Raw genomic sequence first — 57,671 nt, 5'->3', positions numbered from 1 at the left:
AGAACTGCACCTCACGCGGGGTGTGGGTGAGCGCGAGCGAGATGATCAGGGTGCGCAGCAGGTTGGACTTGCCGGACTGGGCGGCGCCGACCACGACCACGTTGCCGCCGGCGCCGGCGAGGTCCAGCCAGAGCGGGTCGCGGCGCTGCTCGTAGGGCTTGTCGACGATCCCGCCGAGCGCGTGCAGCGAGCCGAACCGGTCGGCCGCGTCCACCGTCAGTCCCCGGTCCGGCATGGTGATCACGGGCGGCAGCATCTGGCCGAGGGTGGGCACCGAGTCGAGCGGCGGCAGCCACACCTCGTGCGCCGGGGTGCCCTCGCCCTCCATCTGCCGGACCAGCACCTCCAGCAGCGTGTCGCCGACGACCTTGTCCTCGTCGTCCCGGGGCGCTTCCTCCGCCGGTTTCTGCGGGGGCACGGCGTAGAAGGTGGAGAATTCCCGGATCGGGTTGCCCGCCTTCATCCCGGCGGCGACGGGTGCTCCGTCCCTGCGGACCGGCCCGGAGACATAGGCGGCTTTCAGCCGGATCAACCCCTCCGTTCCGGTACGGAGATAGCCGTGTCCCGGAGAGCGCGGCAATTCGTACGCGTCAGGCGCCCCGAGGACCGCCCGGCTCTCCATCGACGAGAACGTCCGCAGCCCGATCCGGTAGGACAGGTGTGATTCCAGGCCGCGCAGCCGGCCCTCCTCCAGTTTCTGCGAGGCGAGCAGCAGGTGGATGCCGAGCGACCGGCCGACCCGTCCGATCTGGACGAACATGTCGATGAAGTCCGGCCGCGCGCTGAGCAGCTCGGAGAACTCGTCGACGATGAAGAGCAGACTGGGCAGCGGCGCGAGCGGCACTCCCGCCGACCGGGCCCGCTCGTAGTCCCGCTGCGAGGCGTAGTTGCCGGCCTTGCGCAGCAGTTCCTGCCGCCGGTTCAGCTCGCCGGAGATCGCACCGAGCATCCGGTCGACGAGCGGCAGCTCGTCCTCCAGGTTGGTGATCATCGCGGCGGTGTGCGGCAACCGGTCCAGCGAGGCGAACGTGGCGCCGCCCTTGAAGTCGACGAGCACGAAGTTGAGGATCTCCGGATCGTGGGTGAGCCCGAGCGCGAGCACCAGGGTGCGCAGCAGCTCGGACTTGCCGGACCCGGTCGCGCCGACGAGCAGGCCGTGCGGGCCCATGCCGTCCTGTGCGGACTCCTTCAGGTCGAGCTCGACCGGCCGCCCGTCGAGGCCGACGCCGATCGGCACCCGCAGCCGGTCCCGGTTGGGCCGGTTCGCCCAGAGCTCGGACAGCTCCAGCGCGTACGGGTCGGTGACCTCCAGCAGCTCGGCCAGGCCCATGTCCTGGTTGACGGCCGGCTGATCGGCGAAGGAGGCGGCGGAGAGCCGCAGCGGCGCCAGCTCGCGGGCCAGCACCTCGGCCTGCTCCACCCCGAGCGCGTCGGCCCGGCCCACCTCGGTCGGACCGTCCATCGTGGTGCCGGTGACCGTCCCGTCCGGTGCGATCTCGAGCACCACCGAGCTGTCGTCGAGCAGCCTGGGCGGCGGCACGGAGAGGTCGAGCAGGGTGACACCGGCGACGCCGCCCTCGGTCATCAGGTGGTCGGAGCCGGCGGTCGAGCCACCGTCGATGATCACCACGACGTGCGCGCCGCCGGGCGTGACCGACGGGTCGAAGCGGGGCCGGTTGACGAGCACGTCGTCGAGCATCGCCTCCAGCGCCGGCACGCTCGGCGCGACCAGCCGCACCGGGCCGACCGCGTCGGTCTTGCCGGGGTGCTGGGAGTGCGGCAGCCATTTCGCCCACTCCCACTCGGACCGCCGGTCGTCCGGCACGCACACACCGATCCGCAGGTCGTCGGGCGCGTGGAAGACCGCCATCTGGGCGACGAGCGCGCGGGTGAAATCGCGGACCGGCCCGCCCCTGATGTACAGGTGGGAGAAGTCCCGCAGGGAGACCGAGACCGGCAGATCAGGGACGATCGCGTACGCGTTGAGGAACCGGCGCAGCGCCGTCGCGCAGAGCGGCTCCAACTCGTCGACCGGCCGGGTCTGCGGCGGCACGAGGCGGGTCGCCACCTCCTGCGGGCCGACAGCTATCCGGATCACGGCGAAGTCGGCGTCACCGCGCCGGCGTTCCCAGAGCCGGCCGCTGTCGGTGAAGCTCCAGAGCGTCCCCGGGTCGGGATTGTGGTAGTACAGCGCCTCACGCTGCTGCCGGATCGTGGTGCGCAGCTGGGCGCGCAACTGGGAGAGGTGCCGCAGGTACTGCCGCCGGGCCTCGATCATCTCGCGCTTGCCGGGACCGCTGGTGTTGGCGGCCATCATGCCCATCATGCCGAGCATCGAGACGCCGTACATCGCACCGGCCACATAGGTGATCGGGCCACCGCGCTGCGCCCCCATCATCAGCGCCATGGCGGCCGCGCCGGCGCCCATCGGCAGGATCATCAGCATCCGGGTCCAGGCCTTGCCGCTGGGCTGCGGCACCTCGGGCGGCGCCTCCAGCAACAGCTCGCCGGCGGGCATGACGGGCGCGGGCCGGCGAGGCGGCCGCTTGATGATCGTGACGGTCACACTGGGCTCCCCGGTGGTGACGGATCGCGTCAATCCTATCGGTCCTTTTTGATCAGTGCTGTCCGGTGATTGCTGCTACGTTGAGTAGGCGCTGGACAGCAGGAGGTGATCATGACCGCACCTGGTGGGCCGAGCCTGGCCCGGGTCACCGTCGCCGCACCGACCCGCCGGATGGATCTCGCGCTTCCCGACAACATGCTGGTCGCCGAGCTGCTGCCCCACCTGCTGCGGCATGCCTCGCCCGAGGAGCCGGTGGACCTCACCGGCGGATGGGTGCTGCGCCGCGCCACCGGGACCGTCCTGGAACCGGGACGGAACCTGGCCGCGCAGGGCGTCCGCGACGGCGAGCTGCTGCATCTCGGCCCGGCCCGGGAGGACTGGCCCGAGCTGGCGTACGACGACGTGGTCGAGGTGATCGCCAGCGGCTCCCGGCGCGCCGGGCGGACCTGGAGCGACACCGCCACCCGCCGGTGCGGCCTGGCCGTCACGGCCGGCGCGCTGCTGCTCGGTCTCGCCGGGCTCGCCGCCGACGGTCCACCATGGGTGATCACCGCCGTCGCCGCCCTCGCCGTGGCCCTCGCGCTCACGGTGGCCGGCATCCTGCTGTCCCGGGCGTTCAGCGACGCCACGGCGGGCGCGATCGTGGCCGCCGCCGGCCTGCCGTACGCGTTCTTCGGCGGCGCCTGGCTGCTCGCCGCACCGGGCATCACCGCGCCCGGCCTGCTCCTCGGCTCCTCCACGCTGCTGGCGCTCAGCGTCCTCGGTCACGTCGGCGTCGCCGGGCTGACCCGCCTGTTCGTGGCCGGGATGGCGGCCGGGCTGACCGGCCTGCTCGCCTCGTCGCTCGCGCTCGCCGGGATGTCCCCCGACGGGTGCGCCGCGGTGGCGCTGACCGCCGCGATCGGGCTCCTCCCGGCGTACCCGGTGCTGGCCGGATGGCTGGGCCGGCTGCCCTTCCCGGAGTTGCCGAACCGGGCCGAGGAGATCCTCAAGGACAAGCCGGCGCCGCGCCGCGAGGACGTCTTCGCCGCCGTGGTCCGCGCCGGCGAGGTGCTGAGCGGCCTGCTGCTCTCCGCCGCCCTGTGCAGTGTCGCGGCGATGACGTACCTCGCCCTCGGCGATCCGGGTGTCTCGGCCGTGCTGCTCATGGTGGCCGCGGTCACCGCCCTGCTGCTGCGCGCCCGCCTGCTGCCGACCCCGCCGCAGCGGGTGCCGCTGCTGGTGGCCGGCTTCGCCGGGCTCGCCGGGCTCGGCGCCGGTCCGGTGGTCACCGGCGCGCTGCCGGGTCTCGCACTGCTCGTCGGAGCGCTGCTGGTCGCCGCGATCGCCCTGCCGGCGGCGCTCACCTTCAGCCGCCGCCCGCCGTCGCCCTACCTCGGCCGGGCCGCCGACATCCTCGACGTCGTCGCGATCATGGCGTTGATCCCGCTCGCCTGCGCGGTGATCGGGGTGTTCGACGAGGTCCGCGGCCTGTTCGCCTCGATCGGCGGCTGACACCGTGCCGTCCCGCCGCGACCAGCTCCAGTCCTACCAGTTCATGAACCAGCGGGTGATCTCCGCGTTCGTGATGCGGGAGACCGATCCGGCGCAGTCCCCGCTGCGCCGCGGCATCGGCGCGCTGTTCGCCGGCCTGATGGTCGCGATCCTGGTCGCTGCCGGTTTCGGCATCTACGGCGTGCTCACCCGCACCGGCCCGGACCGCTGGCAGACCGACGGCTCGGTGGTCGTCGAGCGCGAGTCCGGCGCCAGCTTCGTCTACCTGCGCGACCGGCTTCACCCGGCACTCAACTTCGCGTCCGCGAAACTCGCCGCCGGCCGGCCCAACCCGCAGGTCTACCGGGTCGCCGCGAAATCGCTGACCGACGTGCCCCGTGGCGTGACGATCGGGATCGCCGGCGCCCCGGCCTCGCTGCCCGACGCGAAACAGCAGGCCCGCCTGCCGTGGACGATGTGCGCGGCACCCGGCGGGCAACCGCGGTCGGTGCTGCTGGTGGGCTCCGGCGGCCCGGCCGGCGACCCGCTCGGCGATCGCGGGCTGCTCGTCGCGGGCGACCCGGCCGGGGGCACCAACCTGATCTGGCAGGGTCGCAAACACCTGATCCGGAACGCCCGGGTCACCGTCCCCGCGCTGTTCGGCGCGGTCCAGCCGATCGGCGTCGGCGTGGCGTGGCTCAACGCGCTGCCGGCCGGTCCCGACATCGAGCCGATCGACGTGGACGGCCGCGGCGACGACTCGGACGCGGTCGACGGCTTCGACAACGGTGACGTGCTGTTCAACGAGACGGCCAACGGACGCCAGTTCTACCTGGTGCTGGACGACCGGCTGACGCCGATCACCGCGCTGCAGCAGGCCGTGCTGGAGGCCGCGGTCCCCGGCGACCCGCAGGAGATCTCCGCGGCCGACGTGGCCCGCTTCGACCCGCGGCCGCTGGACCCGGACGCGGCCGTCCGGGGCCCGCCGTCCGTCCCCGAGCTGGCCTCCCTCGCTGCCGGCGAGGCCGCGTGCGCGATCACCGGCGACGCGGCTGCCCCGCCGTCGCTGACGGTCGGCGTGCCGGCGACCGGCTTGGACGCGGCCGTGCCGACCGGCGGCGCGACGCAGGGGGGACGTGCGCTGGCCGACGCGGTCGGAGTTCCGGCGGGCCGCTTCGAGCTGGTACGGGCCGCCGGCGGCGTCCAATTGATAACCGATTCGGGGGTACGGCACGCGCTGTCCGACCCGGATGTGGCAGCGCTCCTCGGTTACCGGCCGGAGAACGCCATCGATGTGCCCTCGGCGCTGGTGAATGCAATCCCAGCCGGGGTGACCTTGGATCCTGCGGAGGCCCTCAAGCCGTCCCCCACCACAGTGGAGTGACCCGCCCCCTTTTCTCCTCGCGATCTTGGCGATTCGGGTCGCCCCGTTCTCGTTCTAGCCCCGTTCTCGGGAAGCTGCACAAGATCGGGCTCAGGTGCGCTCGTCCAGCAACATCACCGGCGGGCCGGGCTCCAACGGCTCATCGCGCACCGGCAACGCGGGCGCCATGCCGGGCCGCCACCGCTGTCGCCGGCTCCGCCGCATCGCCGCGGCCGCGACGGCCACCACCACGACGAGGATCCCGGCCGCAGCGGCGCCGATCAGCGCATAGGCGCGACGCCGGCTCGCCGCGGCGGTGTCCGGCGGCGGCACGGCCTCGACCCCCGGCAACGGGCGACGCTCCGCCGGAACCAGCTGATTGGTGATCGCCGCATACGGATCGACCACCCCGGCGCCGAACGCGGGTCCCGCCGGCGCCGGCCCGGCCGTACCGGTCAGCAGCCGCCCGACCTCCCGCGCGCTCAGATTCGGCCGCCGGTCGTGAACCAGCGCGGCGGCGGCCCCCACGAACCCGGCCGCCACCCCGGTTCCGCTCACCTCGACAAGCCCCCGGCCGGTTTGCGGAGCAGGTACGGCCACCCCGGGCGCGACCAGGTCGACGAAGTCGCCACGCTGTGAGTCCGGCCAGATCCGTCCGTTCTGATCGATCGCGCCGACCCCGATCACGTCCCGGTACGCCGCCGGATACGGCGTCGGATTTCCCTCGTCGGCCCCGCCCAGGTCACCGGCGGCGGCCACGACGACGACACCTTGGTCGATCGCGGCCTCGACGGCGCTGCGCAGGCCGGCGGCGTCCCGGTAGGCCGGGCTGACCACCACCACGACGTCCGCGCCGTTCGCCGCGGCCTGGTTGATGCCACGGGCCAGGGCGTCCGGGGCGACCTCGGAACCGGCCGGGTCGTCGAGCTGCACCCGAATCGGCAGAACCCGCGAATTCGGCGCCAGCCCGGCCATGTCGGGGTCCCCGGGCCGGCCCGCGATCACTCCCGCCACCTGCGTCCCGGTACCCGTGCAGTCCTCGTTGGCGAAGCCGCCGCCCACCGCGTCCACACCGTTCAGCACCCGTTGCCGCAGCAGCGGCTGCCCCGCGTCCACCCCGGTCGAGAGGACCGCGACCCGCGCCCCGGTCCCGTCCGCGATCGTCCCGAGGGAGCCGGCCCGCAGCACCGAGCGCGCCCAGGAGGCGGCGACCTCGCTCTCACCGGGCGGAGCACAGTTGACACCAGGGGCCGCGAAGGCAGCCGCGGGCGTGAGCGCGAGCGAGCCGGCCAGCGCCGCGACGGCGACGAATGCCGCGTTTCTCATGACGACTCCTTCCGAAGCCCACTCCACACCGGCTGGTTCTCAGGGCTGCCCCAGCCGCCGCGCCGACGGCTTCCCGCGCTGGCGCGCCCGGCCCTTCGACGGCTGGCCGCGCCCGTCACTTCGACTGCTTCCCGCGCCCGGCTCCCGCGCCCGACTCGGGGCGGTCCGGACAGCCCGCCGGAGACGGACCGGCCGCCGGCAATCACCGGCGGCCGGTCATCCGTCCGTGCGGAACTCACATGTTGGCGGCGATCTGCTGGTCGACCTGCTGCATCCGCTCCGACGACGCACCGAGCTTGACGCCGACGCCCGCCAGCGCGGCCTTGATCTCGGTGGCGCCCTGGTTCCACTTCTGCCGCGCCTCGTCGCAGGCGGTGCCGGCGGTGCCGGTCCAGTCCGCGGCGAAGAGCTGCGTGAACGCCGTGTACAGGTCGTTCAGCTGCTGGTCCATCTGGTTCTGGAACGTGTTGATGGCCGCGGAGGTCTCGGTGATCTGGCCGAAGTTGTAGGTGATGTTCATGTCGTGTCTCCCCGATCTCGGTCGCGCGCACTCAGCCGCGAAGGATGCTGACGACGGAACTGTCGGCGCCGGCGGCGGCACCGCGAATCGACGACGCGGCCTCCTCGTCGTTCACGCCGTAGGTCGTGGACGCGGCGGACATCTTGCCCGCCAGCTCGTCGAGAGCGCTCATGATCTTCAACAGGCCGTCGTTGAGCTGCACCGAGACGTCCTGGAGCGCGTTGTTCGCGGTACCGGCGAAGGCGCCGCCGCTGAGAGCCTGGATCTGGCCCATCACCCGGTTCATGCCCTGCGAGATGCTCTGCCCGGTCTCACCACAGCGGTTCGCCATCGCGGTGAGCTGTTCCTGTGTGGCGTGGACTTGCCCGAAACCTGCCATTGCCTTTCTCCCCAGCCCTCGGAAGTGGGTTATGCCCTCCCGTACGCCCGTCGGGTAGAGAAGGTTCGAACCGGTTCCCGGAAGAGTGCGTACTCTCCAGCGTCACCCGATCACTACCAGCGATCCAGAACGGGGAGGCGTGATGGGCACCGAGAACCCGTATCCGCAGCAGACGTCGGCGAACACGGCCACGCCCTGGCTGCGCGGCGGCCCTGCCGTGGACATCAATCTCGACGGTCTCCGCGAATACGCGCGGCTCCTCGCGAGTCAGCAAGCCGACATAGCGGCACGCTCCGGATATCTCACTCCACTGGGCGAGATGCCGACCGGCGCCTTCAACGGCGACGTCCTCGGTGAAGCCGACGCGGTCCGGGCCGGCCTGCAGGGCAACGCCGCCGAACTCGGTGTCTATCTGAGCAAGCTGGCCGAGTCGCTGGGCAACGTGGCGAACGCCGCACAGACGATTGCGGAGAGCTACCGGTCCGGCGACGCGGTCTCCGCGGCTTCCCTGAACGACGTTCTGTTCGCGTTCGGCGACAAGAGCGTTCCCCGGCCGGCCGGGCTTCCGGAGAACCTCGGCACCACCTATGTCGAGCAGCAGATGGCCGGCTCCTCCGCCGGGGCGGCAGCGCCTCCTCCGGCGGACAGCCCGCTCTGGCGGGACGGGCCGGTCACCCCGGTCTCCGCGTACCAGACCGTGCAGACGTCGACCGGCCCGAACGGCGAGCGGCGCGAGGTGTCCACAGTGTCCGTGCCCGGCGGGGTCACGACGGCCACCACCACGATCGTCGATCGCGACGGCGAGACGGTGTCGGCCACCACGACCCGGACGTCACACCGCATCGACGGCCCGATCCGGACCACGACGGTGGAGACCTTCGGCGCGGACGGCAAGCTCACCGCCACGACCGAGACCAGTTCCCGGTACGAGGGAGCGAACGTCACCGAGCAGACCACCGAAACAGTGGACGCCGAGGGCAGGACAACGAGCCTGACCACGGAGAAGGTCGACCCCGTCACGAGGGAGAGCACGACGAGCACGTTCCAGCCGGACGAGAGCGGCCTGCTGGAGGAGACGAACCGGGTGTCGACCGGTACGCGCACCTCCGGCCCGGTTGTGAGCGGCTGAGCCGATGGGCGAGTACTGGGGCGCCACAGCCGACCCGAACTACGGGTACAGCCCGTACAGCGGCCAGCTGCGTTACGGCACGCACCCGCCGTCACAGATCCCGTTCACACCGAAGCCCGGCCCGGGCAACCCGCTCACCGTCGAGGCCGTCGCCACCAAGATCCGGAACCTGCACCCGGAACAGATGGCCGCCCTCGCCGACCAGTGGCAGAACGCCTGGTCACTGATGGCCGACGTCCGCACCTTCGTCGTGCAGCAGAGCACCGTCCTGCAGGACGAGCACTGGAAGTCCCCGGCAGCCCGTGACGCGTTCCTGCGCCGCGGTCCCGGCGAAACTCTCACCTACCTCGACGTCTGGATGGACGCCGCCCAGAACAACATCACCGCCCTCCGCCACATGGTCAACGTCTCGCTGGACGCCCGCCGCGACCTGGACCTGCTCCTCGCGCGCTACGAACGCGAACTCCGCGACGCCGAGAACGTCAGCTTCGGCGAGAACCTGGGCTCGTTCCTGACCAGTGGCGTGAGCTGGAACGCCGCCCGCGCCGAAGAGGTCAAGGAGGACCAGACCGAGATCCGCGAACGGTACCGCCGCGAAGCCCAGTCGCTGGCCCAGCGTTACGCCGACCAGTTCTTCGACTACATAGCCGTGGTCGCCAGCGGCGTAGGCCCACCCGTCCAGCCCATGAACGCCGTGCTCAGCCAGCCCATCGCCCTCCCTCCCGCCGACACCCCGCCGACCGGTCTGCCGGGCCAGAACGGCCCCAGCTTCATCACGTCACCGGTCTCCAACGAGACCGGCACCAACCAGCCGGGCCAGAACGCCCCTGGTCAGAACGCCCCCGGCCAGAACGCGCCCGGCCAGAACGCGCCCGGCTTGAACCCGCCGGCGGTCGCTCCCCCGGGCGTCATCCCCCCTGGCGTGGTTCCGCCGGGCCAGATTCCGCCCGGAACCGTCCCGCCCGGCCGCACCCCGCCCGGCACCGTCCCGCCCGGTCTGACACCACCCGGAACCGTCCCGCCCAGCCTCAGACCGCCCGGAACGATCCCGCCCGGCCTGACACCACCCGGATCCATCCCGCCCGGAATCACACCGCCCAGCACGCTGCCCCCCGGCGCGGTACCTCCCGGCGTACTTCCGCCCGGCCAGATCCCCACCCCCGGCGGTTTCCCGCCCGGCACGTTCCCGCCCGGGGTGACGCCCCCCGGGACCGTCCCGCCCGGCACGGTCCCCGGAACCGTCCCGCCGAACGTCATCCCGCCCGGACAAACCGGTCCGGGAAACCTCCCTCCCACCACGATCCGCCCGCCCCTGCCCGGACAGTTCGGCCGCCCCGGCAGAGCCCCCGGCGTAGTCCCCCCACCCGGCAGCGCCCCGCCACCGGGCCGCTCGCTACGCCGCCCCGCCGCCCCGGCACCCGCAGCGCAGCCGCCCCTCGGCCGGGAAATCCGCCGCCCGGGCCAGCCGCCCCTGCCGTTCCCCCAGCAGACCCCGCAGCAGACCCCGCAGCAGGCCCCGCAGCCGGGCCGCCCCGGTGCCCGTCCCACCACGCCCGTCCTCCAGCAGCCCGGACGCCCCGGAGCCACGCCAGGCACACTGCCCGGCGCGCCCCCCTCAACCCGACCGGGCGCCCCCGGACCAGCCGGCAGGACCGGCACCCCCGGCAGCGGCCGACCTGGGCCCCTGCCCGGCGCGCCGGGTGGCGGACGAGCCGGCACTGCTCCGGGCGGCGGGCCGATGCCCGGAGGAACAGGACACGTCGGCGGGCCCGGCGGGGTGCCTGCTGGTCCGGTGTCGCCCCACGGTGGCCGGAGTGGACGAAGCGGCACTCCCCCCGTACCCCGGAAGGCGCCGCAAGCTGGACGGCCCGGAGGCGGCGACGGCGGCCGGCCACCCACCTCGCCCGTCCCTGCGCAACCGGGAGGCCCGGGTGACCGGGTCCCGGGCTTGAACTCCGGGACCGGCGTTCGGACCGGCTACGACACTTTTGGACGGACGCCTGGTTCCGCTGCCCCGCCCGTACTCAAAAATCCCGCCGGGGAGCGCGCCGCGCAGCCTGGCAGCGCGGAAGAGACGCGCCCGGCCGCAGGCCGAGGCACGGGACACCGGCCCGGAGCCACGCCGCCGGTGCTCAATCGGCCGGTCTCGCCCGCGGGGCCTGGCGCTCGGCCGCCGCAACCGTCACGGCGGGATCGGGGCACGCCCTGGGCTGACTGGCTCGGCGGCGAGGACAAGCCGCCCGCGGCGCCCGGCGTGATCGGCGCCCCGGAACGATCCCGGCCGGTTGAAGGACCGTGGGGACTGCGCAGCCCGGCGGCCACCAGGCCGGAGGGAACTGTCGCGCCCGAGCTGGGCAGGCGGCGTCTCGGCGGGGAGCCGGTCCCGGTGCGGGAGCCGGACGATCTGGTCACTCATGAGCAGGCCTTCGGGGTGCGGACGCCGGGTGGTGGCGTGGTCGGTGGTTCGTCCGCTTCAGAATCCGCCGAGGAAGACCGTGACCGCCAATGAAATCTGCTTGTGGCAGCCATCAGTTCTTTTCATGGCCCAGGGGGTGTCAGCCGCGCCGGATCGCTGCCACGATGGATCCGGCGGCGCGGTCGTGCAGGCCACGCCCCTGACCATCCATGATCATCGCGGGGATGAAAAGGCCGAGCAGCACGCCACGGATCAAGCCGCGGCGCAGGCCGATCACTCCCCCGTCCGGATATGAAGCACAGCGGATGCGCGTGAGGCGCATCCCCGGCGTCTGGCCGAAGAGCCCGAGGAAGAAGGTGTTAGCCACGACCAGGACCAGGACCGGCGGCCAGGCCACCTCAGCCGGGCTGGCGTAAACGCTGGCGATCAGCAGACAGAGGACCCAGTCGATGACGATGGCCGCCAATCGCGGGCCGAGCCCGGCAGGCTCCAGGCCCGTGGGCGCCACGGGGGACTCGTTGACGGAAGCAGCCACGTCTTCCGAGGTTACGCGATAGGGTCCGAGTGATCAGCGCGCGCTCTCGCCGTGCATTCCCGGCGCAGTCCGTAACACGGCAGAAACAATAGGGATACGCCGGGGCAACCCCCGACCCATAACGTCGCGACCAGCCTTGCCAGGTGGCGGCCCATGCCGCCCGGTATCGGAAAACTGTGCCAGGAGGACGTGTGTTCGCCAATCCCGAGGAACTCCTGCGATACCTCAAAGACGAGGACGTCAAGTTCGTCGACGTACGGTTCTGTGACCTCCCGGGTGTGATGCAGCACTTCAACATCCCGGTCGAGTCGTTCGACGACAGTGTGGTGACCGACGGCCTCGCCTTCGACGGGTCCTCGATCCGCGGCTTCCAGGCCATCCACGAGTCCGACATGATGCTGCTGCCCGACGTCGCGACGGCGTTCGTCGACCCGTTCCGCATCCAGAAGACTCTCGCCCTCAACTTCTTCATCCACGACCCGTTCACCCGCGAGGCCTACTCGCGTGACCCGCGGAACGTGGCGAAGAAGGCCGAGGCCTACCTGGCTTCCAGTGGCATCGCCGACACCGCCTACTTCGGCGCCGAGGCGGAGTTCTACATCTTCGACTCGATCCGCCACGAGACGTCGGCGCACCAGGCGTACTACTACATCGACTCGATCGAGGGCGCCTGGAACAGCGGTCGCGAGGAAGAGGGCGGCAACCGCGGCTACAAGACCGCGTACAAGGGCGGCTACTTCCCGGTCTCCCCGGTCGACCACTACTCCGACCTGCGTGACGCCATGGTGCGCCGCCTGATCGACACCGGCTTCACCGTGGAGCGTTCGCACCACGAGGTCGGCACCGCGGGCCAGGCCGAGATCAACTACAAGTTCTCGACCCTGCTGCACGCCGGCGACCAGATGCAGCTGTTCAAGTACATCATCAAGAACACCGCCTGGGAGCACGGCAAGACCGCGACCTTCATGCCGAAGCCGCTCTTCGGCGACAACGGATCCGGCATGCACACCCACCAGAGCCTCTGGCTCGGTGGCGAGCCGCTGTTCTACGACGAGACCGGTTACGCCGGCCTGTCCGACACCGCCCGGTGGTACATCGGCGGCCTGCTGCACCACGCGCCGTCGCTGCTGGCGTTCACCAACCCGACCGTCAACTCGTACCGGCGCCTGGTGCCCGGCTACGAGGCCCCGGTCAACCTGGTCTACTCGCAGCGCAACCGCTCCGCCTGCACCCGCATCCCGGTGACCGGCAGCAACCCGAAGGCCAAGCGCGTCGAGTTCCGCGTCCCGGACCCGTCGTCCAACCCGTACCTGTCGTTCTCCGCGCAGATGATGGCCGGCCTCGACGGCATCAAGAACAAGATCGAGCCGCCGGCGCCGATCGACAAGGACCTGTACGACCTGCCGCCGGAGGAGTGGGGCAACGTCAAGCAGGTTCCGGGTTCGCTGGACGCGGTGCTCGCCTCGCTCGAAGCCGACCACGAGTTCCTCACCGCCGGTGGCGTCTTCACCGACGACCTGATCTCCACGTGGATCGACTACAAGCGCACCAACGAGATCGACCCGGTCCGGCTCCGCCCGACCCCGCACGAGTTCGAGATGTACTACAACGTCTAGTGATGACCATGGGTCCGACCAGCAGGTTTGCCTGTTGATCTGATCTAGGGCACAACGCGAGGAACGGCGGTCATGCTCGGCTCCCAGCCGACGTGGCCGCCGTTTCGCGTTCGCCGCGCGCTGTCGCACAACCGCGCGCCTCGCTGGCTGATCGGGGACGGCCGCGGGTCCGAGCCGTAGCTCACGCAGGTCGCCCGGCTCGATTACATGGCTGAGCTACGGCCGGGCGCCGCCAGCCGTAGACCGTGACGGCTACCCCGGCTTGATCACAGGGCTCAGCTACGGCCGGGCACCGCCAGCCGTACACCACGACGGTTATCCGGGCTTGATCACAGCGCTGAGCTACGGCCGGGCACCGCCAGCCGTAGACCACGACGGCTACCCCGGCTTGATCACAGGGCTCAGCTACGGCCGGGCGCTGCCGGCTGTTGGATTGATGAGCATGGCCGGGCCACGCTGCGGGACGGGCGGCGGAAGGCCCCGGTTAGTGGTAGCTGCGTTTGCCGAGCCGTTCGGCCGTACCCCACAGCAGTTCGGATCTTCGGGTTGCGGCGGCGATTGCTGCTGCCGGGTCGCTCGGCAGGTGGGCGCTGATCAACCGGCTCACCAGGGTGGCCAGCGCTGTTTCGCGGGCGGGGCCCGGAACCACCACCCCGAGGTACGGGCGACGCAGCGTGCGCGGAGCCACGACCGAGAGGATGCGGCGGAGGTGTCCACGCTGGGCGACGACGGCTACCGGGCGGTCGTCGCCGAAGTGGCCCTCGTGTTCGGCGCGGAGCAGGTTCGTCACGGTGTCGACGGAGTGGCGTTCCACCCGGATGACGTGCGGCGCGACGCCGGCCTCGATCAGCCACGCGCGCATCAGGTCGGCTTCGGGTACGCCCTGGAACGTCTCCCCGGGCGCTTCCGGCGTGGTCCAGGATGTCCCTTTGCGATCGATCGGTGACTTGTACCCGGAGCAGACGATGCGTCCGGGCACGCCGAGCGCGGCGGCCACCCGGCAGCGGTCCGTGCCACCCGGATTGAGGCCGGTTCCGGTGGCGTCGCGGCCGTGACCAGGCACGAGCACGTGTTCGACCGAGGCCAGCGTCAACCCCGGCGTCCCGGGAAGCACCTCGACATCCATGATCCACAAGTGAAGCACGGGCGCCGGGATCACCCGAAGCCGACAAATAGCCGCAGCGGGACCTGAGTGAAGAGCAAAGGAACCGCCGCAAAACGGAACGGCGCCGGCCCCGCTACGGGACCGGCGCCGGAGATCCGGGATCAGAGCAGGCGGCCCAGGTCCAGGAAGACGGTTTCGCCGGTGGCGTCGTCGAGGCCGTCGTTGTCGGTGACCGCGTACGTGCGGCCGTTACCGGCCACGGCCAGCCCCTCGACCTTGTCCTGCATCCAGCCGTTGGCGGCCTTGAGCTGCGGCAGCAGGTCCTTGCGCAGTTTCTTCGCCACGGTCGGCACGCCGGTCCACGACGACGGGACGTCGAAGGTGTAGACCTTCTTGACCGCCGCGAGGGTGCCGCGCTGGTTGTCGCGCTCGATCACCGCGAAGGTGTCGGCGTCGACGGCGACCAGTTCGGAGAGGCCGACCCAGCCGGTGGGCGCGGTGTCGAGCGGGTAGAGCAGCCACGACCAGGTCTTGGTGGTGGTGTCGTAACGGCCGATCCGGGCGGTGTTCGCCGGGTCGCCCTTGATGGCACGCTGGACGGCCACCCAGACGTACTTGCCGGACTCGGCGACGCCTTCCAGGCCGTTGCTGGTGATCGTCGCGGCGACGTCGGCGGAGAGCGGGATCTCCTCCTGGACGGCTCCGGCGGCGTTCAGGCGGACGAGAAGGTTCGGCGTCGAGGAGGACCCCTCGACAGCCAGCCAGTAGCCGCCGCCCTTGCGCGCCACGAGACCTTCGGCGTCGTACCCGATGGGCTGTCCGTTCTTGGTGACGGTCAGCTGCTTGGAGATGACGCCCTCGGTGGAGAGCGTGAGGATGCGGGTCGGGGTGTAGACCGAATCGGTCACCGTGACCAGTTTGTCCCAGCTGCCCGGCACCGGGGAGAGCGCGGAGAGCGCGCCCCACGGGATCGCGGAGGTGGAGGAGATCTGCGTGTCCGGGCCGTGGCCGATACCGAACAGCTGGATCGAGCCTCGGATGCCGATCGAGGCGTCCTCCTCCTCGCTGGAGACCACGACGAGGTTGCGCGACGGCACGACGACGACGCCCTCGGGCGCGTTCGTGGTCGGCATGAGCTGCTTGAACTTCGGCTTCGACGGCTTGGAGACGTCGTAGGCGGCGGTGAAGTTGCCGCGCTCCGAGTTCACGAAGATGTACGGCACGCCGCCGAGCTTGCCGAACGCGACGTTCTCGGCCTCGATGCCCTTGGCGTCGGAGCGCTTGTCCGGGTACTGGCCGTGCTCGACGGCGATCCGCTCGAGGGTGTTGCCGGCGTCCCAGACGGCCTTGCCGGTCTTCTTGTTGAAGATCGACCAGCCGCGGGAACCGCCCTCGTAGTCACCCTCGTTGGCGGTGGCGAACAGGTCGTCGGTGATCCAGGCGACGCCGTCCGGCTCGCGCTTCGCGGTGATCGTGCCGTCCAGCGAAACAGCGTCGTCGTCGAGCGTGTCAACACCGCTGACAGTGACGCTTCCCGCGGAGAAGTCGGAGATCACGCGGCCGGATCGCAGCGAGACCACCGCCAGGTGGTTGTTCTCCTGCAACGACACCACGGCCTCGTCACGGGAGTTGATGCTCACGTACTCGGGCTCGGGATCGGTCGGCGCGACCTCCGACAGCCCATCGAGCGAGACCTTGGAAACCTGCCAGGTCTTGACGTCGATCACCGAGAGCCAACCGGCCGGCGCCTGCGGGATCGCCCCGTCGTTGACGTCCTCGTCCCGCTCGTTCTCGATGGCGACCGCGATGTAGCGACCGCTCGGCGCGACAGCGACCGAGTCCGGCTGACCGCCGAGGTCCAGCTCACGGACGACCTTGCGGGTGGCCGAGTCGATCACGACGAGCTTGCCGGACGGGTCGGTGAAGCTGGTCCGGGTGTTGACACCGGCGAGCAGCAGGCGGCCCAGGTGCGCGACCGAGGTGGGCTCGCCGCCGACGCTCAGCACACCGGCGGGCTTCGGCTTGGACGGGTTGGTGATGTCGACGAAGCCGAGGCGCTTGCCGGGGCTGTCGGTGTAGACGACCGTGCGGCCGTCCTCGGTGACGGTGGAGATCTCGGCGGCCGCCGTGTCGTCGATCGACGAGTTCAGATAGGCGGGGAACGTGGAGAGGCGCTCGAAGCTGTTGGCATAGCCGTGCGCGGCGGCCGCGGTGGGCACGCTGCCGACCGCGGCCACTGCCACTACGGAGACAACCGCCGAGGTGGTACGGCGAATGGACATGGCCACTGACTACGCGATGATCTTGTCCGTCTCGTGGATTTCAGACGAACGGCGGGTGCCGAGGGGTGTCCAGAAGAGCAGAGCCAGGCTGAACCAGACATAAATGTTGGCGCCGAGCAGTTCCAGGGGCGGCCGGGGCCGTTTCTCCCACCACCACGTGAGGTGGGAGGTCATCACGACATAAGCGGAAATGCCGAGGTAAGGGCGGCCGTAGTCGATACAGCGGATCAGGGCCGGAAGCAGCCAGACGCAGTGATGAATCCAGGTGACCGGGCTGATCAGGCAGCCCAGCACACCGGTCAGGGCCAGGCCGCCCACCACGTCGTCCGGCGACCGGAAGACCCGCCACCCCCAGGCCGTGAGCGTCGCCAGCACGCAGACCAGCCAGACCGTGGACTCCACTGTCTCGATCGGCAACCGGGCCAGCAGCCCTCGCTCCGACTGGTTGGACAGGTAGTAGAGCAGCCCCACCCGGTTGGTGTCCCACAGCGCCGACGTCCAGAACTCCCGGGACTCGTCCGGGAAGAGCGCCCCGGCCAGCAGCGTCGCCCCGGCCGCCGAGCCGATCGCGGTGGCGAGCGCCCGCCAGCGCCGGGTGACCAGCAGGTAGAGGATGAAGACGCCGGGAGTCAGTTTGATCGCCACGGCCAGGCCGATGCCCACGCCGGCCCACTTGCGTCCGCGGGCCACGCCGAAGAGCATGTCGGCGGTGACCAGGGTGAGCAGCAGCGTGTTCACCTGTCCGAAGGTGATCGTCTCGCGGACCGGCTCGAAGAGCAGCGCCAGGCAGACCGCCGCGCCGAAGCCGATCCGTTTGACGATCGACCCGCCGAGCCATTTGACCAGCAGCACCGTGGTCCCGACCGTGGCGAGAGTCGCGAGGATCGCGACCGCGAGGATCGGCAGGTACGCCATCGGGGCCATGACCAGGCCGGCGAAGGGCGGATAGGTGAACCCGTACGGCGTTCCCGGCCGCAGGAAGTCGTAGACCATGCCGCCGTCGCGGAACCAGTACTGGACCGCGCCGTGGTAGACCTTCGAGTCGAAGTACTCGTTACGAAGCCCGGTGAGAACGATCGCCCCCACCGTGAGCAACACCAGGCCGACGAGAGTTACTTTTCGCTTCATACAGGACTTTCCACGCTAGAAAACCGGCGAGCACGGTCATGCCCACGGCACCCTGCGCCTTGGTGACGAGGGCCAGGTTGTACCCGTCCGGCAGGCACAGCGCGGCCGCCACCGCGCACGGGGCGACCAGCCAGCGGGTCTCTTCGAGCACTGTCGCGGCGAGCACGGCGAGCGGCCAGATCGCGTACCAGGGATGGAACACCGGCGCGAGCAGGACTGTCGCGGCCAGGGCCAGCCCGGCGTAGTGCAGGGGGGAACGGGACAGCGCACGCACCCAGAGCACCGCGAGCACCACCGCCAGCGCGATCACTCCCAGCACCCTCGTCACCGGCACGGCGCTCGGCACGCCGAGCAGCTCCAGGGTGAGGCCGATCGCGGTGGGCGGCGAGGTCCACTGCACCGACACGCCACTTCCGGACAGGCCCGTCACCCAGCCGAGGCCGAGCCCGGCCGCCAGCGAGACGCCCGCGAGCGCCGCCAGGGCGGATCCACCGAGTGCGAGGACCCGCCGCCACAGTCGTCCCGGCAGGAGCAGCAGCGCGAACGGCAGCACCACCACGGCCGTCGCCTTCACCCCGACGGCGAGCCCGAGCAGAACGCCGGCAGCGATCATTCTCGGCCAGGTGGTGGCGGCCCCCGCCACTGTCAGACCGGCCACGATGAGCGCGACCATGACCGCGTCGTTGTGCGCGCCGGAGATCAGATGGATGGGCACGAGCGGACACGCCAGCACCAGCCAGACAGCCCGCTCGGGCGGCACACCGGCCCGCCGGGCCAGCACCGGAAGGCACCAGCCGATCACCACGACGCCGAGCACCGCGATCAGCCGCAGCAGGCCGACGGTCACCGTGAGCGAGCCGCCGCCGAGCTTCGCGGCCAGCGCCGCGAGCACCAGAAACACCGGGCCGTAGGGTGCCGGCGTCTGCCGCCAGGTCGGCGAGACGGCGTCCGGCCAGGGGCAACCCAAAAGATCAAGACCACCCCGGTACGGGTCGAGGCCCGCCGCCTGCTGCCACCCCTGACAGGCGTACGAGTAGACGTCGTAGCTCGCCAGCGGCAGGAACGGCAGCAGTGGCGCCGCCCAGAGCGCAGCCGTCACGAACGCCCACCGCACCGACGGGACGTGCCGCCGCCCGGCCCACCAGGCGCCGATCAGGAGCAGGGTCCCGACCAGCCAGGTGACCGGGAGCAGCACCCCGTTCTCACCCGCGAAGATGGTGCCCGGCGTCACGTTCGGTTTCCACGGGCTGGAGGCGCCGCCGAGCCAGGCGGCCACCGCCAGCAGCAGACTGCCTGCCAGTCCCGCGTATCGGACGAGGAACGGACGGGGCATGGCGAAGACCCTACCGTGACAGGCTGCTATCCCCCGGGAACCGGTAGGGCCCCGGGAGACCGGTAGGGTCGGCGGGATGTGGGCCCGGCACCGGCTGGAGTGGATCACCGCGCTGGTGGCGGCGATCCTCGGCGTCGTCTACCTGATGCTGCCCCGGATGGGGTCCGACCTCGCCGCCCAGGTGGCTCGGGCCGATTTCTTCGCCGGCCACGGCCTCACCCCGATCGACCTGCGCTGGTACGCGGGTGTCGAGCAGTTCGGCTACAGCCTGGTGTCACAGCCGGTGATGGTCCTGCTCGGCGTGCGGGTGACCGGCGTGCTCACCCTGGTCGTGGGCTCGGTGCTGCTCGCCGTGCTGTTCCGGCGGACCGGGGCGGCCCGGCCGTGGCTCGGCGCCGCCTTCGGGACTGCCGGGTTCGCCGGGAACCTGGTGAGCGGCCGGGTCACGTACGGGCTCGGGGTCTGTCTCGCAATCGCCGCGCTGGTCCTGCTCACCGTGCCGCGGCTGCGCCGCCTCGCGGCGCTCGCGGCGTTCCTGGCCGGCGCGTCCAGCCCGGTCGCCGGCCTCTTCACCGGGCTGGCCGGGGTGGCGCTGATGCTGGACCGGCGCTGGCGCGACGGGCTGCTGCTGGCCGTGCCGGCCGCCGTCCCGCTCGCGCTGATCTCGTTGCTCTTCGGTGACGGCGGCTGGATGAACATCAGCCGCACCGACACCGTCCGCGCCATGGTGACCGGGCTGGTCGTGGCCGCGCTGGTGCCGATCCGCCCGGTGCGGGCCGGCGCGCTGCTCTCGTCGGCCGGGGTGCTCGCCGCCGCCCTGATCCACACCCCGGTCGGGCTGAACGCGACCCGTCTCGCGGTGATGTTCGCCATCCCGGTCCTGGCCGCCTACGCGATGCCGGGCATCCGCACCAGGAAGCACGCCGGGATGCTGGCCCTGCTGCTCGTCGCGATGGTCTGGTGGCAGCCGCCGGTGGTGATCGACGACGTGCGGGACATCGGGAATCCGACGGCCGACCCCGGCTACTTCCAGCCGCTGCGCGACCGGCTCGCGGCCGGGGACCTGACCGGGCGGGTGGAGATCCCGCCGACCCGGGCCTACTGGGAAGCCGCCTCGATGGGTGACGTCCCGCTGGCCCGGGGCTGGCTGCGGCAGGCGGACATCGAACGGAACCCGCTCTTCTTCACCACCGTGCCGGGCGCGCTGGGCACCGGCGTCGAACTGACCGCCGCCAGCTACCAGCAGTGGCTCGACGAGCAGGCCGTCCAGTTCGTGGCGGTGCCGGACGCGGAACTCGCCTGGCCGGGACGGGCCGAGGCGGAGCTGGTGACGGGCGGTCTGCCGTACCTGTCGCTGGTCTGGACCGATGCCCACTGGCGCCTGTACGCGGTGCGGAACGCCCGTCCGCTCGTCGCCGGGCCGGCCGTGCTGGTCCGGCAGGACGCCGCGTCGGTGGTCTTCGACGTCCCGGCCACCGCCGCCGGCGGCACGGACGTGCTCGTGCGGGTGCGGCACAGCCACTGGCTGACCGCCTCGGGCGGGGCCTCGGTGATGGCCGACGGGCGATGGACCCGGGTACGCGTGCCGGGGCCGGGCCGGTACACGCTCGGCAGCAGCCTGCTCTGACCTCGGTCAGCGGCGCGCGGCCCGGCGGCGTTCGCGCTGCTCACGGGTGTACCGCTTGCGGTTCTCCAGGTCACGTTTCCACTGCTCACGGGCCTCCGCGTCGCAGCCCTGCACAGCGCCCTTGGTCTGGGCGGGCCCGATCAGCGACCGGAAGGCCCAGTCGTCGAACGTCCGGTGGAACCAGTCCGAGAACTTCGACACGACGCTCGCCTCCGAAGGTTTGCAGTCCAATGGTTGGTGCACTAACTATTGGTAGAGTAGCCCGTGACCTGAGGAGAAACGCAAGTGAGTGATGACCCCCTGGCTCTGGAGCAACAGGTCTGCTTCGCCCTGTCGGTCGCCGCCCGCAGCGTGGTGGCGATCTACCGTCCGCTGCTGGAGCCGATGGGTCTGACCCACCCGCAGTACCTGGTGATGCTCGCCCTCTGGCAGCACGCCCCGTTGAGCGTGCGCCGGCTCAGCGAGCTGCTGCAACTCGATCCGGGCACCCTGTCCCCGCTGCTGAAGCGGCTGGAGGCGATCGGCTATCTGCGGCGCGAGCGGGACCAGGCCGACGAGCGCAGCCTGGCGATCACGCTGACCGAGCGGGGCCGGGCGTTGCGGGTCGACGCCGAGCGCATTCCCCCGGCCGTCGTCGAACGCCTCGGCATGCCGCTCGAAGAATTGAAAAACGTTCACGCCGCACTCACTCGGGTAATTGCCGCCGCCGCTCGCTGAAATTGATTCGCGAATCGGCTGGTAATCCGTCACCCGGGTCGGCTGATCGGCGGAAACGTCAGCCGTAGCGACGTTCCACATCCTCCCGCAGCGCGTTTCACTGAGGTTCCTGACTGAGCCTTTTTCAACGCGGCGAGGGCCTCGCATGCCGCCGCCGGGCAACGACCCGGCGGCATCGGGCCGGATGCCAGGTGGAAAATTGCTCACCGGTCTTTTCCAGAAAGAGCGGCGCATGTGGATCTGCGGCAACTGTGGCGAGACGAACGACGGCGTTCCCGACGTCTGCGACACGTGCGGGCGTCCGGCGCGGAGCACCGAGCCGACCCGGTGGGACGCGCTCCCCCCGCTTCCGGCTCGGTGGGAACCCCGTAACGCGCCCGGATTCCGGGACGAGCCGCCGGCCCCGCGCAACGCGCCGCCCCAGGTGGCCGCCGCCCGCCCCTGGTCGGTCACTCCGAAGACAAGCCCCGGCTCGGTCACTCCGAAGGAGACAAGCCCCGGCTCGGTCACTCCGAAGAAGGCCGGCCCCGGCGAGCGGCCCCGGCCGCCGGTCGCGCCGAAGAGGACCGACCCCGGCGAGCGGTCCTGGCCGCCGCCGGCCGAACCGCAGGCGGCGTGGATCCCCGAGCCGGCCGGCGTGCCCGCACGGACGCCCCACCGGCGGGTGCTCCCCCGCCGGGTGCTCCCCCGCCGGGTGCTCCCGGCCGTCCCGATCGTGGTGCTGATCGCCGCCCTGGCCGCCGCCGCGATCCTCGGCGGCCCGCGGCTGCTGGCGTCCACCGGTGACGGCGCGCCCACCCGCGCCGAGCAGGCGACCGTCCAAAACCCGCCGGCGCTGGAACGCACCCGTCAGCCGGCGAAGCTGGTCACGGTCGAGGCCGACGTGACCCACCCGCGCGCCGCGGCGGTGGCCGCGATGCTGGAGACCTACTTCACCGGGATCAACGCGAAGGACTACGCACGGGTCGCCGCGGTGCTCGACCCGGCCGGTGAGCTCGACCCCGGCGACCCGGCCCAGATGACCCGGTTCACCGACGGGACGGCCACCGCCAAGGACTCCGCCGTGGTGCTGCGCGACCTGACCGACCTGGGCGCCGGGCGGCTCGGCGCGGACGTGACGTTCCGCAGCGAGCAGGAGGCCGGCGACGGGCCGGCCGGGCGCGTCGACGAGACCTGCACCGACTGGCGGGTCAGCTACACGATCAGCACCGGCGGCGGTTACCGCATCCTGCGGGGCGAAGCCACCTCCGAGAAGTGCTGATCAGGACTCCAGCACTCGTTCCATGGCGGCACGGGAGCGGCGGGTCAGCCGCAGATAGCGGTCGACGAACTCACCCGGGTCACCGCCGCCCAGCAGGAGCACCGCGCCCGCCAGCTCGGCCCCGTGCCGGGGGAGCTGATCGGTGGGCCGGCCGCGGACCAGCGTGAGCGCGTTGCGGACCTGGGCCGCGAGGGTCCAGCCCGCCGCCATCGCCGTCGCGTCACCCCGGTCCACCAGGCCGGCTTCGCACTCCGCTTCGAGCGCTTCCTTCGTCCTGGTCTTACGCAGTTCCGGCGCCGCGTGGGCGTGCCGCAGCTGCAACAGCTGCACCGCCCACTCGACGTCGGCCAGGCCGCCGCGGCCCAGCTTGGTGTGCGTGTTCGGATCCGCGCCGCGGGGCAGCCGCTCGGTCTCCACCCGCGCCTTGATCCGGCGGATCTCGACGACCTGCTCCCGGGTGAGCCCGCCGGACGGGTAGCGGACCCCGTCGGCCATCTCCTCGAACTCGGCGCCGAGCGACGCGTCGCCGCAGACGAACCGGGCCCGCAGCAACGCCTGGGCCTCCCACACCTTCGACCAGCGGGCGTAGTACTGCTGGTAGGCCTGCAGGCTGCGGACCAGCGGGCCCTGCCGGCCCTCCGGGCGCAGGTCGGCGTCGACACCGAGAGGCGGGTCCGGCGCCGGGGCGAGCAGCAGCAGGCGCAGCTCCTCGGCGATCGCGTGCGCGGCGGCGCTGGCCCCGCTGTCCGCCGAGCCGGGCGGCGGCGAGAAGACGAAGAGCACGTCGGCGTCGGAGGGATAGCTCATCTCGTACCCGCCGAGGCGGCCCATCCCGATGATCGCGAACCGGAGGCCGTCCGGGCCGGGCTTGGACCGGCGGGCGATCCGCAGGGCCGCGCCGAGCGTCGCGTCGGTGACGTCGGAGAGGGCCGCGCCGATCGCGTCGACGTCCAGCGGCCGGTCCGGGGCGAGGTCGTCGCCGTGGCTCAGGATGTCGGCGCAGGCGATCCGGAACAACTCCCGCCGGCGCAGCGCGCGGACCGCGCCGATCGCCTTGATCGGGTCGCTGTGCCGGTCGGCCGCCGCCGCGAAGCCGTCCAGCAACGCCTGGCGGGGCCGGGGCTGCAGCTCGCCGTCGTCGGCGAGCAGGCGCAGCGCCTCCGGGTCGCGGGTGAGCAGGTCGGTCGCGTACCGGGAGAGGCTGAGCACCCGGGCCAGGCGCCGGGCCACCGGGCCGCCGTCACGCAGCAGGCGCAGGTACCACGGGGTGCTGCCCAGCTTGTCGGAAACCTGCCGGTAGCTGAGCAGGCCGCGGTCCGGTTCCGGCGCGTCGGCGAAGTCCTGCAGCAGCATCGGCAGCAGCGTGCGCTGGATCGCGGCGGTCCGGGTCACGCCGCCGGTGAGTGACTCCAGGTGCCGCAGCGCGCCGGCCGGGTCGGCGAAGCCGAGGATCTCCAGGCGTTTGCGGGCCGATTCGGTCGTCATCCGCAGCTCTTCGGCCGGCACCCGGGCCACCGCTTCGAGCAGCGGCTGGTAGAGCAGTTTCACATGCAGCCGGCGGACGTTCGCGGCATGACCGACCCAGTCCGACCGGAACGCCTCCACCGCGTCCCGGCCCGGCATCGCGGTGTAGCCCAGCGCGGCCGCGAGCCAGCGCAGCCCGGCCGGGTCGTCCGGCACGGTGTGCGTCCGTTTGAGCTGCTGCAGTTGCAGCCGGTGCTCGACGCCGCGGAGGAACCGGTACCCGCGCAGCAGCGTCTCCCCGTCCTGCCGGCCGACGTAACCACCGGTGACCAGGGCCCGCAGCGCCGGCAGCGTGCCCGGCGCCCGCAGCGTCTCGTCCACCCGCCCGTGCACGAGCTGCAGCAGCTGCACCGCGAACTCGATGTCCCGCAGGCCGCCCGGACCACGCTTGATCTCGCGGTCCACCTCTTTCGCCGGCACGTTGTCGATGATCTTGCGACGCATGTCGCGGACGTCGGCCACGGCTTCCGGGCGTTCCGCCGCGTGCCAGACCAGCGGCGCCAGGTCGGCCAGCCAGGCCTGCGCGAGGGCCAGGTCACCGGCGGCCGGCCGCGCTTTCAGCAGCGCCTGGAACTCCCAGGTCCGCGCCCACCGCCGGTAGTAGGCCTGGTGGCTGGCGAGCGTGCGGACCAGCGGGCCACGGTTACCCTCCGGGCGCAGCGCCGCGTCCACCGGCCAGGCGACCAGACCGCAGATCTCGATCAGCCGGGCCGCCACGGTCGTGCCGGACGTCAGATCCTCGTCACCGGCGGCCACGAAGATCACGTCGACGTCGGAGACGTAGTTCAGCTCGTTGCCGCCGCACTTGCCCATCGCCACCACCGCGAGACGCGGCGCAGGCGTCCCGTCCGGCAGACCGGCCACCGCTATCGCGTAGGCCGCCGCGAGCGTCTCGTCGGCCAGGCGGGACAGCGCGGCCATCGTCGGTTCCAGGCCGCGGCCGCCGGTCAGGTCCGCGGCGGCGATGCGCAAGAGCGAGATCCGGTACGCGGTACGCAGCGCCGGCACCGTCGGCGGCCCGTCGCCCATCGAGTCGTCGAGGGCGAGCCGCCCCTCGGCGTCCGGCGGGAGACCGGTCTTGCCGGTGGACAGCGTCCGCCACTCGTCGGGATTGGCCACCAGGTGATCCCCGAGGGCGGCCGAGGCGCCGAGCACGGCCACCAGCCGCCGTTTCAGGCCCTGGTCACGGTGAAGCGCCTCGAGCAGCTCCTCGGTCGCGGCGTTGTGCGCCAGGGCGCTGCCCGGCCCGGCGACCCGGTTGCCGTTGCTGCGGTCCGCGGCCCGGCCGGCCGAGTCGGCGAGCCGGTGCAGCTGACGCAGCGCCAGGTTGGGATCGGCGCTCTTGGAGAGCGCGTCGAGCAGGTCGGCGGCGGCCGTGTCGACCGGCGCGTGCGCCTCGGCGTCCCACAGCCGGAGCCCGTCCGTGCCGAGCAGGTCGGTGGCGCGGACGCCGTTGGCGGCGAAGCCGTACCGGGCGAGCCGGCTGGGCCTCGTCATTGGCCCAGCAGGGGCAGGGTCCGGGCGGTTCCCGGGTTCGGTATGTCGGCGTCCGGCAGCGTGCCGAGCGCCAGCGCGGCGAACCGCTGGGCGAACGGCTGCCACACCTCCTCCACGTCGGCGAGCGCGCCGGCCGTGGCCAGCACCACCGACTCCGGGTCGTAGCCGAGCTCGTCCAGCGTGGCCGCGTCGGCGCGGGCCCAAGACTCGATCATCGCGGCGTCGCACTCGATGTGGAACTGGGTGCCCCACGCCCGGTCGCCGATCCGGAACGCCTGGTTCGGGTACCGGCTGGAGGCGGCGAGCAGCACCGCGCTCATCGGCAGGTCGGCGATCTCGTCCCGATGCCACTGGATCACGTCGGGCATCAGCGGCATCCATTTGAAGAGCGGGTCGGTGTCGGCCGCGTCCCGCTTGCCGACCAGGCCCGGGCCGACCTCCGGGCCGGCGTCGCCGCGCTTCACCCGGCCTCCGTGCGCGGCGGCCAGCAGCTGGCCGCCGAGGCAGATCGCCAGCGTGGGCACCCGGTAGCGCACCGCCTTGCGCAACAGCCCTTCCAGGGCCGGGAACCAGGGCGCGCCGGGGACGCCCGCGTCATCCGGGTACGCGTTCTGGTCGCCGCCCAGCACGATCAGGGCGACGAACCCGTCGAGCGTCTCGGGCAACGCGTCGCCGGCATGCGGGCGGAGCACGGTGAGCTCCAACCCGGCCTCGGTCAGCCACTCGCCGAGCCGCCGGAGGTCGTCGCTGGGGTCGTTCTCGATGACTAGTGCGCTGCCCACCCGTCGAGGCTAACTGGTCCTGTTTGATTGAGGCATGCTCGCTGCGGTGATCACCGAGTTCGGCGGCCCCGGCGTGTTCGCGCTGGACGAGCTCGCCGAGCCGGCGCCCGGCCCGGACACCGAGATCGTCGACGTGACACTGGCCGGGGTGAACTACGCCGACGTCCACCGGCGGCACGGCACGGACGAGAAACCACCGCTCCCGGCCGTGCTCGGCACCGACGTCGTCGGGCGGCGGCGTGCCGACGGACACCGGGTGGCCGCGCTGCTGCCTGCCGGAGGCGGGTACGCGCAGGTCGCCGCCCCGCTGCGGCGGCACACCGTGCCGGTACCGGACGCGGTCACCGACGAGCAGGCCCTGGCCGTGCTGGAACAGGGGCTGACCGCCTGGCACAGCCTGCACACGCTCGGCCGGGTGGACGGCGACGACCTGGTCGTGGTCACCGCCGGCGCGGGCGGGGTGGGCCACCTCGCGGTGCAACTGGCGCGCTGGGCCGGCGCCCGGGTGGTGGTGCTCGCCTCGTCGCCGTCGAAACGGGCGGCCGCGGTGGAGCTGGGCGCGCACGCGGCGGTGGACTCACGGCACCCGGACCTGGGCGCGGCGGTGCGCGAGGCCCTCGGGGCGGCGCCGACGATGGTGCTGGACGGTGTCGGCGGGCGGACGTTCGAGCAGCTGCGGGCGGCGCTGGCGCCCTTCGGGCGGATCGTGGCGTACGGCGGTGCCAGTGAGGTGAGCGGTACGGTGTCGGTGCACGACCTGATGACGGCCTCGACCGGGGTGCTCGGGTTCTGGCTGCAACGGGTCCTGGACGACGAGGAGTTGTTCACCTCCAGCGCGGCGCGGCTGTTCCACCTGGCCGGGCGGGGTGTGCTGCGGGCCCGGATCGGCGGGCGGTACCCGCTGGGCGCGGTCGGGCAGGCCCACGCCGATCTGGAGGGCCGGTCCACCATCGGCAAGCTCGTGATCGACGTTCGCCGATTCGGCTGAGGTCCGGCATGGTCCGCGCCTCATCGAGAAACCCGGGCTCTGCTCTGCCATCGAGCCGGGGCGCCTCGCCGCAGTCCGGCGGGAAGCGGGACGCGACGATCGTACGAAAGGAAGGGCAGGCGCCGGAGCGCCTGCCGCAACCATCGTCAGGAAATGCAGGCGCAGACGATCAGGGCCGCGCCGAAGTGGGACGCGGCGCTCACCAGCGCGCCGCCGTGGCGGTCCGGGGTGCAGATGACCTCACCGAGCTTGCCCGGCGTCATCCAGTCCAGGACGAGGAAGGCGAGGCCCATGATGCCGATGCCCACGAGACCGAAAAGGACCGTCGAGGCGAGGCCCTCGGCGAACGATTCGTAGCTGGTGAAGATGGCGGTGAACACGATCGCCGAAATGCCCAGCTGGTTCGCGGCCAGCAGCAGGGCCGCGTTGGGGTTGCGCTCGACGAAAATCAGGTCCTTGAGCTTGCCCGGGGTCAGCACGTCGATCAGCAGGTAGCCGATCGCCATGAGGCCGATGCCGACCAGACCGAAAACGATGCTCCGTCCGGCGCCCTCAAGCAGGTCTTCCAGCACGGCTTCTCCCTTGTCGCACGATGTCAGCACCCGACCGTATCGGAGACGATCTACCACGTCTTCAGGCGCGGCGGGATTTTCTTCCCGCCTGTCGCTGTGACACATTCTCGCGGCCCGGCGCTGTAACTACGGGAGCCCGCCTGCCTTGGTGAGTTCCGGACAGTGCTGGACGGGGAGAGGCGCGGAGGTCGCATGCTGGCACCGGAGGAGCTCGACGCTGTGGTGCGCGCCGCGCAGTCCGGCGACGAGAACGCGTTCCGGCAGCTCTACCGCCTGCAGCAACCGGCGCTGCTCCGCTATCTTCGGGTGCTGGTCGGCGACGACGCGGAAGACGTGGCGTCGGAGGCGTGGCTGCAGATCGCCCGGGATCTGCACTCGTTCTCCGGTGACGGCGACGGGTTCCGGGGCTGGACCGCGACGATCGCCCGGCACCGCGCCATGGACCTGTTGCGCGCCCAGCGCCGGCGTCCGCAGTCCTCCGGGCCGGCCGACGACCATCTGGCCGAGATGCGCGCCGGCGACGACACCGCCGACCGGGCGGTGGAGCTGGTCACCACCGACGCCGCGCTGACGCTGATCGCGACACTCCCGCAGGAGATGGCCGAAGCCGTGATGCTGCGCGTCGTCGTCGGCCTCGACGCCAAGACGACCGGAAGGATCCTCGGCCGCCGGGCCGGTGCGGTCCGCACCGCGGCCTACCGCGGGTTGCGCCTGCTCGCCCACCGATTGAGCGTGCCTGAGCAGCGCGAACCTCCGCCGGTGACACATTTTCCGGCGCCGGCGCTGAAGGAGATGAGATGAGCAGCCCCGAGAGAGGAGGCCCGATGGACCGGAAGACCGCGGAGAGATTGCTGCGCGGCGGCGCGCCCGGGCATCCCCTGGCCGAGGTGCTGTCCGCGGCGAAGGCGCCCGCCACCGAGCGCGAACTGTCCGGAGAGGCCGCCGCGATGGCCGCGTTCCGGGCCGCTGCTCCGGCTCCCCGGAGACATCCGATGCTCACGTTCCTGAGCTTCAAGGTCGCGGCGGCCGCGTTCGCCACCACGGCGACCGTCGGCGGCGTGGCGCTCGCCGCGTCCACCGGAACCCTGCCCAGCCCGATCTTCGCGTCCTCGTCGGCCAAGCCGTCGCACGCGCCGTCGTCGCCGAGCCCGTCGCGCAGCCTGTCGCCCAGTCCGTCGCGCAGCTTGTCGCCCGGTGCGTCGCCCACTCCGCCGCACAGCCCGTCGCGCGGCTCCTCGCCGCGTCCGAGATCGTCCCCGCCGGCGTCCGCGAAGCCCCGGATCGAGCTGGACGACCTGTGCCGGGAGTTCGACGGACGGGACCGGGACGGGCGCACCCGGGCGCTCGACGACGACCGGTTCGGCGAGCTGATCGAGCGGGCCGGCCGGAAAGAGCGGGTCGAGCGCTTCTGCAGCGACTTCCGGAAGCCTCGGACCGGCTCCTCGGCGACGCCGCGGTGGCCGGGCAGCGGCCCCGATGGCGGTAGCGGCTCCGATAGCGGTGGCTTCGGTGACGGCTTCGAATGGGAACGCCGGGAAGGATGAGAGCCGGCACCCGGTGGATCGGATCAGGGGAACGGGCGATCCATCGGGTGCCCCAGCGGTCGGCTGACAACGGGGTCGCCCCCACCCCAGCGCAGGCAGCCGAACCAGTCAGGCGGCGGTGATCCTCACTCTCCACGGGGAGGATCGCCGCCGCCTGGCGTGTCTTGCGGGTCTTACCGAGCTGGTTACAGGGCGCCGAGGTACCGCTGGCGCTCGTAAGGGGTGACCTCGCGGCGGAACTGCTCCCACTCGGCCCGCTTGTTGCGCAGGAAGAAGTCGAAGACGTGCTCGCCGAGCACCTCGGCGATCAGCTCCGAGCCGGCCATCACGTCGATCGCCTCGGACAGGTTCTCCGGCAGCGCCTCGTAACCGGCGGCCTTACGCTCGGCCGGCGAGAGCGACCAGACGTCGTCCTCGGCGCCCGGGGGCAGCTCGTACCCCTCCTCGATGCCCTTGAGGCCGGCGCCGAGCATGACCGCGAACGCCAGGTACGGGTTCGCCGCCGAGTCGATCGACCGCACCTCGACGCGCGCCGAGCTGGGCTTGCCGAACGCCGGAACCCGGACCAGCGCGGAACGGTTCAGGTGGCCCCAGCTCACGAACGCCGGCGACTCGGTGATCCGGTCCGGCAGCTGCAGCGGGAAGAGCCGCTTGTACGAGTTCACCCACTGGTTGGTGATCGCGGTGTACTCCCGGGCGTGCACCAGCAGACCGGCGATGAACGCCCGTGCCGTCTTCGACAGCTTCTGCGGGTCCTCGCTGTCGTAGAAGGCGTTGCGCTCGCCCTCCATCAGCGACAGGTGGGTGTGCATGCCGGAGCCCGGCTGGTCGGTGTACGGCTTCGGCATGAAGGTGGCCTTCACCCCCTGGGAGAGCGCCACCTCCTTGACCACGTGCCGGAACGTCATGATGTTGTCGGCGGTGGTGAGCGCGTCCGCGTACCGCAGGTCGATCTCCTGCTGGCCGGGGGCGACCTCGTGGTGGCTGAACTCGACCGAGATGCCGATCCGCTCCAGCGCCAGCACGGCCTGCCGGCGGAAGTCCCGGGCGATCGCGTGGGTGGTGTGGTCGAAGTAGCCGCCGCTGTCCACCGGAACCGGCACCGAGCCGTCGCTCGGCCCGTCCTGGACCAGGAAGAACTCGACCTCGGGGTGGGTGTAGAAGGTGAAGCCCTTCTCGGCGGCCTTGGCGAGGGCGCGGCGCAGCACGTGGCGCGGGTCGGCCCAGGCGGCGCTGCCGTCCGGCATCAGGATGTCGCAGAACATCCGGGCGCTCTCGCCGCTGACGCCACCCTCGAACGGGAAGACCTGGAAGGTGGTCGGGTCCGGCATGGCGACCATGTCCGACTCGTAGACCCGGGCGAAGCCCTCGATCGCCGAGCCGTCGATGCCGATGCCCTCCTCGAAGGCCGACTCCAGCTCCGCCGGGGCGACCGACACGCTCTTCAGCGTGCCCAGCACGTCGGTGAACCAGAGACGGACAAAACGGATGTCGCGCTCCTCGAGCGTGCGAAGCACGAACTCCTGCTGTCGGTCCACTTCCACCCCTCGTGCCGTTATCGATCCATTCTCCGCCGAGACTACGCTGACCACGGCCTGTGACGTCGCCCTGGGTCAGGATCCAAAGGCCTCGTCGCGGGGAAGAATGAGGCCATGCCCACGCTGCGTATCGCCCTTGCTCAAGTGAACTCGACGGTCGGTGACATCGGCGGCAACGCGGAGGCGATACGCCGCTGGTCACGCGAGGCAGCCCGGGCCGGCGCGCATCTCGTCGCCTTCCCGGAGATGATGCTGACCGGCTATCCGATCGAGGATCTGGTCTTCCGGAACTCGTTCGTCGCCGAGTCCCGGCAGGCGCTGCACGACCTCGCCGCGGCCCTGGTCGGCGACGGGCTCGGCGAGCTCGCCGTGGTGGTGGGCTACGTGGACGCCGACGGGCCGGCCCACACCAGCTCGGACGCGGTCGCCGGGACCGGGCGCCGGGACGCGTCGGCGCTGCTCCACGGCGGCGAGGTGGTCGCCACCTACTTCAAGCACCACCTGCCCAACTACGGCGTCTTCGACGAGGACCGGTACTTCGAGCCCGGCACCGCGCTGACCGTGGTGCGTCTCGGCGAGGTGGACGTGGCGCTGACCGTGTGCGAGGACATCTGGCAGGCGGGCGGGCCGTTCACCGCGGCACGGCGGGCCGGCGCCGGACTGGTCGTCAACATCAACGCCTCGCCCTACGAGCTGAACAAGGACGACGTACGGCTACCCCTCGTGCAGCGGCGCGCCGCGGAGGCGGGCGCCACCGTCGCCTATGTGAACGCGGTCGGCGGCCAGGACGAGCTGGTCTTCGACGGCGACTCGATGATCGTTTCGCGGGACGGGGAGCTGCTCGCCCGGGCGGGACAGTTCACCGAGGGCCTGCTCGTCCACGATCTGGATCTGCCGGCCGCGGACGCCGTTCCGAATCCGGAGGGCTCGACGGACGCGGTGGCGCCCCGGGTCGAGCAGTCGATCCCGGACGAGATGGAGATCAACCGGGTCACCGTCGGATTTAGTTCTGATATTTCGGACAAATCGGTTAAGGGAGGCATCGCTGAGCGGATCGCGGATGAGGCCGAGGTCTGGGCCGCTCTCGTTCTCGGCCTGCGCGACTATGTCAACAAAAGTCGCTTCAGGTCGGTCATCCTCGGCCTCTCCGGTGGCATCGACTCCGCCGTCGTGGCCGCGATCGCCGTCGACGCCCTGGGCCCCGACCGTGTCTTCGGCGTCTCGATGCCCAGTGGCTACTCCTCCGAGCACTCCCGCGACGACGCGGCCGAGCTGGCCAAACGCACCGGCCTCGACTACCGGACCGAGCCGATCCAGCCGATGGTCGACGCGTTCCTGGCGAACATGTCGCTCTCCGGCGTGACGGTGGAGAACCTGCAGGCCCGGGTCCGCGGCGTGATCCTGATGGCGCTCTCGAACCAGGAGGGCCACCTGGTGCTGACCACCGGCAACAAGAGCGAGCTGGCGGTCGGGTACTCGACGCTCTACGGCGACTCGGTCGGCGGGTTCAACCCGCTCAAGGACGTGCCGAAGACCATGGTGTGGAAGCTCGCCCGCTGGCGGAACGCCCAGGAGAACGCGCCGATCCCGGAGAACTCGATCAGCAAGCCGCCGAGCGCCGAGCTGCGGCCGGACCAGAAGGACTCGGACTCGCTGCCCGACTACGAGCTGCTCGATCCGATCATCAAGGGATACGTCGACCATGACCTGGGCCGCGCCGAGCTGATCGAGGCGGGCAACGACCCGGCCCTGGTCGACCGGGTGCTCCGCATGATCGACCTCGCGGAGTACAAGCGCCGCCAGTCCGCGCCGGGCACCAAGATCTCGGGCAAGGCGTTCGGGCGGGACCGCCGCCTGCCCATTACCAACCTGTTTCGAGAAGGCGAAAAAGCCGTGTGAAAACCTCCACTGACCTCTGACCCTCGGGCGGTTCCCGGTGCGACGATTTATCGCACCCGGGGACCGCAGCCGAGCGGCCTCGAGGGAAGGAGATAGCGCAATGTCGGAAATTCCCACCCTGTACGGCGGGCCCCCGACCCGTCGCGTCCGCACCCGCGACCTGATCAACGCCAAGGCCCGCGGCGACCGCTGGCCGATGCTCACGTCCTACGACATGTACACCGCGTCGATCTTCGACCAGTCCGGTGTGCCGGTCCTGCTGGTGGGCGACTCGGCCGCGAACAACGTCTACGGTCATGAGACCACCCTCCCGGTCACCGTCGACGAGATGCTGCCGCTGGTCAAGGCCGTCGTCCGGGCCACGAAAACCGCGCTGATCGTCGGTGACCTGCCGTTCGGCAGCTACGAGGAGGGCCCCACGCAGGCCCTGCGTACCGCGGTCCGGTTCATGAAAGAGGGCGGCTGCCACGCCGTGAAACTCGAGGGCGGCCGCCGGATGGCCCCGCAGATCGAGGCGATCACCGGCGCCGGCATCCCGGTCATGGCCCACATCGGCTTCACGCCGCAGCGCGAGCACACCATCGGCGGATACCGGGTGCAGGGCCGCGAGAACGAGGGCGCCGAAGTCATCTCCGACGCGCGGGCGGTCGCCGACGCGGGCGCGTTCGCCGTCGTCCTGGAGATGGTCCCCGGCGAAGTCTCCAAGCAGATCACCAAGGAACTCTCGATCCCCACGGTCGGCATCGGCGCCGGCCCGGACACCGACGCCCAGGTGCTGGTCTGGCAGGACATGGCGGGCCTGCGAACCGGCAAGGCCCCGCGCTTCGTGAAACGCTACGCCGACCTGGCCGGAGCCCTGACCGAAGCAACGCGGCAATTCGCCGCCGAGGTGAGGAGCGGCGAGTTCCCGGCCGCGGAGCACACCTTCTGACCCACGAGGGTACGAGGGGATCGCCCGCTCCCGGAAGCAGCGGTCCCCTCCCCGGAGCTGATCGGAGCCTCCCCGGCGACCTTGCCGAGGAGGCTCCGACCATTGGTGGACTGACTCAGAGGCGCGGATCCTCCTGGACCTTCAGGGCATTGATGATCGGGTCGTCCTCACCCTTGTCGCGGGTGAACACGATCGTCAGATCGCCACCGGTGTGCTCGACGGTGACCATGTTCGTGTCCGCGGTCAGCGCACCCACCTTCGCCCGCACGTCATGGTCGTAAAGTACGACCTTGCCGTCGGCGAGCACATCGAAGGCACGCTCGCCGGCCTTGACCTTCTCGATCTCCGCGAAGTCGAGGCCGATCCGGTACGTCCCAGCCGGGGCGTTCTTGAACACGTAGCTGAACGTCTCGCCGGTCCGCTGAGTACGGAACAGCGCGTCGTCAGTGGTGCCGGCGATGTCGGCCCTGGTACTACGCGCCTTGCCGCCGACGTAGCCCCAGGGCCGTGAGCCGAGCGCCTGGTCGGGCGACCAGACGGAGCCGCCGGCGCCGACGTGTCCGGAGCCACCGGCGTCGACGGCCTTCCCGTACGCCGACGTCGCCAGACGGACCGGCTCGAGCTGGGTCTCGCCCTTGCCGGCGTTCGACGCCACGAGCACGTCCCCGGCGAGCACGCCCGGCTCGATGCCGGCGTTGTCGGCCGTCACCGTGACCGTGGTGGACGTGCCGGCCGCGAGTGTGACAGTGCCGGTCGCGGCCGCGCCGGTGAGGCTCAGCCACGGAAGGTCGGCGGCCTCGTGCCCGCCGTCGCCGGTGCGCTTCTGCTCGCTGATCCGCACCTCGAGCGGAGCGGAGCCGCTGTTGGTGACCGTCACGTCGGCCGTCGCCTTCTGGCCCTTGTCGAGCAGCCAGTCGAGGTCGGCTCCGGTGACGGTGGCGATGCCCGTGGCCAACGCCGTGTCCATCACCGCGGCCTGATCCTTCTCGGTGATGGTCACCGGGTGGCCGGCGGTGACGTAGTTCGGCGCCTCGACCCGCACGGTGTTCTCGCCGACCAGCGCCTGGGCCTTCCACCGGCCCTTCACGTCGGTCGTGAGGACCCGCTCACCCGCGGGCCCCGTGATCGTGACGACCGCGCCCTCGATCGGCTTGCCGTCGTTGGCGTCGGTGACGGTGCCCTCGATCGTTCCAGCCGCCGGGAGGCTGTACTCCAGTCCCAGGCCGGCCTTCAGGACGGGCTGGTTGACCGAGTACTGGCTCGCGGGGTTGCGGTTCAGGCTCTCCACACCGACCGTCGCCGACGATCCTCGGGTCAGCGGGTTGTCGCCGCCGACGCCGTCGCCGTACCCGATCTGGATCCGTCCGTCGGCGATCAGGGTGACCGAGAAGCTGACGCGAGCCGTCCGGTCGCTGTAGAAGGTCGCGTTGCGCCATTCGACGACCTGCGCCGCCACCCCGTCCACCTCGGTCCTGCCGAAGTAGATGCCCGCCTCGTCGTCGACGACGAGGTCGTCCCAGAACGGGTAGATCGCGTCGATCGGGTACGGGGACGGGAGCGCCGTGTTGCTCCCCGATGTGTCGGCGCGGTCGAAGGCCAGCGTGCCGTTCGTCGTCACGCACACGCCGTCCCAGGCGGTGTCGTAGAACGGCTGGAGGTAGTCGGCGTTGAAGAACAGCGGGCCACAGAGATCGTCGCCGTGCCAGCCGGACTCCTCGGCGCCCTGGCGGTAGAGCCCCTCGGTCACCGTCATCGTGTACGAGCGACCGGCGGGTGCCACCGGCACGGGGCCCGGATCCGGCTGCTCGGGCTGGGGCTCCGGTTCCGCCTCGTCAGCACGGGGGTCGAGTGTCACACGCAGCGCGGCGATGCTCGGGGCCTTCAGGCCCTTCGAGCCCCGCAGCTCCACGGTCAGCGGACCGCCCTCGTGCTTCACGACAGCAGTGCGCCAGTCGGCGGCGTTCGGCCCCACGGCCGCGGCCGGATCGTACGCGTAGTCCGTCAGCGCTCCGTTGACGACGACGTCGAACACCCGCTTGCCCTTGGCCGCCTTGTCGATCTCGGCGAACCCGAGGTCGATCGCGTAGGTGCCCTTCGGCGCGTCCGGGAAGCGGTACAACAGCTGCTTGTCCGCCGTGGTGCGCTGCGACTGGAACAGGGCGTCGTCAGTGGTGCGGGCGATCGGGGCCTTCGTGGAGGCGACCTTCGTCCTGCCCTCGTAGCCCCACGACTTCTTGCCGGCGGCCTGGTCGGCGGACCAGGTGTAGCCGGATCCGTCGGTGAGCTTCGTGCCGCCGGCGTTGACGCCGACCTGGTACTTCGTCGTCGTGAGCGTCACCGGGACGTAGCTCTTGGGCTGACGTCCGGAGTCGGAGCGGACCACGATGTTCGCGCCTTGGACTCCGGGCTGGGCGCCCTTCGAGGAGATCGAGACCTTGACGGTCGTCGACTCACCGGGGGCGAGGGTGCCGCCGTTCGAGGAGAGCGTCAGCCACGGCAGGTCGGTGAGCAGGTCGTCCTCGACGTCGACGAGCACGACGTCATCGGCGATCTGGTCCGCCGCCCACAGCGCTCCGGTGGCGTCGGTCTCGAGGCCGCCGCCCTGGCCCGCCTTCTGGCCGGGGAACCACCATGCGTTCACCAGCGAGCAGTCCTCGGGGTCGACCTGCAACAGGCGGGTCGGCCGGCTCGCGGTGAGGTCGGTGTACCAGATCGTGTCCGACGCCTGGTTGTAGGCCAGGCCCATCACCTCGGGCAGCGGTGGGGCGCAGAAGGACAGCAGCGTGCCCGGGTTGTCGTGCGACGTACCGGCGACGGTCCCGATCATGCCGTTCCTGCGGCCGCCGACATAGAAGACGTCCTGGGCCGGGTTGTAGGCGAGACCGGTCAGCTGCAGCGTGGACCAGTCACCCTTGATCTGCCTCGTCTCCTTTCCGGTCTCCCGGTCGAAGCAGTGGATGTAGCTGGCCGGGCTGTCCTCCATCTGGCACATGTCACCGGTCTTGGTGTCCAGGGCCATGTCGAACGCCCGGTACGCGGGGTTCCACGCCGCGTCGAAGACCTTCTCGGTCCGCTTACCCGTCACCGTGTAGGCGGTGTTGGTCCGGGCGGTGTAGTCGTGGACCCAGACGTCGCCGTCGTACCCGATGCCGGATGGCTCCTTCTCCGCGATCGTGCCGGGGATGGGTATCCGGGTGATGACGTCGCCGCCGGCGGTCGCGCCGACCTTGGCGGCCGCCTGCGCTTCCGCGGTGTTCGACGTGGCGGTCTTGCCGTCGACGTCCGAGGGCTGCATGCCGCTCGCACCCGCCTTCCACGCGGCGAGGTCGATCGTGCTGGCCGCACCCGTACCGGTGCGCGCGGTGGCGGCGGGGGCGTCGAGCTCGGGGTGCCGCGCGGCTTCGCCCAGGTGGTAGGTGAGGGGGGCGGATCCGTTGTTGGTCAGCGTGAGCGAGCCCACGCCGTTCTGGCCGGTGCCCAGGAGCGCGTCGAGGCTGTCGGCCTTCAGGCCGGCGGCGCCCGTGGTCAGGCGGGCGTCTATCCGGGCCTTCGCGTAGAGCTCGGTCAGCGAGAAGGGGTACGCCGCGGTCGTGTAGTTCGGCGCCTCGACCGTCATGGTGTACTCGCCCACCGGCAGCTGACGGTGCACGATGCCGGTCCCGGTGGTGGTGACGGTCTCGACGAGCCCGTCCCCGGTGCTGAAGGAGACCTTCGCGCCGGCGACCGGCAGCCCGTCGTTCTGGTCGGTGACGGTCGCGTCGAGGTACCCGAAGTCAGGCATGTCGTAGGTGACGATCATGCCGTCACGCAGCACCGGGGCGCTGTCGGAGAACCGGATGCCGTCGAAGCCGGCCCAGCCCTGGATGCCCGTGACGGCGTGCGCGCCGGCGGTCACCGGGTCGTCGGTCCCGACGCCGTCGCCGTACCCGAAGATGATGGTGCCCGAGCGGGTGAGGGTGGCCGAGAAGTTGACCGGCTCGGTGTACTCCGACCGGGTCGGATAGGCCCAGAGCCTGGCGTTGCGGTACTCGACGACGAACGCGTCCTCACCGTTGACCTTGGTGGCCGCCGTGAAGATGCCGCCGCCGGGGGCGAACTCGACGGGGGTCTGCACGGAGAACGGGAAGATCCCCGCACCGCCGTAGCCGGGTCCGGTGCTGTCGTCCGGGGAGATGACGCCGCGCAGGCCGATGCCGAGGGTGTCGTGGCTGCCGTTGTAGAGCGCGATCGGGAACGGCAGCTGCACCGTGGCCCACACACCGTTGTCGACGGTGACCGGTTCGGTGCCGCGCAGGTACTCGCCCTCGGAGACGGCGCAGCTGTAGCCGCCCTCGTCGACGACGAGCCCGACCGGGATCTCGGCCGGCTGGTTCTGCGCGCCGACGGTCAGCGGGACCGTCTTCGGCGAGAAGCAGGCGTTGGGCTCGACGGCCACGTTGTACGCGCCCTCGGGGACCGCGGTGATCGTGAACGCGCCGTCGGCATCCGTGCGTACCGGCTTCAGCGGCGTGTCGTTGATGGCGACGTCGGCGTTCGGGACGGGCCGCTTCGCGTCGTCGACGACCCGGCCGCTGATGTCGTGCCTGGCCGCGGCAGTGAGCGGCAGCTCGACCGCGGTGTCCTGGCCGAGGGTGATCGTGACGTCGGCCGTCGCGGTCAGGTAGCCGAACGCCTTGGTGCTGAGCTGGTAGTCGCCGGCCGGGAGGTTCGTCGTGAACCGGCCGTCCTCGTCGGTGCCGATCGACCGGCTGAACGGCCCGCTGATCGTCACGTCGGCGGCGGGGACCGGGGCGCCCTCGGCGGTGACGACACCGGTGAGGGTGCCGCCCTTGCGGGGCGCGAGCTCCAGCAGGCGTACGAGGTCGAGCCGGCCCTCGCCGTACTTGTTGTTGACCTCGGCGGTGCCGCCGCACTCGGTGTCGTCGACGTCGACGGCCGACTCGCCGAGCAGGCGGCGAGTCTCCTCGACCTGCCCGATCAGGGTCGGGTCGTAACTCCAGAGCGCCGCGACGGCGCCGGCGACGTGCGGCGCCGCCATCGACGTACCGGACATCTCGACATAGCCGCCGTCCGGGAAGGACGACCGGACGCCGCTACCCGGCGCGGAGATCTCGGGCTTGATCCGGCCGTCTACGCCCTCGCCCTTGCGGGAGAACGACGCGAGCGTGCCGTCCGACGCCAAGGCGCCGACGGAGTAGGCGCTCGCGGCAGCGCCGGGCGTGGAGACGGTGTCGCAGGCCGCGTACGGCGTGGTGTTCCCCGACGACCAGACGCTGAAGATGCCGGCGGCGCTCCAGGCCTCGTCGATGGCCTGGAAGAAGCCCTCGAAGTCGTGCTCGACGCCCTGACCCCACGAGTTGTTGATGACGTGCGGGCGCTTGGACGGATCGGGGTTGTTCCCCTGCGTGTCGGTCGGTGCGAGCAGCCACCAGCCGGACCGCAGCAGCGACTCGAGGCCGGTGGTCTGGCAGCAGCCGTCCGTCGCGATCCACTGCGCGTCCGGTGCGACGCCGATGTGGTCGGTGCCGTCGACGCCGACCATGGTGCCCATGGTGTGCGTGCCGTGTCCGTTGTCGTCGCACGGCGCGCCGGCGCAGGCGGTCCGGGTGGCCATCCAGTTGTAGTCGTGGTCGACGGTGCCGTCGGACTTGGTGCCGCGGTACTGGCGTACCAGAGCGGGGTGGTCGAACTTCACGCCCGAGTCGATGTTGGACACGGTGATGCCGGCGCCGGTGGCGCCCATGGCCCACGCCTGCGGGGCGTGGATGGCCTCCAGACCCCACGTGACCGTGTCGTCCTCACCCGCGGCCTTCGAAGCGGCGGGCCGGGCGGACTGGTCAGCGGGGACCTCCTCGTCCACCGGGTCGACGAGCGCGACCTGCGGCGTCGCGTGGATCTCGGCGACCTGCGCCCGCGACGCCACGTCGAGGGCGAGTTTCTCGGTGCCGCCCTTGACGAGCACGGCGTTGGCGATCGGGTACGAGGTGTACTTGACTCCGGCCCGGTCGAGTTCGGTGGAGACCGATGCCATGGACTCCTTCGCCGCCACGTTCAGCGCGTCGTAGACGAACTGACCACGAGCGGCCCAGTCGGCGATCCTCTTGGCCGGCCCGAGGTCGGCCCCGGTCTCGAAGGTGATCCAGAAGTCGGAGGAGGGCTGCGTACGGAAGCGGTCCTTGAGGGTCGACTCGATCTTGCCGGCGGCCGTGCCGGGATCCGGCTCGGCCGCGGACGCCGGTAGTGGCTGGAACAGGCTCAGGCCGACCACTGCGGCCAGCGTTGCCGCGAGGGTTTTGAATCTCATGGGGTCCCTTCCGCCTACAGGGGTTGGTAGGGGTCGTGGCTCTGGTGGTCGGCGGCACCGACGGCGTCGTGGCCGTCGGAGGCGTCGCGGGCGCTGTCGTGCGGTTCCCGCGACAGCTCGAGAGGTGGTGGGTGCTCGACGGCGGAGTCGTCACGCACGACGGGTTGCTCAGACATGCATCGGCCATGGCCTATGAATCATGGAGTCATGCTCGGGCGAATCGAGTGGCCTTAGCTATCCAGCGGATACGTCAATCTTCACGAAGCGTGGTCGCGGGAGTCCTCTTCGGCGAAGACGCCGGCCTCCACCGCCTTGACCGCGAGCGCGGTCCGGGAGCTCACCTTCAGCTTGCGCATCGCCGCGCGCAGCTGCTGATCCACAGTGGCCGGCGACTTGGCCAGGATCCGGCTGATCTGCCGGTTCGTCTTGCCGGCGACGACCAGCTGGACCACGTCGAGCTCGCGAGGAGAGAGCTGATCCCCGTACCCGCGCCGGCCTCCGCGCCACAATCGCGGGACCTCGGCGCCGTACTCGCGAAGCCGCTGGGCGACACGGTCCGCGTCGCCGCGGGCGCCCAGCCTGAACAGCTGCTCGTACTGCGCCGCCAGCAGCTCGCGGCCCTGCTCGATCCGGCCCTGCTCGAACTGGCCCTGTGCGATGAGCGCCTCGGCCTGGCGCTCACGGGCGCGCAGGGCGTCGTAGGGGCGCGGCAACGCGCTCCAGGCGCGCGCCGCCCGGTCGTAGGCCGCCGCGGCCCGGGAGTGGTCTCCGGCCGAGGCCAGCAGCAGGGCACGGCAGAGGGCGAGCGCGGCGCGCGGCGCGGGTGCCGTACGGCCACGCAGTCCGCGGGCGAACTGGCCGACCAGGCGTGTCGCGGCGGTCAGGTCGCCGGCGGCGAGAAGCGCCTCGATCCGGGCGGGAACGAGGTCCGTCGCCCAGACCCAGATGCCCTTTCGCCGGACGGTGTCCATCGGCTCATCCGTGATCCGCAGCGCCCGGCCGCTGTTTCCGTCCGTCAGCCACAGCCTGGACAGCGCGGCGGCGGCCTCCATCGTGTCGTCGGCCGCGCCGAGACGGGCGGACTCCTCCAGGACCAGCCGGAACTGCTCCTCCGCAGCGCGTCGCCGCCCGGCTGCGGCCGCCAGCCGGGCAGTGAGGCGGATGCTGCCGAGGTAATGCGCCGGCCGGTCCCGGTCGGCCTCGGCAAGTGCCGCGCTCGTCTCCGCGAGACCGTCCCACCGGCCGGTGTTCCACGCCAGGTTCGCCTGTTCGAGCCGGACGTTGTGCTGCAGCCGGGAGGCCTGCTCGGCCTCGGCCAGGCGCAGGGCCACGGCGAGGTGGTGCTCGGCGTCGGCGTACCGACCCCAGATCAGCGCCCCGGTGCCGATGTTCACGTGGATGCGGGCCACGTCGAGACGCTCCGCCGCGGTCGTGCCGTCGATGGGTAGACCGGCGACGACGTCCCAGGCCTCCTCCTCGCCCAGCATGAGCAACGCCGCGGCTCGGTTCCCGGCCAGGTTCAGCCGATGCGCCGGGGATTCGATCTGGGCGGTCAGTTCAGCGGCACGATCCAGCCAACGCCGATGGGTCGAAGCCGGCCACGGTCCCGCGTACGCCCAGCCGAGGTAGGTCATCGCCCGAGCCGCCTCGACCGGGTCGTGATCGAGGCCGGCCACCGCCTGCTCCAGCTCGCCGAGTGCGGCCTGCGCCTCGCCCCCGGTGATCAATAGCCGTCCCAGAGGGTTGCGGATCTCGGCCTGCTGCCGGGCGGAGAGGCCAGGGGTATCCAGCACCGAGCGCAGGGTACGGACCACGCGGTGGTAGACCTTGTCGACCGGTTCTCGGCGGCGCAGCGCGGCGACCCCGGCCATGCGCGCGACACGCGCCCGGTCCGCGGGCGGTAGCACGGCCCACGACAGTAGATCGACCAGCAGGTCGACCGCCTTGGTGTAATCACCCGAGGCCATGGCCAGCTCGGCGCCCTGCTCGGCGTACCGCGCCCAGGACCCCGTCTCGCCGGCCTCGCGGAAGTGGTGGGCGAGGCGCGCCACGGGCGGGGGGTACAGGTGCTCCAAGGCCCGGCCGGCCAGCAAGTTGAAGCGCCTGCGGTCGGTCAAGGGGATCGCTTCGTAGACAGCTGTCGCGGCCAGCACATGGCGGAACCGCCATCGGCCGCGGCTGTCTCCGTCCAGGACGCCGGCAGCGGCCGCCTCAGCGATGGCACCTTGGCACACGGCTGGTGACAGGTCGGCGGTCATCGCGATCGTCGCCACCGAGGAACGCTCGGCCAACGTGGCCGCCGCGCGCAACACCTGCTGCGCCGTCGGCGGCAGACGGCTCACCCGCTCCCGGGTGGAGTCGCGCACCGTCGGCGGAACCCGTAGCTCGCGCAGCTTCAGCCGGACCCAATGCCCGTCGCGGAAGACGAGGTCGGCACGGTCGCACATGAGGCGGACCGACTCCTCCACGGCCAGGGGAACGCCGCCGGTCCGGTCGTGCATGAACGTCGCGAACTCCTGCGAGATCGGATTGCCGTCCAGCATCGAGGACACCAGTACCGCCGTGTCGTCGGATCGCATGGGCGCCAGGGCGATCCTCAGCTGGGTCACGCCGGCGGGCAACCGGGACGTCAGCCGCAGCAACAGCGATCCGTCGTCCACTTCCTCCGGCCGATAGGAGATCACGACGCTGGGCCCGTCCGCCTGCTGCCGGGAGATGACGAACAGCAGGAACTCGAGGGTCACCTCGTCGGCCCAGTGCGCGTCCTCGATCACGAAAACGTCGACACGCAGAGCCCGCATCAACTCGGCCAGAGCACGGAACAGGCGATGCCGAGCCGCCTTCGCATCGTCCAAGGGCGGCAACGCGGGCGGCAGGTCCGAGGACCACTCAGGAAACAGGGGTCGTAACGCGCCCGCGAGCTCGGTGAGCCGCAAGGCCGGCAAAGGGCGCTCGATCCCCAGGAACGCGTCGACGATCGGCCCCAGCGTCAGTGACTCACGAAGCGGTGGGCAGACCGACACCAGGGCGGTGTGCTGGTCCGGCGCGGCCAGCCACTCGCGCAGCAGCCGGCTCTTGCCGATCCCCGCCTCGCCCTCCACCAGCACGATCGCCGGCGGCCGGGCCAGGGCGCCCCGTAGCGCCGCCATCTCCCGATCGCGACCGACGAAACGCGGCATGGAAACGGTCGGTGAGGTCGTGTCATCCTCGGGTGAGGAGTCGAGCATGCGTGATGATCTCGCTTTTCGATGCTCGCGCACAAGACCATCGCGGCGACCTGCTTCGATTCGCCTGTAGGGTCAGGCCGCCTCGAAACGGACCGTTCGGGATGCCGGGTCGGCTGTGGTCAGGCGGACCGGGACGCGCCGGCCCAGCGGCAGGTCGCCCAGGCAGCGGGCTCGGACGGCCGGGTCGTCGATGGCGATCGTGCCCTGCGGCGGGCGCTTCTCGGACGGCTCCTCGCGGTCCAGCACGGCCGCCTCGAACGTCTCGCCCACCCGGTGCTCCAGCAGCACCGCCTCGGCCAGGTCGATCGCGCCCCGGTCGGCGGCCGAGGCGATCCGGTCGGTGGCCGACATCGCCTTCGGCAGCCGGGGCAGCGCCTCGACGGCCCAGTCCGGCACCGGCCGGCCCTCGTGCAGCGCCAGGCAGATCTCCGTCGCGTACCGGTCGGCGAGCCGTCGCAGCGGCGCCGTGACATGCGCGTACGGCGCGCCCACCCCGCCGTGCCCGGTCAGCTCCGGCACGCCCGGCACCACACTCCCGCCGTTGCCGCCGTTGCCGCCGTTGCCGTTGCCGCCGTTGCCGTTGCCACCGTTGCCGTTACCACCGTTGCCGTTACCGGCATTACTGTCGGCCGGCTGCACACCGAAAGCCGTGTACGCCGCCCCGCGGAGCAGGTCGGCCGCCTGCTCCAGGAAAGCCGCCCCACGCGGATTCGCCGGATCCACGGCGGCGACCACCGTGCCCACCGAGGCGCCGGACGGCCAGGCGATGCCGAGCGAGGCAGCGGCGGCGCGCAGCTTCTCCACCGCCTCCGGCTTCGGGGCCGGCATCGTGCGCAGCAGCCCGATGCCGCCGGCCAGCATCATGCTCGCCGCGGCCATCCCGGTGAGCAGGGAGATCTGCGCGTTGTGCTCCTCGACCGGCAGCGGCGCCCGGAGCACCAGCCGCCAGCCGTCACCGTCGCGTTCGAGCTCCTGGGACGGCAGCGGAAGGTTCACCGCGCCCCGATCCGCGGCGCGCCGCGCGAGCAGGGCGCCGATCTCCGGGAGCAACGCCAGCGACTCCGGCGCGGCGCCCGCGTCGACCTGCTGCTGCACGCTGTCGTAGTCGAGTTTCGCCCGGCTGCGGACCCGCGCCCGTTCCAGCGCGACAGCGACTGTCGCACCGTCGGCGTCCAGGTCGATCGTCCACAGCACCGCGGCACGGTCAGCGTCCGGGAGCAGGCTCACCGCACCCTCGCTGAGCACCGGCGGGTGCAAGGGGATGCGGCCGTCGGGGAGGTAGACGGTCTGACCCCGTACCCAACTCTCCTGCGCGACCGGACCGCCCGGCGCAACGAACGTGGCGACGTCCGCGATCGCATATCGCACCCGGTAACCGCCGCCGGCGCGCCGGCTCAGGTGCATCGCCTGGTCCAGGTCGCGGGACGAAGCCGGATCGATCGTCACGAACGGCACATCGGTTCGGTCCGTCCCCGGCAGCGTGGTGTCCCGCGCGGCCGCGTCCGCCTCGGCGAGCACGGCAGCGGGGAACTCCTCCGGCAACCGCAGTTCCCGCCGCATCCCGGAGAAGTCGATCTGGGGCGCTATCACCTTTTTGGTCGGCACCCGACATTCCTACCAGGCCGGGGAATGCGCCGCGGGCCACGCCGTTCGGCGTGGCCCGCGTCCGTCGCTATCGCTTGCGCGTCGCTTTCACCGGCTCGGCGGTGCGAGATCTGGCATTCACCCCAGTGGTACGGGTGACCCGAGTCGCCTTGGCCACGTTGGCAGCGGGGCTGCTCGCTTTGGCCGCAGCCGATTTGTTGGCGGAAGTCCGGCCGACAGTTCCCGTGGTGGTGGCTTTCCGGGCGGTGGTCGCTTTGGCGTTGGCCTTGGCCGCGGTGGCTTTCCTGGCGGCTGCGGTCGTGGCCTTTGTCCCGGTGGCTTTTGTCGCGGTGCCCTTGGTGGCGGTGGCTTTTGTCGCGGTGGCCTTGGTGGTGGCCGTCTTCGTGGCCTTTTTGGCGGCTGTGGTCTTGGCGGTGGTCGCTTTCGTGGCCGTCGCTTTTGCGGTCGCCGCCTTGGTCGCCTTGGTCGCGGCCGTCTTGGTCGCGGCCGTCTTGGTCGCGGCTGCCTTCGTCGCGGGCGTCCTGGTCGTGGCCGTCTTCGTCGCCTTCTTCGCGGCTGTGGCCTTCGCCGTGGTCGCCTTCGCAGGCGTGGCCCTGGAAGCGGTGACCTTGGCAGCGGTGGCCTTGGCCGCAGATGCCTTAGTCGCGGCGGTCTTCGCACTCTTCTTCGCAGCGGTCGCCTTAGCTGCGGCGGTCTTCGCAGTCGCTGCCCTCGCAGCTGTCGCCTTGGTGGCCGCCGCCTTCGCAGCCGTTGGCCTCGATGCCGATGCCTTTGTGGCTGTCGCCTTGGTGCCGGCAATCTTGGAGGCCGCGGTCTTGGCGGCCGCAGTCTTAGCGGTGGTCCTGGTGGCCGCGGTCTTGGCGACACTCTTGGACGCAGTGCTCTTCGCTGCGGTGCTCTTCGCTGCCGCGGTTTTCGCAGCGGTCGCCTTCGCAGCGGTCGCCTTCGCAGCGGTCTTCTTCGCAGCGGTGGCCTTAGCCGTGGCCGTCTTCGCTGCGGCCGTCTTGACCGGCGTCCGCTTGGCAGCAGTGACCTTGGCCGCTCCCGTCGTCTTGACGGCCGCCTTCTTCGCAGCCGCGCCACCGCCGGCCACAGCCTTCTTAGCCGCAGTCGTCTTAGCCGCAGTGGCCTTGACTCCCGTGGTCTTGACTCCCGTGGCCTTGGCCGCCGTGGTCTTGGCCGCCGTCGCCCCCGCAGTCGCCCTCGTAGCCGCGACCTTGGAACCCGCCGTCTTGGCACCCGCCGTCTTAGCACCCGGAGCAGCCGCAGCCTTGGCCGCCGCAGCCTTGGAAACCGTCGCCTTGGCAGCCGCCGACCTCGCCGTGGTCGCCTTCTTACCCGCGGCCTTACCAGCCACAGCCCCAGCCCCAGCCCCAGCCTTGGCCGCAGCAGCCTTGGTTCCGGCCGCCCGCGAAGCAGTCGCGGCAGCCCGCGACGCACTAGCAGCAGCCCGCGACGCACCCGCCGCAGCCCGCGAAGCAGTCGTCTTGGCAGCCCCCGCCTTAGCCGCAGCCGCCTTGGAACCGCCGGCCTTGACAGCCGTCGCCTTCACACCGGAGGCAGCCGTCTTAGTACCCGTCGCCCGAGGCGCGGTCGCCGGGGAAGCAGCCGCCGCAGTCACTCCCGCCCCGGCAGCCTTCTTGGCGCCCACCCCCGACGCACGCGCCACCTTGGCTCCGGTCGTCCGAGCTGGACCAGCCTTGGCGACCCGGGCCCCACCGGACCGAACCGGGGACGAAGCACCACCCATCCCCACCCCAGCGGAAGCCCCGTTGCGCCGAAGCTCCACATCCGCAAGGTCAGGGGAAACCGGCGGTGCCGCAACCTCGCCATCCTCAGCGGTAACCACCTCAGACCCTGACAAATCGCCCTCGGGCTCGAGGGCATCATCCTCGGTCGACGGCTCATCCGACGGCCCATCCCCGCCTCGCCCGGGTCCCGGCTCGTCCCCGTGGCGCTCCCCTCCGGACCCGAGCGCCTCCAGGTCCGGCCGGTCCGATCCCCACTGGTCCGAATCGGAGTGCGGCATCGCCGGCCCGGAGTGCCGTGGAAACCATCCACCCGCGAACGGCACGTCTTCGATCTGACTCGGATCGACCTCGTCCATCTTCCGCAGATCCTCGGTGGAGACCGTGACCTGCCCCTGCGGATGCGAGCTCATCGCCGCGGCCACCCGCCGCGTCCCGGCCGGCCGCGCGCCGCCGGTTTTCACCGCCGCCCGCCCGGACCGGGCGGCCGGCACCACGGCCTTCGGAGCGGCCACCGGCTTGGGCGCGCCGCCACGCTTCTGCTTCACCACAGCGACCTTCGGTGCGGAGGCAGACCCGGAGGCGGACGCCTTCTTCTGCTTCACCACAGCCGGTTTCGCTCCGGCGGTCCGCTTGGCGGCAGGCACCACCTCAGCCTTCCGAACAGCCTGCTTGGGCGCCACAGCCGTAGCCCGAGCCGTAGCCCCAGCCGTAGCCCGAGCCACCGCCGCGGCCTTCCCAGCACCCCGGGCGGCCTTGGCCGGAGCGACCTTGGACTTGGCCGCGACGACCTTCGCCCCAGCGCCCTTTCCGGCGGCAACCTTCGGCGCGGCGGCACTCTTGGGCGCGACAGCAGCGGCCTTCTTCCCACCGGCGGCCTTCCCACCGGCGGCCTTCCCCCCGGGAGCCTTGCTCACCGAAGCATTCGCGCGGCCCACCGAAGCACCCACACGACTGGACTTGACCACCGGCTTGTCCTCAGGAACCCGAGCGGTGACCCGCGACTTGGATGCCGACGACCCCGAGGACTTAGCCGAGGATTTGACGGCCTTGGAACCGCCACGAGCGGCGGGCACAGCGTTACCGGAAACCGCTCCCCGAACGGACGCGGCGGGTCTCATCGTTGCCTTTTTGGCAGCGGGCATCGAGGTGTTCCTCCTTGCGAATGACTGCGGGCACGTCTGCGCCTGGAGACGGCTCTACTGCGGCTCAACGATTCGACGGCCGGAGTAGTCCGTGCATTTAGCTGGCTTCCCCTGTCCAGCGGGCGTCCTCGGCATCCCACTCGGCATTGCGCTTCTCGACGGTGTCGAGTGCCCGCGTCGCTTCGTCGGCCGTGGCGTAGGGGCCGAGCCGGAATTGGGCGGGACACACCTGGTCGCCGCTCTCAACCCGGTGGTCGCGGAGGCACCAGAAGTACCCTGCCCCGCCGAGCCCACTGTCGTTCATTCCATCACTGTGCCGCTAAAACCGGCCATGCGCTACCGATTCGGGCAAAAAGTCCCAAATTTCCATGCAAAAAAGAACTGCCCCGGCCGAAACCGGGGCAGTTCATAAACGACGGAGTGAATCAGCGGAGCTCGGCGGCGACCAGCTCGGCGATCTGCACGGCGTTCAGAGCGGCGCCCTTACGCAGGTTGTCGTTCGAGATGAAGAAGGAGAGGCCGTTCTCCACCGTGGGGTCGACCCGGATCCGGCCCACGTAGGACGGATCGCGACCGGCCGCCTGCAGCGGGGTCGGCACGTCGGAGAGCTCCACGCCGGGCGCGGTCGCGAGCAGCTCACGAGCACGAGCGGGTGACAGCGGGCGGGCGAAGCGGGCGTTCACCTGGAGCGAGTGGCCGGTGAAGACCGGCACCCGCACGCAGGTCCCGGAGACCAGCAGCTCCGGCAGGTCGAGGATCTTGCGGCTCTCGTTGCGGAGCTTCTGCTCCTCGTCGGTCTCGCCGGAGCCGTCGTCCACGAACGAGCCGGCCTGCGGGATCACGTTGAACGCGATCGGCTTCGGGAAGATCCGGGGCTCGGGGAACTCCACGGCGGAACCGTCGTGGGTCAGCTCGGTGGCCCGGTCGGCGACCTTCTTGACCTGCTCGTCGAGCTCGGCCACCCCGGCGAGCCCGGCGCCGCCGACCGCCTGGTACGTGGTGGCGACCATCGCGACGAGACCGGCCTCGTCGCGCAACGGCCGCAGCACCGGCATGGCCGCCATCGTGGTGCAGTTCGGGTTGGCGATGATGCCCTTCGGACGGTTCCGCGCCGCGTCCGGGTTCACCTCGGCGACGACGAGCGGGACGTCGGGGTCCATCCGCCAGGCGGAGGAGTTGTCGATGACGACCGCGCCGGCCTCGGCGACGCGCGGCCCGTACTCCTTGGAGCTGCCCTTGCCCGCCGAGAAGAGCACGATGTCGAGACCGCTGTAGTCCGCGGTCGCCGCGTCCTCGACGGTCACCTCGCCGGTCCCCCACGGCAGGGTGCGGCCCGCGGAACGCGCGGAGGCGAAGAGACGAAGCTGGTCCACGGGGAAGGCGCGCTCGGCCAGGATGCGGCGCATGACGCCACCGACCTGTCCCGTCGCGCCGACGATGCCGATCCTCATGGACAACAAAATACGGCCTGAACTGCGTACCAAGAAATCTGGTTGTTCAAAATGTGGGAAGCATGTCTCACAATTAGGGACAGCGGGGCTAGCTTCGACGGCATGACGACGTACACGCACGGACATCACGAGTCGGTCTTGCGCTCCCACCGCTGGCGCACCGCAGAGAATTCGGCGGCCTACCTCCTGCCGCATCTTTCCTCCGGAATTTCCCTGCTGGACGTCGGATCCGGCCCCGGCACCATCACGGCGGACCTCGCGACCCAGATCACACCCGGCCGGGTCACCGCGCTGGAGCGCACCGCCGAGGCGCTCGACCTGGCGCGCGCCGAGGTCGGCCGGCGCGGCCTGCCGAACGTGGACTTCGCGGTGGGTGACGTGCACGCGCTGGACTTCCCGGACGACACGTTCGACGTGGTGCACGCCCATCAGGTGCTGCAGCACGTCGCCGATCCGGTCGCGGCGCTGCGCGAGATGCGCCGGGTCACCCGTCCGGGCGGCCTGGTGGCGGCCCGGGACAGCGATTACGCGGCGTTCACCTGGTTCCCGCTGGTCCCCGAGGTCGACGAGTGGCTGGCCCTCTACCAGCGGGTGGCGCGGGGCAACGGCGGCGAGCCGGACGCCGGCCGGCGGATGCTGGCCTGGGCCCGCGCCGCCGGTTTCACCGACATCACAGCGACCGCGAGCGTCTGGTGCTTCGCCACCGACGAGGACCGCCAGTGGTGGGGTGGCATGTGGGCCGATCGCATCCTCAAGTCGGATATGGCCGACACCGCACTTCGCACGGGTGCCGCGACCGAAACTGATCTGCGCCGCATCTCCGCCGGCTGGCGACGCTGGGCCGACGACCCCGACGGCTGGTTCGCGATCCCGCACGGCGAGATCATCTGCCGCGCCTGACGGCGCCGTCCCTCCGTCACACCCCCGCTTGGGTACGGCCGGAGCACCGTACCCGGAAAGCCCGTAGATTCACTCGCACCATGGATCTCACGCACATCCTGCTGCTGGTGGCCGCCGGTGTCGCGGCCGGCGCGGTCAACGCGATCGCCGGCGGCGGCTCCCTGATCACGTTCCCGACGCTGATCGCCACCGGCCTGCCGTCGATCGACGCGAACGTGACCAACTCGGTCTCGGTCTTCCCGGGTTACGTCTCCAGCGTCGCCGGCAGCCGCGCGGACCTCGCCGGCCAGGGCAGCCGGGTGCGCCGGGCCCTGGTCGCGGCGGTGCTCGGCTCGGCGGCCGGGTGTGCGCTGCTGCTGCTCACCCCGCCCCGGGCGTTCGAGGTGGTGGTGCCGTTCCTGGTTCTGGGCGCGGCGGCGACGCTGGCGTTCCAGGAGCGGCTGCGCGGCCTGGTCGGGCATCCCCGGTCGATGTCGCCACGGCGTGCGGCGGTCACGTTACAGCTGGTGGTGTTCGTCGGCGCCGTCTACGGCGGCTACTTCGGAGCGGCGCTGGGCGTCATGTACGTGGCGGCGCTCGCACTGATCCTGGACGAGCCGCTGAAGCGGATCAACGCGTTGAAGAACGTGCTGTCCGCGACGGTCGGCCTGGTCACGGTGCTGGTCTTCGCGCTCTTCGCGGACGTGGACTGGGCCGCGGTGCTGGCGCTCGCCCCGGCCACGATCGTCGGCGGGTACGCCGGGGCCCGGCTGGCCCGCCGGATGCCGGCGCATGTCCTGCGGTACGTGATCGTCACGTTCGGCACGGCCATCGGCCTGCTGCTGTTTTATCGGGCTTTCCTCGGGTAGTTCGGCCGGGAGCCCGGCGGCGGGGGTGCGGTCCGCCGCCGGGCCACCGACCGGCCGGTCGCCATCCGGCCGGGAGGGAAGTCCGGTGCGAGATCAAGCCGGTGCGAGATCAAGCAGCGCCAGCGGCGGAGTACCGGGATCGGAGCGGCTTCAAACCTGTCGTCTCCGGTCAACTCGATCGGATGACGACGAGGGTATGCAGCAACTCTCGTACCTCCTCCTCGCCGAGGCCGTCGAGACCGTGCGAACCGGGCAGCGGCGGCGCCGAGGCGTCCACGCGCAGCAGGATCAACCGGCCACCGGAGGCGGACACCCGTTGCCAATCCGCAGTGGTACCGGGGTGCTCGGCGGAGAGCAGCACGATCACCGGCTCAGAGCCGGAAAGCGCGACTGCTAGCCGATCCGCGAAGTCGGAACGTGCACAGTGCACCTCCACCGAGTAACCTGCCGCGCGCAATTCGTCGGTGATCCACCGCGCCCATGGCCCGTCGGGGACAGCGTGCGAGACGAGGATAGGCACGTCCACAGCATGCCGTAAGTCAGTCCACAGTGCTTTTGAGGCTTTGATGTCCGTCGCTGGAGCGGTGTGAGAATGTCGTCCGTTGACGTGCAACTTGCACAACTCATAGTGTCGGTGTCGTGACGCGGGGTGGACCCTAAGGTAAACGGGGCGACCTGGTCATGGGGGAAATGCTGACAAAGCATCCGGAGTCGAGGAGCGCTCGATGACTGTCGCGATCGGGATCAACGGGCTCGGGCGGATCGGAAAAAGCTTGACCCGGATTGTGGCCGCGATGCCGCGAACCGACGTCGAGATCGCCGCGGTGAACGATATCGCGTCGACCGAGAAGCTTGCCTACGGGCTGCGGAGGGACAGCGTCCGCGGCGCGTTTCCGGGGACGGTGACCGCCCGTGGCGAATACCTGGTGGTGAACGACCACGCGATCCGCGCGTACCACCATGAGCGGCCGGAACGGATTCCCTGGGCCGAGGAGGGGGTGGACGTCGTCATCGAGGCGACCGGCCGGTTCCGGGCCGGGACGGCGGCGCGGTCGCACATCACCCACGGCGGCGCCCGCAAGGTGGTGATCAGCGCGTCGGCCGACGACCCGGACGCGTTCCTGGTGTTCGGCGCGAACCACAACAGCTACGACCCTGCCGTGCACGACGTCGTCTCGCCGGCCTCATGCGGCGTCAACGCGCTGACCGTGATGGCGAAGGTGCTGCTCGACCGGTTCGGCCTGCGGTCGGTGCACACCTCGGTGATGCTCGCGACCCAGGGCTGGCAGCGGGTGCAGGACTCGGTGCTCGGCACGTCCCGGGACGACCCGCGGCTGGGCCGGGCCACCGGGGAGAGCATCATCCCGCACAACTACGTGGTCGGTGACCTGGTCCGCGTCGCGCTGCCCGAGATCGGCGAGATGCGCTACAGCTACTACTGCGTGCCGACCCCGATCGGCTCGCTCGCCGAGATCTCCGGGCAGACCGACCGGCCGGTGACGGCCGAGGAGGTCAACCGGGCGATGGCCGAAGCGGCGGCCGGTCCGCTGCGGGGCATCCTGGCGTACGACCCGGATCCGACCGTCTCGATCGACGTGAAGAACAACCCGGCGTCCTGCCTCTTCGACCCGTCCGGCACCCAGACCACCGCGGACGGCGGGGTGAAGGTGCGTGGCTGGTTCGACAACGAGTGGGGTTTCTCGAACCGATTACTCGACCTGGCCCTGCTCGTGGGAGAACGCTTACCCGTCCCGTCGAGCCAGGTGAGCTGGAGCGCCGCCTAGGCTGATCCCATGATCAATCTGGAGGATGTGCGGGCTGCGGCGAAGCGCATCGACGGCCGGATCCGGCGTACCCCGGTGGTCGCCGCCGGGCCGGACCGCTGGTTCAAGCTCGAATACCTGCAGCACGCCGGCTCGTTCAAGACCCGCGGCATGTTCAACCAGATCCTCGCCGGGGCCGAGCGGGGCGACCTGCCGGCCGCCGGGGTGGTCGCGGCGTCCGGTGGCAACGCCGGCCTGGCGGCTGCCTACGCGGCGCGTGAGCTCGGCGTCCCGGCCGAGGTGTTCGTTCCGGTCACCGCACCGGCGGTCAAGGTGGCGAAGCTCGGCACGCTCGGCGCGCGGGTCGTGCAGACCGGAAGTGAGTACGCCGAGGCATATGCGGCAGCGTTGGAACGTACCCAAGCGTTGTTCTGCCATGCCTATGACGACCCGGACATGGTCGCCGGAAACGGGACCATCGGCACCGAACTCGTCGAGCAGCTGCCGGAGCTCGACACCGTGCTGGTCGCGGTCGGCGGCGGTGGCCTGATCGCCGGCGTGATCGCCGCACTGCGCGACCGGGTGAACGTGGTCGCGGTCGAGCCGGTGACGTCCTGCGCCCTGCACGCCGCGCTGGAGCGGGGCGAGCCGGTGGACGTCCCGGTCTCCGGTGTGGCCGCCGACTCGCTGGGCGCCCGGCAGGCCGGGCGGATCGCCTTCGAGCTGGCCGCCGACGCGAAGATCACCTCGGTGCTGGTGACCGACGACGCGATCGTCGAGGCCCGTCGCCGGCTCTGGGACGACTACCGGATCGTGGTCGAGCACGGCACCGCCGCGGCTCAGGCAGCGCTGCTGTCCCGGGCCTACGTGCCGCAGCCCGGGGAGAAGGTGGCGGTGCTGCTCTGCGGGGCGAACACGAATCCATCCGATCTGGCCTGATTCGCCCGCTCCAGCTGCGAAGCTCGGGACGTGACCAGTTTCCGCCGCTTCGCCCTCGCGGTCTGCGTGGTCGGAATGCTCGTGCAGCTGCTGCTCACCGCGTACTACCTGGGCATGGGGCACAAGGCCGCGCCGCACCACCTGCCGGTCGGCCTGCTCGCCACCGGCGAGCAGGCCGAGCAGGTCACCACGATGCTGGAATCGGAGAGCAAGTTCGAGGTCCGGAACTTCGGCTCGGCGGACGCGCTCACCACCGCGATCCGGGAACGCGACATCTACGGCGGCCTCGATCTCACCGGCGACCAGCCGATGCTCTACGTCGCGAGCGCCGCCGGCGCCTCCGCCGCGACCCTGCTGCGCACCACCTACACGACCGTGATGCAGCAGCAGACCGCTACCGAGCTGACCGCGCTCGCCGGGGAATCCTCCGAGATCACCGTCGCGCAGGCCCAGGCGCTGATCACTCCCCCGTCGGTCACCGACGTGGTGCCGCTGCCGGCCGACGACGTGAACGGCGTCTCGCTCGGCTTCCTCACCCAGGCCCTGTCGCTGGGCGGCTCGATCGCCTCGATGGGCCTGGGCCGGCTCATCCCGAAGGCCCGGCGTTCCTGGAAGCGCGGCGTCGCCCACCTCGGCCTGCTGATCCTCTACGCGATCGGCTCGGCCGCCGCGGTGCTCTGGTCGATGAGCTGGTTCAACGTCGGCGAGGGCGCGAACCAGATGGAAATGCTGCTGATCTTCTCGCTGATCTCGCTGGCGATCACCGGCTCGACGGCCGGCGCGGTGGCCCTGATCGGCCCGGCCGGCGCGCTGGTCGGCATCTTCTACTTCACGATCGGCACGGTGATCTCCGGCGCCAGCATCCTGCCGGAGTTCCTGCCCACCTTCGGGCGGGTGTTCGGCGAGAACCTGCCGACCGGCGCCGGCGTCCAGGCGGTCCGCGACAACCTCTACTTCCCGGACGCCGCGATCGGCAGCCACCTGCTGGTTCTCACCCTGTACGCGGTGATCGGCTGCCTGATCGTGCTGATCACCAACATCCTGCCGAACCGCAGCGACCGCACCTCCGAGATCGACCTCGGGATCACCGAAAAAGCAACCTCCCCCTCTTCATGAACCGGAACGGGCAGTCGATCCGTACCTCACTTGAAGCATCAAGTGCAGGGGAGAAGGCATGCCGGTTCGTACGCGCGTCACCGTTCCGCTCGAGTTCGCCGATGGCTACCGCACCACCGCCGAGGTGATCACCTTCACCGGCCTCGCCGACGGCAAGGAGCACCTCGCCCTCGCGCTCGGTGACGTCAGCGGGGCCGGTGTGCCCCTGGTCCGGATGCACTCGGAGTGCATGACCGGCGACGTCTTCGGCTCGCAGCGCTGCGACTGCGGCCCCCAGCTGCGCGAGGCCGTCGAGCGGATCGCCACCACCGGCGGCTACCTGCTCTACCTGCGCCAGGAGGGCCGGGGCATCGGCCTGTACGCGAAGCTCGACGCGTACGCGCTCCAGGACCTCGGGATGGACACCTACGAGGCGAACCGGGCGCTCGGCCACGCCGACGACGAGCGCGACTACACGGCCGCGGCGCAGATGCTCAGCACCCTCGGAGCGACAGCGGTCGACCTGCTCACCAACAATCCCGACAAGTCCCGCCAGCTGCGTGACCTCGGGGTCGAGGTCCGCGAGGTCCGCCCCACCGGCGTGCACACGTCGGCCGCGAACGTCCGGTACCTCCAGGCGAAGATCGCGCACACCCAGCACACGATCGACCTGGCCTCGGTCTCCTGATCCTTCTCTCCGCTCCTGAGGCCTCCTTTTTCTGACGGAGGCCTCAGGCTTCTTTTTCCGACGGAGGCCTCAGGTTTCGGCCCGGGAGCCGAACGGTTCTTACATGGGTATCGAAGGAGTGAACCAGCGCATCGCGGACATCCAAAGCCGGATCATCTCAATGCAGACCCAGCAGGCCACCGCCACGCAGACGCGGACGGCCACGTCCGGCTCGGGGACCACGAGCAGCGCCAGTTTCGCCAGCCACCTGCAGTCGGCCATGACCACTGCCACCGGAACGGGCGCAGCGGACACGACGTACAAACTGAACAGCAAGGGCGTTCCGGAAGATCTGGCCGCCTACGGCAACGGCAAGATCCCGGAAGGGGCCCTGGGGCAGGTCGGCGACACCCGCCACAAACTCTGGGCCCCGGCGGCCGAAAACCTGAACCGCATGATCGAGGACGCCAAGCGAGAAGGCGTCAACATCGGCATAACTGACTCGTACCGCCCCTACGCCGAACAGGTGGACCTGGCCCGCCGCAAGGGTCTGTACTCCCAGGGCGGCCTGGCCGCCAAGCCCGGCACCAGCGAGCACGGCTGGGGCATGGCCACTGACCTGGACCTGAACGCGAAGGCACTCTCGTGGATGCGCCAGCACGCCAAGGACTACGGCTTCGTCGAGAACGTGCCGCGCGAGTCGTGGCACTGGGCATACCGCCCAAAGACCGCATAGGGTACGGCCGTCGCCCCGCCCGCTTTCCGGAGCCGCACCCCAATCCCTCCGCCGTCACGGTGAGTGGCCGGAAACGGTGGAGCGTTGCTGCTTCGCGTCATTCTGCGGGGCCGGGAACGTCCGCGCGTTTCCGCAAAGCGCCGGCTTCACCTCTAATGCCAGCACGCCCGGTGACGATCACGAGCGCGGCCCGGACAGCCGACCGCCGCGCGGACAGCCGACCGCCGTACCGCGCTGACCGGCCCCGGCGCACCAGCGCCCACGTCCCGGCACGTAGCATTGCGGGGCGACGGACGAGTCGGCTGGGCGGCCGCGTCGGTGCCATCATGGCATCGCCGAGGAACGTCCGGACTCCGCAGAGCAGGGTGGTTGTTAACGGCAACCCGGGGCGACCCGCGGGAAAGTGCCACAGAAAACAAACCGCCGGCACGAGCTCAGGCTCGGGGCCGGTAAGGGTGAAACGGTGAGGTAAGAGCTCACCAGCACCCCGGGTGACCGGGGTGGCTAGGTAAACCCCACCCGGAGCAAGGCCAAGCAAGGCCGCTGCCGCAAGGCAACGGCCGGCGCAGGCGTTCGAGGGCTGCTCGCCCGAGCCTGCGGGTAGGCTGCTCGAGCCTGCCGGCAACGGCAGGCCTAGATGGATGGCCGCCACCGGGACAACAGTCCCGGCCACAGAATCCGGCGTACAGGCCGACTCGTCCGCCGCCCTCAAGGTCACGGTCTTTAGGGCGGCGCTGAAATGGGCTTATCCATAAGCGTCGTTGGTTATCACCGGTCGACACCGGGCAGCATTCGATGGCCCTGCGATGGCCCCATGGCCCCGAGGTGGCCCGAAGATCCCCCATCTCAGTGATCCACCAGACGGAGTGCGGGTCGTACACTAGTGCGACTGACCCATGGGAGGATCAAATGGCGTTGCTGAGCGAAGCATTCGGTTCCGGGACTCGCATCCGCCAGATGGACCTGTCCCAGCTCGACGGGATCACCGAATCGGTCTTCTCCAGCCCACAGGCCCGCCGCCTGGCCCGAGAAGCGATGAGCACTCGCATCCGCCAAATGGACCTGTCCCAGCTCGACGGGATCACCGAATCCGTCCTCTCCAGCCCACAGGCCCGCCGCCTGGCCCGAGAAGCGATGAGCACTCGCATCCGCCAAATGGACCTGTCCCAGCTCGACGGGATCACCGAATCCG

43 protein-coding genes and 1 other RNA gene (1 of these 44 only partly in view) are annotated in these 57,671 nt (G+C 71.0%); 22 read left to right on the top strand and 22 right to left on the bottom strand.

Going from position 1 to position 57,671, the window contains the following annotated elements; genetic code table 11:
• Positions 1–2,566 carry the 5' portion of a type VII secretion protein EccCa gene (gene eccCa / locus AB0F72_RS21085; protein WP_360433757.1) on the bottom strand. Its footprint begins 1,364 nt before the window's first position, so 2,566 of the gene's 3,930 nt are visible here — the first part of the coding sequence; its start codon is at positions 2,564–2,566; its stop codon lies off the left edge, out of view.
• 111 nt (positions 2,567–2,677) lie between these two features.
• Between eccCa and eccD the strand changes: the two genes are divergently transcribed.
• Together eccD and eccB are read left to right on the top strand one after the other, a co-directional pair.
• Positions 2,678–4,060, top strand: coding sequence for a type VII secretion integral membrane protein EccD (gene eccD / locus AB0F72_RS21080; protein WP_360433754.1), 1,383 nt, complete (start codon positions 2,678–2,680; stop codon positions 4,058–4,060).
• Between the two features lie 4 nt (positions 4,061–4,064).
• Positions 4,065–5,423, top strand: coding sequence for a type VII secretion protein EccB (eccB, locus tag AB0F72_RS21075; RefSeq protein ID WP_360433751.1), 1,359 nt, complete (start codon positions 4,065–4,067; stop codon positions 5,421–5,423).
• A gap of 90 nt (positions 5,424–5,513) precedes the next feature.
• Here the strand turns inward: eccB and AB0F72_RS21070 are convergent, their stop codons facing one another.
• The 3 genes from AB0F72_RS21070 to AB0F72_RS21060 form a co-directional block, all read right to left on the bottom strand.
• Positions 5,514–6,728, bottom strand: coding sequence for a S8 family serine peptidase (locus AB0F72_RS21070; protein WP_360433748.1), 1,215 nt, complete (start codon positions 6,726–6,728; stop codon positions 5,514–5,516).
• 235 nt (positions 6,729–6,963) lie between these two features.
• Positions 6,964–7,248 (bottom strand): WXG100 family type VII secretion target, encoded by a 285-nt coding sequence (locus tag AB0F72_RS21065; RefSeq protein ID WP_360433745.1) that lies wholly within the window; start codon positions 7,246–7,248, stop codon positions 6,964–6,966.
• A 31-nt stretch (positions 7,249–7,279) separates the two neighbouring features.
• Positions 7,280–7,627 (bottom strand): WXG100 family type VII secretion target, encoded by a 348-nt coding sequence (locus AB0F72_RS21060; RefSeq protein ID WP_360433742.1) that lies wholly within the window; start codon positions 7,625–7,627, stop codon positions 7,280–7,282.
• Between the two features lie 142 nt (positions 7,628–7,769).
• Between AB0F72_RS21060 and AB0F72_RS21055 the strand changes: the two genes are divergently transcribed.
• Together AB0F72_RS21055 and AB0F72_RS21050 are read left to right on the top strand one after the other, a co-directional pair.
• Positions 7,770–8,756, top strand: a complete 987-nt coding sequence (locus AB0F72_RS21055; protein WP_360433739.1) for a hypothetical protein — start codon at positions 7,770–7,772, stop codon at positions 8,754–8,756.
• A gap of 4 nt (positions 8,757–8,760) precedes the next feature.
• A complete protein-coding gene (locus AB0F72_RS21050; protein ID WP_360433736.1) occupies positions 8,761–11,265 on the top strand; it encodes a hypothetical protein in 2,505 nt (834 codons plus the stop codon).
• A 46-nt stretch (positions 11,266–11,311) separates the two neighbouring features.
• Here the strand turns inward: AB0F72_RS21050 and AB0F72_RS21045 are convergent, their stop codons facing one another.
• Positions 11,312–11,707, bottom strand: a complete 396-nt coding sequence (locus AB0F72_RS21045; RefSeq protein WP_360433733.1) for an RDD family protein — start codon at positions 11,705–11,707, stop codon at positions 11,312–11,314.
• 191 nt (positions 11,708–11,898) lie between these two features.
• Here AB0F72_RS21045 and glnA (AB0F72_RS21040) point away from each other — a divergent pair, with 191 nt between their 5' ends.
• The gene (gene glnA, locus AB0F72_RS21040) at positions 11,899–13,323 is read left to right on the top strand and encodes a type I glutamate--ammonia ligase (RefSeq protein ID WP_360433730.1); all 1,425 of its coding nucleotides are present in this window, start codon (positions 11,899–11,901) and stop codon (positions 13,321–13,323) included.
• A gap of 484 nt (positions 13,324–13,807) precedes the next feature.
• Here the strand turns inward: glnA (AB0F72_RS21040) and AB0F72_RS21035 are convergent, their stop codons facing one another.
• The 4 genes from AB0F72_RS21035 to mptB all read right to left on the bottom strand — a co-directional run bounded on the left by AB0F72_RS21035 (position 13,808) and on the right by mptB (position 19,171).
• Positions 13,808–14,449 (bottom strand): YdcF family protein, encoded by a 642-nt coding sequence (locus AB0F72_RS21035; RefSeq protein ID WP_360433727.1) that lies wholly within the window; start codon positions 14,447–14,449, stop codon positions 13,808–13,810.
• Positions 14,450–14,589: 140 nt separating this feature from the next.
• Positions 14,590–16,710, bottom strand: coding sequence for an esterase-like activity of phytase family protein (locus tag AB0F72_RS21030; protein ID WP_360433724.1), 2,121 nt, complete (start codon positions 16,708–16,710; stop codon positions 14,590–14,592).
• 9 nt (positions 16,711–16,719) lie between these two features.
• Positions 16,720–17,808, bottom strand: coding sequence for a glycosyltransferase 87 family protein (locus AB0F72_RS21025; RefSeq protein WP_360433721.1), 1,089 nt, complete (start codon positions 17,806–17,808; stop codon positions 16,720–16,722).
• Positions 17,765–19,171 carry a polyprenol phosphomannose-dependent alpha 1,6 mannosyltransferase MptB gene (mptB, locus tag AB0F72_RS21020; RefSeq protein ID WP_360433718.1) on the bottom strand — a complete coding sequence of 469 codons (1,407 nt, stop codon included), beginning with the start codon at positions 19,169–19,171 and terminating at the stop codon, positions 17,765–17,767. Before mptB ends, AB0F72_RS21025 begins: the two co-directional genes overlap by 44 nt.
• A 76-nt stretch (positions 19,172–19,247) precedes the next feature.
• On the opposite strand from mptB, the gene AB0F72_RS21015 reads away from it, so the two are divergent.
• Positions 19,248–20,798, top strand: a complete 1,551-nt coding sequence (locus AB0F72_RS21015) for a hypothetical protein (RefSeq protein ID WP_360433715.1) — start codon at positions 19,248–19,250, stop codon at positions 20,796–20,798.
• Positions 20,799–20,804: 6 nt separating this feature from the next.
• On the opposite strand, the gene AB0F72_RS21010 is transcribed toward AB0F72_RS21015, so the two are convergent.
• Positions 20,805–20,999: a hypothetical protein gene (locus tag AB0F72_RS21010; RefSeq protein ID WP_360433712.1), complete on the bottom strand. Its 195-nt coding sequence runs from the start codon at positions 20,997–20,999 to the stop codon at positions 20,805–20,807.
• A gap of 84 nt (positions 21,000–21,083) precedes the next feature.
• Here AB0F72_RS21010 and AB0F72_RS21005 point away from each other — a divergent pair, with 84 nt between their 5' ends.
• Positions 21,084–21,515, top strand: a complete 432-nt coding sequence (locus AB0F72_RS21005) for a MarR family transcriptional regulator (protein ID WP_360433709.1) — start codon at positions 21,084–21,086, stop codon at positions 21,513–21,515.
• 199 nt (positions 21,516–21,714) lie between these two features.
• Positions 21,715–22,776, top strand: a complete 1,062-nt coding sequence (locus tag AB0F72_RS21000; RefSeq protein ID WP_360433706.1) for a hypothetical protein — start codon at positions 21,715–21,717, stop codon at positions 22,774–22,776.
• Here the strand turns inward: AB0F72_RS21000 and AB0F72_RS20995 are convergent, their stop codons facing one another.
• Positions 22,777–25,797, bottom strand: coding sequence for a bifunctional [glutamine synthetase] adenylyltransferase/[glutamine synthetase]-adenylyl-L-tyrosine phosphorylase (locus AB0F72_RS20995; protein ID WP_360433703.1), 3,021 nt, complete (start codon positions 25,795–25,797; stop codon positions 22,777–22,779).
• Positions 25,794–26,579 carry a type 1 glutamine amidotransferase gene (locus AB0F72_RS20990; RefSeq protein WP_360433700.1) on the bottom strand — a complete coding sequence of 262 codons (786 nt, stop codon included), beginning with the start codon at positions 26,577–26,579 and terminating at the stop codon, positions 25,794–25,796. The genes AB0F72_RS20995 and AB0F72_RS20990 overlap by 4 nt, the downstream gene beginning before the upstream one ends.
• A 34-nt stretch (positions 26,580–26,613) precedes the next feature.
• Here AB0F72_RS20990 and AB0F72_RS20985 point away from each other — a divergent pair, with 34 nt between their 5' ends.
• Complete coding sequence (locus AB0F72_RS20985; RefSeq protein ID WP_360433697.1) at positions 26,614–27,567, top strand: zinc-binding dehydrogenase; 954 nt, start codon at positions 26,614–26,616, stop codon at positions 27,565–27,567.
• 146 nt (positions 27,568–27,713) lie between these two features.
• On the opposite strand, the gene AB0F72_RS20980 is transcribed toward AB0F72_RS20985, so the two are convergent.
• The gene (locus AB0F72_RS20980; protein WP_360433694.1) at positions 27,714–28,139 is read right to left on the bottom strand and encodes a DUF350 domain-containing protein; all 426 of its coding nucleotides are present in this window, start codon (positions 28,137–28,139) and stop codon (positions 27,714–27,716) included.
• A gap of 192 nt (positions 28,140–28,331) precedes the next feature.
• Between AB0F72_RS20980 and AB0F72_RS20975 the strand changes: the two genes are divergently transcribed.
• Both AB0F72_RS20975 and AB0F72_RS20970 read left to right on the top strand, forming a co-directional pair.
• Positions 28,332–28,940: an RNA polymerase sigma factor gene (locus AB0F72_RS20975; RefSeq protein ID WP_360433691.1), complete on the top strand. Its 609-nt coding sequence runs from the start codon at positions 28,332–28,334 to the stop codon at positions 28,938–28,940.
• Positions 28,941–28,963: 23 nt separating this feature from the next.
• Complete coding sequence (locus tag AB0F72_RS20970) at positions 28,964–29,683, top strand: hypothetical protein (RefSeq protein ID WP_360433688.1); 720 nt, start codon at positions 28,964–28,966, stop codon at positions 29,681–29,683.
• Between the two features lie 185 nt (positions 29,684–29,868).
• Here the strand turns inward: AB0F72_RS20970 and glnA (AB0F72_RS20965) are convergent, their stop codons facing one another.
• Entirely contained in the window at positions 29,869–31,221 is a 1,353-nt protein-coding gene (gene glnA / locus AB0F72_RS20965) for a type I glutamate--ammonia ligase (RefSeq protein ID WP_360433686.1), read from the bottom strand.
• A gap of 114 nt (positions 31,222–31,335) precedes the next feature.
• Here glnA (AB0F72_RS20965) and AB0F72_RS20960 point away from each other — a divergent pair, with 114 nt between their 5' ends.
• Together AB0F72_RS20960 and panB are read left to right on the top strand one after the other, a co-directional pair.
• Positions 31,336–33,120 (top strand): NAD+ synthase, encoded by a 1,785-nt coding sequence (locus AB0F72_RS20960; RefSeq protein ID WP_360433683.1) that lies wholly within the window; start codon positions 31,336–31,338, stop codon positions 33,118–33,120.
• A gap of 100 nt (positions 33,121–33,220) precedes the next feature.
• Complete coding sequence (panB, locus tag AB0F72_RS20955; protein WP_360433680.1) at positions 33,221–34,051, top strand: 3-methyl-2-oxobutanoate hydroxymethyltransferase; 831 nt, start codon at positions 33,221–33,223, stop codon at positions 34,049–34,051.
• 115 nt (positions 34,052–34,166) lie between these two features.
• Here panB and AB0F72_RS20950 read toward each other — a convergent pair whose 3' ends face one another.
• From AB0F72_RS20950 to AB0F72_RS20920, 7 genes are all read right to left on the bottom strand, one after another.
• Positions 34,167–40,355, bottom strand: a complete 6,189-nt coding sequence (locus AB0F72_RS20950; RefSeq protein WP_360433677.1) for a S8 family serine peptidase — start codon at positions 40,353–40,355, stop codon at positions 34,167–34,169.
• A 14-nt stretch (positions 40,356–40,369) separates the two neighbouring features.
• Complete coding sequence (locus tag AB0F72_RS20945; RefSeq protein ID WP_360433674.1) at positions 40,370–40,531, bottom strand: hypothetical protein; 162 nt, start codon at positions 40,529–40,531, stop codon at positions 40,370–40,372.
• A gap of 81 nt (positions 40,532–40,612) precedes the next feature.
• The gene (locus tag AB0F72_RS20940; protein WP_360433671.1) at positions 40,613–43,534 is read right to left on the bottom strand and encodes an AAA family ATPase; all 2,922 of its coding nucleotides are present in this window, start codon (positions 43,532–43,534) and stop codon (positions 40,613–40,615) included.
• A gap of 120 nt (positions 43,535–43,654) precedes the next feature.
• Positions 43,655–45,187 carry an RNB domain-containing ribonuclease gene (locus tag AB0F72_RS20935; protein ID WP_360433668.1) on the bottom strand — a complete coding sequence of 511 codons (1,533 nt, stop codon included), beginning with the start codon at positions 45,185–45,187 and terminating at the stop codon, positions 43,655–43,657.
• A gap of 67 nt (positions 45,188–45,254) precedes the next feature.
• Positions 45,255–47,852: a hypothetical protein gene (locus AB0F72_RS20930; RefSeq protein WP_360433665.1), complete on the bottom strand. Its 2,598-nt coding sequence runs from the start codon at positions 47,850–47,852 to the stop codon at positions 45,255–45,257.
• A 325-nt stretch (positions 47,853–48,177) separates the two neighbouring features.
• Positions 48,178–48,384 (bottom strand): hypothetical protein, encoded by a 207-nt coding sequence (locus tag AB0F72_RS20925; protein ID WP_360433662.1) that lies wholly within the window; start codon positions 48,382–48,384, stop codon positions 48,178–48,180.
• Between the two features lie 121 nt (positions 48,385–48,505).
• Positions 48,506–49,531: an aspartate-semialdehyde dehydrogenase gene (locus AB0F72_RS20920; protein WP_360433659.1), complete on the bottom strand. Its 1,026-nt coding sequence runs from the start codon at positions 49,529–49,531 to the stop codon at positions 48,506–48,508.
• Positions 49,532–49,633: 102 nt separating this feature from the next.
• Here AB0F72_RS20920 and AB0F72_RS20915 point away from each other — a divergent pair, with 102 nt between their 5' ends.
• Both AB0F72_RS20915 and AB0F72_RS20910 read left to right on the top strand, forming a co-directional pair.
• Positions 49,634–50,431 carry a class I SAM-dependent methyltransferase gene (locus AB0F72_RS20915; RefSeq protein ID WP_360433656.1) on the top strand — a complete coding sequence of 266 codons (798 nt, stop codon included), beginning with the start codon at positions 49,634–49,636 and terminating at the stop codon, positions 50,429–50,431.
• A gap of 80 nt (positions 50,432–50,511) precedes the next feature.
• Positions 50,512–51,279: a sulfite exporter TauE/SafE family protein gene (locus AB0F72_RS20910; RefSeq protein WP_360433653.1), complete on the top strand. Its 768-nt coding sequence runs from the start codon at positions 50,512–50,514 to the stop codon at positions 51,277–51,279.
• Positions 51,280–51,448: 169 nt separating this feature from the next.
• Here the strand turns inward: AB0F72_RS20910 and AB0F72_RS20905 are convergent, their stop codons facing one another.
• Positions 51,449–51,799 (bottom strand): toll/interleukin-1 receptor domain-containing protein, encoded by a 351-nt coding sequence (locus AB0F72_RS20905; protein ID WP_360433650.1) that lies wholly within the window; start codon positions 51,797–51,799, stop codon positions 51,449–51,451.
• 205 nt (positions 51,800–52,004) lie between these two features.
• On the opposite strand from AB0F72_RS20905, the gene AB0F72_RS20900 reads away from it, so the two are divergent.
• The 7 genes from AB0F72_RS20900 to AB0F72_RS20870 all read left to right on the top strand — a co-directional run.
• Positions 52,005–53,063, top strand: a complete 1,059-nt coding sequence (locus tag AB0F72_RS20900; protein WP_360433648.1) for a type I glyceraldehyde-3-phosphate dehydrogenase — start codon at positions 52,005–52,007, stop codon at positions 53,061–53,063.
• 9 nt (positions 53,064–53,072) lie between these two features.
• A complete protein-coding gene (locus AB0F72_RS20895) occupies positions 53,073–53,981 on the top strand; it encodes a threonine/serine dehydratase (protein WP_360433646.1) in 909 nt (302 codons plus the stop codon).
• A gap of 30 nt (positions 53,982–54,011) precedes the next feature.
• A complete protein-coding gene (locus AB0F72_RS20890; protein ID WP_360433643.1) occupies positions 54,012–55,097 on the top strand; it encodes a hypothetical protein in 1,086 nt (361 codons plus the stop codon).
• A gap of 58 nt (positions 55,098–55,155) precedes the next feature.
• The gene (ribA, locus tag AB0F72_RS20885; protein WP_360433640.1) at positions 55,156–55,764 is read left to right on the top strand and encodes a GTP cyclohydrolase II; all 609 of its coding nucleotides are present in this window, start codon (positions 55,156–55,158) and stop codon (positions 55,762–55,764) included.
• A 103-nt stretch (positions 55,765–55,867) separates the two neighbouring features.
• Positions 55,868–56,479, top strand: a complete 612-nt coding sequence (locus tag AB0F72_RS20880; RefSeq protein WP_360433637.1) for a M15 family metallopeptidase — start codon at positions 55,868–55,870, stop codon at positions 56,477–56,479.
• A gap of 294 nt (positions 56,480–56,773) precedes the next feature.
• Positions 56,774–57,181: RNase P RNA component class A (rnpB, locus tag AB0F72_RS20875), an RNA gene on the top strand.
• Positions 57,182–57,388: 207 nt separating this feature from the next.
• On the top strand, positions 57,389–57,671 hold a 283-nt coding region (locus AB0F72_RS20870), incomplete at its 3' end, for a hypothetical protein (protein ID WP_360433634.1).

Origin of the sequence: Actinoplanes sp. NPDC023936 (assembly GCF_040639325.1) — a bacterium.
Taxonomy (GTDB): Bacteria; Actinomycetota; Actinomycetes; order Mycobacteriales; family Micromonosporaceae; genus Actinoplanes.
This window is presented reverse-complemented; position numbering and strand designations above follow the sequence as displayed.

Bases quoted from the DNA above. Each gene is read 5' to 3' on its own strand.
- eccD (WP_360433754.1), top strand. From the start codon at position 2,678: ATGACCGCACCTGGTGGGCCGAGCCTGGCCCGGGTCACCGTCGCCGCA.
- AB0F72_RS21070 (WP_360433748.1), bottom strand. From the start codon at position 6,728: ATGAGAAACGCGGCATTCGTCGCCGTCGCGGCGCTGGCCGGCTCGCTC.
- AB0F72_RS21065 (WP_360433745.1), bottom strand. From the start codon at position 7,248: ATGAACATCACCTACAACTTCGGCCAGATCACCGAGACCTCCGCGGCC.
- AB0F72_RS21060 (WP_360433742.1), bottom strand. From the start codon at position 7,627: ATGGCAGGTTTCGGGCAAGTCCACGCCACACAGGAACAGCTCACCGCG.
- AB0F72_RS21055 (WP_360433739.1), top strand. From the start codon at position 7,770: ATGGGCACCGAGAACCCGTATCCGCAGCAGACGTCGGCGAACACGGCC.
- AB0F72_RS21050 (WP_360433736.1), top strand. From the start codon at position 8,761: ATGGGCGAGTACTGGGGCGCCACAGCCGACCCGAACTACGGGTACAGC.
- AB0F72_RS21035 (WP_360433727.1), bottom strand. From the start codon at position 14,449: ATGGATGTCGAGGTGCTTCCCGGGACGCCGGGGTTGACGCTGGCCTCG.
- AB0F72_RS21030 (WP_360433724.1), bottom strand. From the start codon at position 16,710: ATGTCCATTCGCCGTACCACCTCGGCGGTTGTCTCCGTAGTGGCAGTG.
- mptB (WP_360433718.1), bottom strand. From the start codon at position 19,171: ATGCCCCGTCCGTTCCTCGTCCGATACGCGGGACTGGCAGGCAGTCTG.
- AB0F72_RS21015 (WP_360433715.1), top strand. From the start codon at position 19,248: ATGTGGGCCCGGCACCGGCTGGAGTGGATCACCGCGCTGGTGGCGGCG.
- AB0F72_RS20995 (WP_360433703.1), bottom strand. From the start codon at position 25,797: ATGACGAGGCCCAGCCGGCTCGCCCGGTACGGCTTCGCCGCCAACGGC.
- AB0F72_RS20985 (WP_360433697.1), top strand. From the start codon at position 26,614: ATGCTCGCTGCGGTGATCACCGAGTTCGGCGGCCCCGGCGTGTTCGCG.
- AB0F72_RS20975 (WP_360433691.1), top strand. From the start codon at position 28,332: ATGCTGGCACCGGAGGAGCTCGACGCTGTGGTGCGCGCCGCGCAGTCC.
- AB0F72_RS20970 (WP_360433688.1), top strand. From the start codon at position 28,964: ATGGACCGGAAGACCGCGGAGAGATTGCTGCGCGGCGGCGCGCCCGGG.
- AB0F72_RS20960 (WP_360433683.1), top strand. From the start codon at position 31,336: ATGCCCACGCTGCGTATCGCCCTTGCTCAAGTGAACTCGACGGTCGGT.
- panB (WP_360433680.1), top strand. From the start codon at position 33,221: ATGTCGGAAATTCCCACCCTGTACGGCGGGCCCCCGACCCGTCGCGTC.
- AB0F72_RS20950 (WP_360433677.1), bottom strand. From the start codon at position 40,355: ATGAGATTCAAAACCCTCGCGGCAACGCTGGCCGCAGTGGTCGGCCTG.
- AB0F72_RS20945 (WP_360433674.1), bottom strand. From the start codon at position 40,531: ATGTCTGAGCAACCCGTCGTGCGTGACGACTCCGCCGTCGAGCACCCA.
- AB0F72_RS20940 (WP_360433671.1), bottom strand. From the start codon at position 43,534: ATGCCGCGTTTCGTCGGTCGCGATCGGGAGATGGCGGCGCTACGGGGC.
- AB0F72_RS20925 (WP_360433662.1), bottom strand. From the start codon at position 48,384: ATGAACGACAGTGGGCTCGGCGGGGCAGGGTACTTCTGGTGCCTCCGC.
- AB0F72_RS20920 (WP_360433659.1), bottom strand. From the start codon at position 49,531: ATGAGGATCGGCATCGTCGGCGCGACGGGACAGGTCGGTGGCGTCATG.
- AB0F72_RS20915 (WP_360433656.1), top strand. From the start codon at position 49,634: ATGACGACGTACACGCACGGACATCACGAGTCGGTCTTGCGCTCCCAC.
- AB0F72_RS20910 (WP_360433653.1), top strand. From the start codon at position 50,512: ATGGATCTCACGCACATCCTGCTGCTGGTGGCCGCCGGTGTCGCGGCC.
- AB0F72_RS20900 (WP_360433648.1), top strand. From the start codon at position 52,005: ATGACTGTCGCGATCGGGATCAACGGGCTCGGGCGGATCGGAAAAAGC.
- AB0F72_RS20895 (WP_360433646.1), top strand. From the start codon at position 53,073: ATGATCAATCTGGAGGATGTGCGGGCTGCGGCGAAGCGCATCGACGGC.
- ribA (WP_360433640.1), top strand. From the start codon at position 55,156: ATGCCGGTTCGTACGCGCGTCACCGTTCCGCTCGAGTTCGCCGATGGC.
- AB0F72_RS20880 (WP_360433637.1), top strand. From the start codon at position 55,868: ATGGGTATCGAAGGAGTGAACCAGCGCATCGCGGACATCCAAAGCCGG.